The 57,671-nt window shown below is 71.0% G+C and carries 48 protein-coding genes and 1 pseudogene (1 of these 49 running past the window's edge); 21 read left to right on the forward strand and 28 right to left on the reverse strand.

Going from position 1 to position 57,671, the window contains the following annotated elements:
• The 5 genes from M4I32_RS11705 to M4I32_RS11725 form a co-directional block, all read right to left on the reverse strand.
• Positions 1–4,178 (reverse strand): PKD domain-containing protein (locus M4I32_RS11705; protein ID WP_319034653.1); only part of this gene is annotated, 4,178 nt, incomplete at its 3' end.
• A 14-nt stretch (positions 4,179–4,192) separates the two neighbouring features.
• A complete protein-coding gene (locus M4I32_RS11710) occupies positions 4,193–4,663 on the reverse strand; it encodes a hypothetical protein (RefSeq protein WP_319034654.1) in 471 nt (156 codons plus the stop codon).
• A gap of 265 nt (positions 4,664–4,928) precedes the next feature.
• Entirely contained in the window at positions 4,929–5,558 is a 630-nt protein-coding gene (locus tag M4I32_RS11715; protein ID WP_319034655.1) for a hypothetical protein, read from the reverse strand.
• 61 nt (positions 5,559–5,619) lie between these two features.
• Positions 5,620–6,555: a glycosyltransferase family 2 protein gene (locus tag M4I32_RS11720; RefSeq protein ID WP_319034656.1), complete on the reverse strand. Its 936-nt coding sequence runs from the start codon at positions 6,553–6,555 to the stop codon at positions 5,620–5,622.
• Positions 6,552–7,286 carry a CDP-alcohol phosphatidyltransferase family protein gene (locus M4I32_RS11725; RefSeq protein ID WP_319034657.1) on the reverse strand — a complete coding sequence of 245 codons (735 nt, stop codon included), beginning with the start codon at positions 7,284–7,286 and terminating at the stop codon, positions 6,552–6,554. Before M4I32_RS11725 ends, M4I32_RS11720 begins: the two co-directional genes overlap by 4 nt.
• A 93-nt stretch (positions 7,287–7,379) precedes the next feature.
• Here M4I32_RS11725 and M4I32_RS11730 point away from each other — a divergent pair, with 93 nt between their 5' ends.
• The 5 genes from M4I32_RS11730 to M4I32_RS11750 all read left to right on the forward strand — a co-directional run bounded on the left by M4I32_RS11730 (position 7,380) and on the right by M4I32_RS11750 (position 11,667).
• Positions 7,380–8,438 carry a glycosyltransferase gene (locus M4I32_RS11730; protein WP_319034658.1) on the forward strand — a complete coding sequence of 353 codons (1,059 nt, stop codon included), beginning with the start codon at positions 7,380–7,382 and terminating at the stop codon, positions 8,436–8,438.
• Positions 8,435–9,388 carry a glycosyltransferase family 2 protein gene (locus M4I32_RS11735; protein ID WP_319034659.1) on the forward strand — a complete coding sequence of 318 codons (954 nt, stop codon included), beginning with the start codon at positions 8,435–8,437 and terminating at the stop codon, positions 9,386–9,388. The genes M4I32_RS11730 and M4I32_RS11735 overlap by 4 nt, the downstream gene beginning before the upstream one ends.
• 111 nt (positions 9,389–9,499) lie before the next feature.
• A complete protein-coding gene (locus M4I32_RS11740; RefSeq protein WP_319034660.1) occupies positions 9,500–9,961 on the forward strand; it encodes an adenylyltransferase/cytidyltransferase family protein in 462 nt (153 codons plus the stop codon).
• 73 nt (positions 9,962–10,034) lie between these two features.
• On the forward strand, positions 10,035–11,351 hold the full coding sequence (locus M4I32_RS11745) for a UDP-glucose/GDP-mannose dehydrogenase family protein (RefSeq protein WP_319034661.1): 1,317 nt from the start codon (positions 10,035–10,037) through the stop codon (positions 11,349–11,351).
• Positions 11,352–11,400: 49 nt separating this feature from the next.
• Complete coding sequence (locus M4I32_RS11750) at positions 11,401–11,667, forward strand: glutaredoxin family protein (RefSeq protein ID WP_319034662.1); 267 nt, start codon at positions 11,401–11,403, stop codon at positions 11,665–11,667.
• Positions 11,668–11,694: 27 nt separating this feature from the next.
• Here the strand turns inward: M4I32_RS11750 and M4I32_RS11755 are convergent, their stop codons facing one another.
• Together M4I32_RS11755 and pip are read right to left on the reverse strand one after the other, a co-directional pair.
• Positions 11,695–13,059 (reverse strand): glutamate decarboxylase, encoded by a 1,365-nt coding sequence (locus M4I32_RS11755; RefSeq protein WP_319034663.1) that lies wholly within the window; start codon positions 13,057–13,059, stop codon positions 11,695–11,697.
• Positions 13,060–13,082: 23 nt separating this feature from the next.
• On the reverse strand, positions 13,083–14,054 hold the full coding sequence (pip, locus tag M4I32_RS11760; protein ID WP_413466821.1) for a prolyl aminopeptidase: 972 nt from the start codon (positions 14,052–14,054) through the stop codon (positions 13,083–13,085).
• A 205-nt stretch (positions 14,055–14,259) separates the two neighbouring features.
• Here pip and M4I32_RS11765 point away from each other — a divergent pair, with 205 nt between their 5' ends.
• Positions 14,260–16,011 carry a sodium:proton antiporter gene (locus M4I32_RS11765; RefSeq protein ID WP_319034665.1) on the forward strand — a complete coding sequence of 584 codons (1,752 nt, stop codon included), beginning with the start codon at positions 14,260–14,262 and terminating at the stop codon, positions 16,009–16,011.
• A 92-nt stretch (positions 16,012–16,103) separates the two neighbouring features.
• Positions 16,104–16,577 carry a recombinase family protein gene (locus M4I32_RS11770; RefSeq protein ID WP_319034666.1) on the forward strand — a complete coding sequence of 158 codons (474 nt, stop codon included), beginning with the start codon at positions 16,104–16,106 and terminating at the stop codon, positions 16,575–16,577.
• Between the two features lie 30 nt (positions 16,578–16,607).
• Here the strand turns inward: M4I32_RS11770 and M4I32_RS11775 are convergent, their stop codons facing one another.
• The 5 genes from M4I32_RS11775 to M4I32_RS11795 form a co-directional block, all read right to left on the reverse strand.
• A complete protein-coding gene (locus tag M4I32_RS11775; RefSeq protein ID WP_319034667.1) occupies positions 16,608–18,971 on the reverse strand; it encodes an excinuclease ABC subunit UvrA in 2,364 nt (787 codons plus the stop codon).
• A 71-nt stretch (positions 18,972–19,042) separates the two neighbouring features.
• Complete coding sequence (locus M4I32_RS11780) at positions 19,043–19,300, reverse strand: DUF6458 family protein (protein WP_319034668.1); 258 nt, start codon at positions 19,298–19,300, stop codon at positions 19,043–19,045.
• A gap of 111 nt (positions 19,301–19,411) precedes the next feature.
• Positions 19,412–21,550, reverse strand: a complete 2,139-nt coding sequence (locus tag M4I32_RS11785) for an acyl-CoA dehydrogenase (protein ID WP_319034669.1) — start codon at positions 21,548–21,550, stop codon at positions 19,412–19,414.
• Between the two features lie 148 nt (positions 21,551–21,698).
• A complete protein-coding gene (gene recQ, locus M4I32_RS11790; RefSeq protein ID WP_319034725.1) occupies positions 21,699–23,573 on the reverse strand; it encodes a DNA helicase RecQ in 1,875 nt (624 codons plus the stop codon).
• A 382-nt stretch (positions 23,574–23,955) separates the two neighbouring features.
• Positions 23,956–26,508, reverse strand: a complete 2,553-nt coding sequence (locus M4I32_RS11795) for a DEAD/DEAH box helicase (protein ID WP_319034670.1) — start codon at positions 26,506–26,508, stop codon at positions 23,956–23,958.
• Between the two features lie 128 nt (positions 26,509–26,636).
• Here M4I32_RS11795 and M4I32_RS11800 point away from each other — a divergent pair, with 128 nt between their 5' ends.
• The 5 genes from M4I32_RS11800 (at position 26,637) to M4I32_RS11820 (ending at position 31,441) form a co-directional block, all read left to right on the forward strand.
• Positions 26,637–26,987 (forward strand): GNAT family N-acetyltransferase, encoded by a 351-nt coding sequence (locus tag M4I32_RS11800; protein WP_319034671.1) that lies wholly within the window; start codon positions 26,637–26,639, stop codon positions 26,985–26,987.
• Entirely contained in the window at positions 26,984–28,000 is a 1,017-nt protein-coding gene (locus M4I32_RS11805; RefSeq protein WP_319034672.1) for a pirin family protein, read from the forward strand. Before M4I32_RS11800 ends, M4I32_RS11805 begins: the two co-directional genes overlap by 4 nt.
• 121 nt (positions 28,001–28,121) lie before the next feature.
• Entirely contained in the window at positions 28,122–28,673 is a 552-nt protein-coding gene (locus tag M4I32_RS11810; protein ID WP_319034673.1) for an ECF transporter S component, read from the forward strand.
• Positions 28,674–28,745: 72 nt separating this feature from the next.
• A complete protein-coding gene (locus M4I32_RS11815; protein WP_319034674.1) occupies positions 28,746–30,584 on the forward strand; it encodes an ABC transporter ATP-binding protein in 1,839 nt (612 codons plus the stop codon).
• Positions 30,581–31,441, forward strand: a complete 861-nt coding sequence (locus M4I32_RS11820; protein WP_413466822.1) for an energy-coupling factor transporter transmembrane component T family protein — start codon at positions 30,581–30,583, stop codon at positions 31,439–31,441. Before M4I32_RS11815 ends, M4I32_RS11820 begins: the two co-directional genes overlap by 4 nt.
• 20 nt (positions 31,442–31,461) lie before the next feature.
• Here M4I32_RS11820 and M4I32_RS11825 read toward each other — a convergent pair whose 3' ends face one another.
• Together M4I32_RS11825 and M4I32_RS11830 are read right to left on the reverse strand one after the other, a co-directional pair.
• Complete coding sequence (locus M4I32_RS11825) at positions 31,462–32,064, reverse strand: M15 family metallopeptidase (RefSeq protein WP_319034675.1); 603 nt, start codon at positions 32,062–32,064, stop codon at positions 31,462–31,464.
• Complete coding sequence (locus tag M4I32_RS11830) at positions 32,022–32,453, reverse strand: hypothetical protein (RefSeq protein ID WP_319034676.1); 432 nt, start codon at positions 32,451–32,453, stop codon at positions 32,022–32,024. The genes M4I32_RS11825 and M4I32_RS11830 overlap by 43 nt, the downstream gene beginning before the upstream one ends.
• Positions 32,454–32,538: 85 nt before the next feature.
• Here M4I32_RS11830 and M4I32_RS11835 point away from each other — a divergent pair, with 85 nt between their 5' ends.
• A complete protein-coding gene (locus M4I32_RS11835; RefSeq protein ID WP_319034677.1) occupies positions 32,539–33,588 on the forward strand; it encodes an Rv2578c family radical SAM protein in 1,050 nt (349 codons plus the stop codon).
• 16 nt (positions 33,589–33,604) lie between these two features.
• On the opposite strand, the gene M4I32_RS11840 is transcribed toward M4I32_RS11835, so the two are convergent.
• Positions 33,605–35,572, reverse strand: a complete 1,968-nt coding sequence (locus M4I32_RS11840; RefSeq protein ID WP_319034678.1) for a DEAD/DEAH box helicase — start codon at positions 35,570–35,572, stop codon at positions 33,605–33,607.
• A gap of 267 nt (positions 35,573–35,839) precedes the next feature.
• Here M4I32_RS11840 and M4I32_RS11845 point away from each other — a divergent pair, with 267 nt between their 5' ends.
• Together M4I32_RS11845 and M4I32_RS11850 are read left to right on the forward strand one after the other, a co-directional pair.
• Positions 35,840–36,769, forward strand: coding sequence for an aldose 1-epimerase family protein (locus tag M4I32_RS11845; RefSeq protein WP_319034679.1), 930 nt, complete (start codon positions 35,840–35,842; stop codon positions 36,767–36,769).
• A gap of 728 nt (positions 36,770–37,497) precedes the next feature.
• Positions 37,498–38,004, forward strand: a pseudogene (locus tag M4I32_RS11850) (DUF998 domain-containing protein); the annotation flags it as partial.
• A gap of 145 nt (positions 38,005–38,149) precedes the next feature.
• On the opposite strand, the gene M4I32_RS11855 reads toward M4I32_RS11850, so the two are convergent.
• The 3 genes from M4I32_RS11855 to M4I32_RS11865 form a co-directional block, all read right to left on the reverse strand.
• Positions 38,150–41,386, reverse strand: a complete 3,237-nt coding sequence (locus tag M4I32_RS11855) for an efflux RND transporter permease subunit (RefSeq protein ID WP_319034680.1) — start codon at positions 41,384–41,386, stop codon at positions 38,150–38,152.
• A gap of 77 nt (positions 41,387–41,463) precedes the next feature.
• Positions 41,464–41,862, reverse strand: coding sequence for a CrcB family protein (locus M4I32_RS11860; RefSeq protein ID WP_319034681.1), 399 nt, complete (start codon positions 41,860–41,862; stop codon positions 41,464–41,466).
• Positions 41,859–42,272: a CrcB family protein gene (locus M4I32_RS11865; protein ID WP_319034682.1), complete on the reverse strand. Its 414-nt coding sequence runs from the start codon at positions 42,270–42,272 to the stop codon at positions 41,859–41,861. Before M4I32_RS11865 ends, M4I32_RS11860 begins: the two co-directional genes overlap by 4 nt.
• Before the next feature lie 213 nt (positions 42,273–42,485).
• Between M4I32_RS11865 and M4I32_RS11870 the strand changes: the two genes are divergently transcribed.
• On the forward strand, positions 42,486–42,647 hold the full coding sequence (locus tag M4I32_RS11870) for a hypothetical protein (protein ID WP_319034683.1): 162 nt from the start codon (positions 42,486–42,488) through the stop codon (positions 42,645–42,647).
• 105 nt (positions 42,648–42,752) lie between these two features.
• On the opposite strand, the gene M4I32_RS11875 is transcribed toward M4I32_RS11870, so the two are convergent.
• Positions 42,753–43,298: a universal stress protein gene (locus tag M4I32_RS11875; protein ID WP_319034684.1), complete on the reverse strand. Its 546-nt coding sequence runs from the start codon at positions 43,296–43,298 to the stop codon at positions 42,753–42,755.
• A gap of 153 nt (positions 43,299–43,451) precedes the next feature.
• Between M4I32_RS11875 and M4I32_RS11880 the strand changes: the two genes are divergently transcribed.
• Positions 43,452–43,634 (forward strand): DUF3073 domain-containing protein, encoded by a 183-nt coding sequence (locus tag M4I32_RS11880; protein WP_319034685.1) that lies wholly within the window; start codon positions 43,452–43,454, stop codon positions 43,632–43,634.
• Here the strand turns inward: M4I32_RS11880 and purF are convergent, their stop codons facing one another.
• Entirely contained in the window at positions 43,635–45,095 is a 1,461-nt protein-coding gene (purF, locus tag M4I32_RS11885) for an amidophosphoribosyltransferase (protein WP_319034686.1), read from the reverse strand.
• A 4-nt stretch (positions 45,096–45,099) separates the two neighbouring features.
• Positions 45,100–46,257: a phosphoribosylformylglycinamidine cyclo-ligase gene (gene purM / locus M4I32_RS11890; protein WP_319034687.1), complete on the reverse strand. Its 1,158-nt coding sequence runs from the start codon at positions 46,255–46,257 to the stop codon at positions 45,100–45,102.
• Between the two features lie 66 nt (positions 46,258–46,323).
• Here purM and M4I32_RS11895 point away from each other — a divergent pair, with 66 nt between their 5' ends.
• A complete protein-coding gene (locus M4I32_RS11895) occupies positions 46,324–46,932 on the forward strand; it encodes a zinc-binding alcohol dehydrogenase (RefSeq protein WP_319034688.1) in 609 nt (202 codons plus the stop codon).
• Positions 46,933–46,947: 15 nt separating this feature from the next.
• On the opposite strand, the gene M4I32_RS11900 is transcribed toward M4I32_RS11895, so the two are convergent.
• The 7 genes from M4I32_RS11900 to M4I32_RS11930 form a co-directional block, all read right to left on the reverse strand.
• Positions 46,948–47,283, reverse strand: coding sequence for a potassium transporter Trk (locus M4I32_RS11900; protein WP_319034689.1), 336 nt, complete (start codon positions 47,281–47,283; stop codon positions 46,948–46,950).
• Positions 47,284–47,373: 90 nt separating this feature from the next.
• Positions 47,374–50,280, reverse strand: a complete 2,907-nt coding sequence (locus M4I32_RS11905) for an HtaA domain-containing protein (RefSeq protein WP_319034690.1) — start codon at positions 50,278–50,280, stop codon at positions 47,374–47,376.
• Positions 50,281–50,355: 75 nt separating this feature from the next.
• Positions 50,356–51,162 carry a heme ABC transporter ATP-binding protein gene (locus M4I32_RS11910; protein ID WP_319034691.1) on the reverse strand — a complete coding sequence of 269 codons (807 nt, stop codon included), beginning with the start codon at positions 51,160–51,162 and terminating at the stop codon, positions 50,356–50,358.
• The gene (locus M4I32_RS11915) at positions 51,159–52,241 is read right to left on the reverse strand and encodes an iron ABC transporter permease (RefSeq protein ID WP_319034692.1); all 1,083 of its coding nucleotides are present in this window, start codon (positions 52,239–52,241) and stop codon (positions 51,159–51,161) included. Before M4I32_RS11915 ends, M4I32_RS11910 begins: the two co-directional genes overlap by 4 nt.
• The gene (locus M4I32_RS11920) at positions 52,238–53,350 is read right to left on the reverse strand and encodes a heme/hemin ABC transporter substrate-binding protein (RefSeq protein ID WP_319034693.1); all 1,113 of its coding nucleotides are present in this window, start codon (positions 53,348–53,350) and stop codon (positions 52,238–52,240) included. Before M4I32_RS11920 ends, M4I32_RS11915 begins: the two co-directional genes overlap by 4 nt.
• Entirely contained in the window at positions 53,347–54,213 is an 867-nt protein-coding gene (locus M4I32_RS11925; protein ID WP_319034694.1) for an HtaA domain-containing protein, read from the reverse strand. Before M4I32_RS11925 ends, M4I32_RS11920 begins: the two co-directional genes overlap by 4 nt.
• 140 nt (positions 54,214–54,353) lie before the next feature.
• Complete coding sequence (locus M4I32_RS11930; protein WP_319034695.1) at positions 54,354–54,713, reverse strand: sterol carrier family protein; 360 nt, start codon at positions 54,711–54,713, stop codon at positions 54,354–54,356.
• Between the two features lie 84 nt (positions 54,714–54,797).
• On the opposite strand from M4I32_RS11930, the gene purD reads away from it, so the two are divergent.
• From purD to lhgO, 3 genes are all read left to right on the forward strand, one after another.
• Positions 54,798–56,069 (forward strand): phosphoribosylamine--glycine ligase, encoded by a 1,272-nt coding sequence (gene purD, locus M4I32_RS11935; RefSeq protein WP_319034696.1) that lies wholly within the window; start codon positions 54,798–54,800, stop codon positions 56,067–56,069.
• A gap of 144 nt (positions 56,070–56,213) precedes the next feature.
• A complete protein-coding gene (locus M4I32_RS11940) occupies positions 56,214–57,659 on the forward strand; it encodes an aldehyde dehydrogenase family protein (RefSeq protein WP_319034697.1) in 1,446 nt (481 codons plus the stop codon).
• A protein-coding gene (lhgO, locus tag M4I32_RS11945; RefSeq protein WP_319034698.1) for an L-2-hydroxyglutarate oxidase crosses the window boundary here: on the forward strand, positions 57,656–57,671 show its 5' end (the start). 1,193 nt of this gene lie beyond the right edge of the window; the window shows 16 of its 1,209 coding nt (coding positions 1–16); its start codon is at positions 57,656–57,658; its stop codon lies off the right edge, out of view. The genes M4I32_RS11940 and lhgO overlap by 4 nt, the downstream gene beginning before the upstream one ends.

Below are 57,671 nucleotides of genomic sequence, written 5' to 3' on the forward strand. Positions count from 1 at the left end.
GACCAGGGCCCGCCGACATCCGCAGAACCCCACCCCGACGCCACCGAACGCTCGAACGCATCCGCCAACACCACCGCCGGCTCAACCGGGTCGGGGTCGCCGGGGTCGGTGACCGGTTCGGTCACCGTGACCGTCTCGGTCGACGACGCCTCGGCGCCCTCGTCATCGGTCACCGTCAACGTCACCGTGTACTCGCCCGCCGCGGCATACGTGTGCGACGCCGTGACACCCGAACCATCCGCCGAGCCATCACCCCAGCTCCACGCATACGAGTCGACCGACCCATCCGCATCCGACGAACCCGACGCATCCACCGACACATCCAGATCCGCCACCTCCGACGAGAACGACGCCACCGGATCCTCGTTCACCGGCTCATCCGGGTCGCCCGGATCGGTCACCGGCGCCGACAGGTCCGTCACGCTCACCTCATCGAACGCGATCGTCCCCGCAGACGCCGCCGATCCGGCCCGCGCGAAGTGAGTGCTCACCCACCCCGCATCCTGCAGACCCGCCTCGGAATCCGTCACCGACGCCTGCCAACCCGCAGGCTCCGCCGACCCGTCCTTCCAGAGCTTCGACCGGATCGTCGTCGGGTTCGCCCCGGTGACCTCCGTCTCCATCCGGAACACATCACCCTCAGCCCACGACACCCCGTTCAGAATCGGCGCAGCCAGCACCGTCCCCGAACGCTGCACCACCAGCCACACACTCCCGTCGCTGCGCATCCACGCCCGCGTCGTGTAGTTCTCCGACGCCGACTGCCGCGCCGCCAGACCCGCATACGCATTACCCGTCGACGGATCCGACTCGAGCGCGAACTCCACCGACGCCGACACATCCGACACCGCGACATCCTCGGCCGCGAAGTTGCGCGTCTGCCCCGCATCCAACGACACCAGGCCACGCCCATCGGCAACCGAACCCGCCGAGGCCGCACCCCACATCGCCGACCAGGGCCCGCCGACATCCGCAGAACCCCACCCCGACGCCACCGAACGCTCGAACGCATCCGCCAACACCACCGCTTCGACCGGCGCGGCCGTCACGGTGACGACGCCCGTCTCGGTCGCCGTCGCGCCGAACTCATCGGTCACCGTCAACGTCACGGTGTACTCGCCCGCTTCGGAGTACGTGTGCGACGCGCCCACGCCCGTCGCGTCGGCGGTGCCGTCGCCCCAGTTCCAGGAGTATTCGAGCGAAGCACCGTCAGCCGCGGACGAACCCGTGGCGTCTACGGAGACGCCCAGGCCGGTCGTCGTGCTCTCGAACGACGCCACGGGCGCGTCGTGAGAGACCGTCACCTCGCTCGTCGTCGATGCCTCGCCGCCACGGTCATCGGTAACCGTCAATGTCACCGTGTAGTCGCCATCGGACGCATAGACGTGCGAGACCGTGGAGCCGGAGCCGGGGTCGCTGCCGTCACCGAAGTCCCACTCGTAGGTGGCGATGTCGCCGTCCGCATCGCTGGATGCCGAGCCGTCGAACGTCGCCGTCAGGCTGTTCACGGTGCTGGTGAACTCAGCGGTCGGGTCCACGTTCGGCGCTTCGACGACGACCTCTTGCGAGACCACTGCGGTCAGACCCCGATCGTCGGTCACCGTCAGCGACACCTCGTAAGAGCCGGCCGTGGCGTAGGAGTGTTGCACCGTTGCGCCCGTGGCGACGGCGCTGCCGTCGCCGAAGTCCCATTCGTACCCGACGATGGTGCGACCGTCGTCGGCGGTGGATCCCGTTCCGTCGAACTCGACGTCGAGGTCGGTCGCAGCCGACTCGAAGGCGGCCGTGGGCGTTTCGAGCCCTTCGCCCGCGGCCGTGTGTGCGCTCACCTGACCGGCCGTGAGGGCGCTGGCGTAGACGGCGACCTCATCGATCTCGCCGGCGAAGTAGCTCGAGGTCGGGCTGCTTGGCCACCCCGAGGTGTTGTCTCCCCCGATGCGCCAGTATCCCGTGTAGGACTGGGCCGTCGTGACGCTCGCATCGCCCGCGACGAGTTCGCCGTCGACATAGAGGCTCATCCCGGCCTCGCCCTGCGTGGCGACCACGTGATGCCACTCATCGTCGTTGTACGACGCCGGGCTCGAGATCGTCTTCGTCGAACCGGGATAGACCCCGAATGTCAGGCGGCCGCTGTTCTGCATGTAGACGTGGCGGTCGTGGCTTCCCGAGGTGCCGGTGCGAGAGTTGCCGTACCCGATGAGCTTGCCACCGCGCGTCGTGTCGGTCTTGAACCACAGCTCGACCGAGAACTCCTCACCGGGCGACACCCGGTCGCCCGCCGTGATGCGCCCCGCGCTCGTGCCGCTGAACTCGGTCGCGCCCGCACCCGTGCTGCCTTCGACGGCACCCGGGGTCACGTCGGTGACGCCGTCGCCCCGCACCTGCGGGTTGTCGCCGGCCCAGTCGTCGTGGATCTCGCCCAGCGGGTAGTAGAGGGTCGCCCCGTCGTCGAGAACCGTGTCGGCGTACAGCGAAGGCTCGCCGTCCGCGACGGACACGGTGACGGGATCGCTGGTCACGGCATTGCCGTCACCGTCCGTCACGCGAACGCGATAGGTGTGCGTGGAGCCCGCGGCGAGGTCCTTCTCCTCGAGGATCACGTCGGTGTCGACCCACCACCGGGACTCCTCGATGCGCGAGACGACCGGTTCGGATTCTCCCTCGCGAAGGAGCTCATAGGTCAGATCGAGGTCGTCGCGGTCGTAGTTCATCGGGACCGAGACGCGCACGCGCCCGGGCGTCACCGAACGGGCCGTGGGCTCCCAGTCGGCGCCCGAGAGCCGCGGCCCCTGATCGGCGCCGCTCGACGGCGAGGTGGAGAAGCGCACGATCCCCTGGTAGCGCTGGTTGTTCACCGAGGTGAACTCGCCGGCCACCGCGACGTAGTCGCCCGCGCCGGTAATCGACAGCCCGGCCTGGCCGAGGCCCGACGCCGTGCCCACCGTGAAGTCCGGGAACCAGTTGTAGACCGACGGCGACGGAGTCCCCTGCCAGTCCTGATAGAGACTGCCGGCGGACGGCGTGCGCGGCAGGACGCCGCGCGCGTCGGTCGTGTAGGCCTCCACATAGCGGTACTGACGCGGGCTGAGCTCGGGCCAGAGGCTGACGGTGTCGCACTGGTGGGTGTGGGTCGTCGTGTAGACGATGTCGCCGTTGGAGTAGACGCCGTAGTGATCGCCGTGGCAGTCGGCGACCCAGCGCACGGCGCCCGTGCCCGCGTCGGCCGCGAAGGTACCCTCGAGATTGCCTGTCGCGGCGTTCGCGAAGACCCAGCCGGTGCCATAGATGCCCGTGTCGTCCGTCGCCAGCGCGAAGATGCCGGCGCGGCCGGCGTTCTGGCCCTCGTTCCACCCGTTCTTGATGGTGTCCGGCGCCTGCCAGTCGTCGTAGAGCGCTCCGGATGCCGGATCGAGCGCGGCGAGCCCGCGCTGCACGACGCCGTTGACCTCGTAGAAGCGGCCGCCGGCGATGAGGCGCCCCGTGCCCGGCTCCTCGACGAGCGCATCAACCTGGAGGTCGGACTCCGGCGCCCACGTCTGAAGTGCGCCGTTCGACGCCGCGACCGCCGCGAAGTTGGTGCGCGCGACACCGTTGGCCTGCGTGAACAGGCCTGCGAGGTAGACGGTCGCGTCGGTGGCGACGATGCCGTACACGCCGACCCCGCCGATCGCCGGCTGGAAACCCGACACGAGTTGTCCCGTCGTCGCATCCAGCGCCGCGAAGTTCCACCGGGCCTGCCCGTTGACCGAATTGAACGATCCGCCGATGTAGATGCGCGTGCCGTCCGGCGACGCCGCGATCGAGCGGATCTCGCCGTTGACGTCGGGGGCGAAGGGCAGCAGGTCGCCGGTCGTGATGTCGAACGCCAGCAGGTTGTTGCGGGGGGTCAGGTTCGTTCCCGGCGCCGCCAGAGGCGCACGCGCGTTCGAGAAACTGCCCGCGGCGTAGACCGTGTTGCCGATCGTCGTCTGCGCCCAGACGAAACCCTCGTCGATCTGCACCGTCGGCAGCGGATCGGCGGTCGCGACGCTCTCGTCGCGCTGGAGCAGCGGCGCCGGGCTCGGCAACTCGTCGGCTGCGGTGGCGGGCGATGCCGAGAGCGCGACAGCGCCGGCGGCGATCAGGACGACTGCGGTCGCCCCCGCGACGACGCGCCTGACGAGGGCAGAAGTGTTCATTCGATCTCCCATGATCAGGACGTGCGCCCTGTGAACAGAGCGACGGGCTGACCCGCCGCGTAATTGACACTGACGGTGACACCGCGATCGGCCGCGGGGTCGAGCATGAAGACGTAGCTGCCCTCGGCGCGGTCGCCGGGGCGGAGCGAGCCGGTCAGGGGATCGTCGGGACCGGCGATGGTCGGGATCCCCAGTTCGCCGTCGTCGGTCACGAGCGTGACCACGGCGGAGTCGAGCACGACGTCCGCGTCGGAGTCGTTGACCGCGGCGACCGAGACGACGACCGCGGGTCCGGAGACCTCGCCGGGCGTCTCGGCCTCCACGGTGACGACCTCGACACCTTCGATCGAGACCTGCATCCCGGTGTCGAAGGCGACCGGGTCCTCCAGCTCGGCGGATTCGGTCGGCAGCGGCGCCGGCTCGACCGGCGCGTCCGGCTCGGCGCTCGCCGTCGCCGTCGGCGTCGGCACATCGCTCGCCGCCACGGGCGGATCCTCGACCTGGCCGCCCGTACAGGCGGACAGCAGCACACAAGACAGAATCACGGCCACCGAGATGGTGCCGCGAAGAAATGGCACGTCGCCCCCGCGACGCGCGTCGACAAGCGACTTCACGTCAATCCCCAAATTCCGACATGTGCCGTCCAGCGGCCTCACGTCAATCCCCAGATTCCCCAGTGGGCGACACCCCCAGTCGGTCGCCCTTCCGCCACTATAGGGCAGTTGCCCCGTGGCGTCGATACACGGTCTGCTATACGCTCGCGGTCGCGCGTCGGCGAGCCGTCCGCGTGCGCGGCGAGGAGCCCGAGACCAGCTCCGCGATGCGCAGCGACGCCTTCTCCACCGCGTCCAGGGTGGTGGCATGCGTGCGCTGGTCGACGTTGTGTCCGTCGACGATGCTCAACCGGTCCGGAGACATGCGCGACCACGCAAAGCGACGCTTCGGCGACGCGATCGGACGGATGCCGCGCTGCGCGTCGAGATAGTCGGCGAACGCCGCGACCGTGTCGGCCTCGCGCAGCGACGGGTCCCGCTCGTACCCCTCACCGAGCAGGACGGCCTCGGACAGCGTGAAGACACGAGCCCGCGCCTCGGGGACGAGCTTCGCCACCGCGATCCGCGACGAACGCGATGCCGTGAGGATCAGCTGCGCCTGCGTGACCTTGAACGGCGTCACACGGGTCGGTCGATGCGCGGCGGCGGCATCGCGCCAGGCTTCGTCGGCGTGGCGCCGCTCCACTCGCGCACAGGCGTCCGCCGATGTGGCGGCGTGCACGCCCGCGCTGGTGACGCGCAGCGCATCGGCGTCCTCCTGACTCTGGAGCGCATTCTCCAGAGTCAGCTGCGCCAGCACCGAGCGGCAGACGTTCGCTGTGCACACGGTCAGTATGGTGGCTCGATTTCGCGCCATTTCTCCCCCAGTTTCGAATCGAACATCGTGGTCACGTCCGCGCGCCCCTCGCGCGTGGACTCGGCCGCGGCTCCCGCGACGGCATCCGCTGGGCTCTGACCAGTCGGACACCGTCACGCATCCCCCGCACTCCCGCCCGCCATGGGGCGAGGGAGCGAAGGAACTGACGGCGGCCCCCCTGCAAAAGGATGCCGTACGACACCCTCGGCGTGGCACGCAGCCACGCACGCCTGTCCCGCGCACCGAGATGCTTCCCCGCATACATCAGTCGGTTGCGCACGTTGTAGTAGTAGTAGGTCTCGGACTTGGCTCGCCCGGCACGCGCGTCCTCGTGGGTCTGCCCCTCGTCGTGAACGGCGCGTACATCGGCGATGACCAGTCGCCCCCCGGCGTCGAGCACCCGGTGGGAGAGGTCGATGTCCTCCCAGTAGAGAAAGTAGTCCTCGTCGAAACCGCCGACTCGCCGCCACAGAGCGGCCGAGACCGCGAGGCACGCACCCGTCAGCCACTCCCGACGAGGCCGGCCGGGCACACGCCGGTGAGCACCCGCGACGGATCCGTCGTCGAGGTACAGATCGGCCCCTTGGAACCACGACGCACCGGAGCCCGTGACGATCCGCGGCGCCACCAGGGCATCCGGCTGCGTGCGGGCCTGGTCGATGAGAGCGGCCAGCGCCTGCGCGTCGATGACGGCATCCGGGTTGAGCGTGACCAGTACGTCGGCTCCGTGCTCGAGCGCGAGCTGCGCCCCGGCGTTGACGCCGCCGCCGAAGCCGCGGTTCTCCTCCAACAGCACAGCGCTCCACCCATGCCGCTCGCAGAGCGCGGCGACGCGCGCCCGTTCCGCGTGCCCGCTGTAGCAGTCCACGACGATCAACTCGCACCCGCCGGGCAGCTCGTTCGCCGCCGCATTGGCCTCGAGGAGCCCGCTCGAGCCGTAGTTGACGATGATCAGCGCGGCGGTCATGCGGCGATCCGGTCGAGGGCGCTGATCTCGCGGAACCATTTGGCGCTGGCCAGCAGGAGGAACGCGGCGTTGAGCACCAGGAGGGCGCCGTAGACCGCGAGGAAGCCGGCCGTCCATCCCCACAGCGCGAACACGAGGCACAGCACGCCGAAGTCCGTCGGCAGCAGCACCATCGAACGGACGAACGTGCCGCCCCCGCGCGCGTGCGTCGACGCGACGCCCTTCTTGCCCTTGAGCAGATCGTTCAGCAGCATGCCGAAGAAGCTCACGACGGAGACGACCGAGTACAGCAGCGGCAGCACGAGCCATGCGCTGTCACGCAGGTCGGTGTGCAGCCATAGCGCCACCAGGACCGCCAGGTGCAGCACCGCGATCTTCACGGCATCCACGTAGTGATCGAGCCACTCGCCCGCGAGGCTGCCCCCTCCGCGCAGGCGCGCGAGCTGGCCGTCGGCCGAGTCCCAGGCGTAGCCCAGTGCCATCAGCGCCGCCACGAGCACCCCGTTCCACCACACGGCGGGCGCCGCGAGCAGCAGCACGACCGCGGCGAGCGTGTGCGCAGCGCTGATGAGCGTGACCTGGTTCGGCGTCAGCCCGGCGCGGTGCGCGGCGGCGGCGAAGACCCTGCCGAGCCGCCGGTTGACGTACACGGAGTATCCGGGCGCCCCGCGCGCATGCCCCTTCTGCGCCGCCCCCAGGCGCCGATAGGACGCCACAATCGTTTCTGACATGCCAGATCCCCCATCTTCTGCACGTCGTCGTTGAAGAACGAGCATAGACGCTCTCGCCCCCGGGCATGTGGGGGAACCTGGCAGACTGTGGCCATGGGGGACGCTGACAGGCGCGCGGATTCAGTGCGCGTGATGCAATCTTTCGGCACGCCACGGGCGACGACCAATCCGTACATCCACATGCTGGATGCCGCGCTCGCCACGACCGAGGGCCTCGATCATCGGCGGTTCGATCGGCGCGCCGCTCTCGTCGGCCGCCTCGACGCCCTCCACTTCCACTGGCCCGAAACGCTGTTCGGCGGCTCGACGCCGGCGAAGGCCCTGGCGCGGCGGTTGTTCGCCACCGCGCTGGTCCTTCGCCTGCAGCTCACCCGCGTCGCCGTGGTCCGCACCGTGCACAACGTCGAGCTGCCGCGAGATGTGAACCGGTGGGAGCGCATGCTGCTGCGCCGCATCGACGCGAGGACCGACCATCGGATCGTCCTCAACGCCGAGACCGCCGGCGCAGGTTCCCCGACGTCCAGCATGATCCCGCACGGCCACTTCCGGGATTGGTTCTCGTCGGCGCCACATCCCGACGCCGAACCCCGCACGATCGGCTTCATCGGGCTCGTCCGCCGGTACAAGGGCGTAGAGGCGCTTCTCGCGGCGTTCGCCCAGACGGACATGACACACACGGAATGGCGGTTGCGGGTCTGCGGCAACCCGACGAGCGAATCGCTGGCGCGCGAGGTGCGCGCGAGTGCCGAGGCGGACTCGCGGATCGGGCTCGATCTGCGCTTCCTGGCGGAGCCGGAGTTCGCCCGCGCCATCCGCTCGGTCGCGGGCGTCGTGCTGCCCTACCGGTTCATGCACAACTCCGGAGCCGTTCTCGCGGCGCTCTCGCTCGACCGGCCCGTGCTCGTGCCCGACAACGACGTCAACCGCTCGCTGCGCGACGAGGTGGGCGCCGAGTGGGTCTTCCTCTACGGGGACGAGCTGACGGCCGACGACCTGCGCGGGTTCATGGATTCGCTCGGGCACGGGGGCCCGCCCGGATCCCCCGATCTGAGTTCCCGGGGCTGGGCCGAGGCCGGGGAGCAGCACCGCGCCGCCTACGTGCGGGCGATCGCGACCCGTCGCGCGCGGCGGCGGCGGCGAGGATCCCGGTGACGCCGGATGCCGCGCGGAGCGTCGCCGTCACGGTGCCGACGTTCCGCCGCACCGAGAGACTGGACCGGCTGCTGCCGGAGCTGTTGGCGCACGCGCGCGAGAGCGACGGCATCCGCGTGCGCGTCATCGTCGTCGACAACGACCCGGCGCAGTCGGCGCGCGGCAGCGCTGAGCGGCGCGGAGTGGACTACGTCGCCGAACCGCGGCGCGGATTGAGCGCGGTGCGCAACCGCGCGATCGAGGCCGCCCTCGCCGCATCCGCCGACGCTCTCGTGTTCATCGACGACGACGAGATGCCCAGCCACGGCTGGCTCCGAGCGCTGACGGATCCGTGGCTGGCGGGATTTGCCGAGATCGTCGCCGGCGAGGTCGTCTCGACGTTCGACACCGCCCTCGATCCCTGGATAGAGGCGGGGGGCTTCTTCCGCCGCGTGCGGTTCGCCGAAGGCGAGCACATGGCGGCGGCGCCGACGAACAACCTCCTGCTCGATCTGGCCACCGTCGAACGCCTGGGCCTGCGCTTCGACGAGCGCTTCGCCGGCAGCGGAGGCGAGGACATCTTCTTCACCCGGCAGGCCCGCGCTGGGGGCGCCCGCATCGTTTCGGCGCCCGCAGCGCGCGTGAGCGATCCGGTCCCCGCCGACCGGCTGACCCGCAGGTGGGTGCTGCTGCGCGCATTCCGCGTCGGAACGACGACCGTGCGCGGCGACGTGCTGCTCGCCGCCGACCGCGCCACCGCCATGGCGCGCCGGGTGCGGTGGGGCGCGGCGGGCCTCCTCCGCACCGTCGTCGGGGTCGCACGGGCCCTATGGGGCCGACTCACTCGCAGCGTCACACACGATGCGCGCGGCATGCGGCTGGCCGCCCGCGGCGCAGGCATGACAGCGGGGGCGCTCGGGCTGCACTACCGCGAGTACAGCCGGCGCGAGAAAGCCGGGCGGGTGTCATGATGCCGACCATCCACGGCGGCCCCTTCACCCGGCACGGGGCAAGACCGTAGACTGTGCCGCACGCGGCTGGGGAGCCGCGCACTGGGGAATCTGGGGAATCTGGGGAATCACATGCCACAGCGCATCGGCTATGCCGCGGGAGCGTTCGATCTCTTCCACGTCGGGCATCTCAACATCCTTCGGCACGCCAAGGAGCACTGCGACGTGCTGATCGCGGGGGTGGTCAGCGACGAGATGCTGCGGAGCGTGAAGGGCGTGGAACCCGTCATCCCGACCGCGGAGCGCGCCGAGATCGTGCGCGCCGTGCGATTCGTCGACGACGTGCACGTCGAGTCCACACCGTCGAAGATCGACGCCTGGCGCGAGGTGGGCTTCACGCACTTCTTCAAGGGCGACGATTGGCGCGGCACCGAGAAGGGTGCCGCGCTCGAACGGGAATTCGCGCAGGTGGGCGTCGAGATCGTCTACTTCCCGTACACGGCGCACACGTCCAGCACCGCGCTGCGCCGCGCTCTGGACGCGATCACCGGCTCGCCCGCCGCGGCCTCCGCGCCTCGCACCGCTAGAGTCTGAGGAGGAGCCTTGCGCCCGCCGCCATGACCGGCGCGGGAGCGGGCTCGCGTTGTGCCAGCACGAGAGGGAGCGAATGCGGATCTCGGTCATCGGATGCGGATACCTGGGTGCGGTCCACGCGGCCGCCATGGCGGAACTGGGGCATGAGGTGGTCGGCATCGACGTCGACCCGGTCAAGCTCGATGCGCTGGCGCGCGGGGATGCGCCCTTCTTCGAACCCGGGCTGCCGGAGCTGCTGATCAGCGCGCGCAAGACGGGCCGCCTGACCTTCAGCTCCGACATCGCGCAGGCGCGTGGCGCCCAGGTGCACTTCATCGCCGTGGGAACGCCCCAGAAGCGGGGCTCCTACGCCGCCGACCTGACGTACGTCGACGCGGCCGTCGAGCAGCTGCTCCCCCAGCTCTCCCCGAACGACGTGGTCGTCGGCAAGTCGACCGTGCCCGTCGGCACGGCCGGACGGCTCGCCGAGCGGGTGGCCGAGCACGGCTCCGGGGCCGTGCTGGCGTGGAACCCGGAGTTCCTGCGCGAGGGATTCGCCGTGAAGGACTCGCTGACACCCGATCGCCTCGTGTTCGGTCTCTCCCCCGAGCCGGATGCCGCCGCGCGGGGGGAGCAGGCGCTCCGCGAGGTGTACGCGACGGCGCTCGCAGACGACACGCCGCTCGTCGTGACGGACTACGCGACCTCCGAGCTGGTCAAGGTCTCGGCCAACGCCTTCCTGGCGACCAAGATCTCGTTCATCAACGCCATGGCCGAGATCGCCGAGGTGACGGGCGCCGATGTCACACAGCTCGCCGACGCGATCGGCTTCGACGTGCGCATCGGCCGTCGCTTCCTGGGTGCGGGCGTGGGCTTCGGCGGCGGATGCCTGCCGAAAGACATCCGCGGGTTCATGGCGCGTGCCGAGGAGCTGGGACGCGGCGAGTCCGTGGCCTTCCTCAAAGAGATCGACGCCATCAACATGCGCCGCCGCGACCGGGTGGTGCAGCACGTCATCGACGCCCTGGACGGCGAACCGTACAACAAGCGCGTCGCCGTGCTCGGGCTGGCCTTCAAGCCGCACTCGGACGACGTCCGCGACTCACCGGCCCTGGATGTCGCCGTGCGCCTGAAGGGTCTGGGCGTCGACGTTCGCGTCACCGACCCGGAGGCGATCGAGAATGCGCGCCGCATCCACCCCCAGCTGGACTACCGCGAGACGCTCGACGATGCGCTGCGTGACGCCGACGCCGTGGTCATGGTCACCGAGTGGGACGAGTACCGCTACCTCGACCCGGCGGAGGTGGCGGGCCTGGTCGCGAACCGCCAGGTGATCGACGGACGCAACAGCTACGACCCGGCCGCCTGGCGCGCCGCGGGATGGACGTATCGCGGCCTCGGTCGGCCCTGACCGGGACCTTCCGACGACACCCTCGCGGCGCGACCGTAGGCTGGAGGGCATGACCTCTTCAGCAGACAGCACGATCACCATGTTCGGCGCCGAGTGGTGCGGCGACTGCCGCCGGACCAAGAAGCAGCTCGACGACCTGGACGTGACCTACACGTACGTCGATCTCGAGGCCGACCCCGCCGCCGCGGACGTCGCGAAGGACATCTCGGGACGCACCAACATCCCGGTGGTCGTCTATCCCGACCGCTCACATCACGTCGAGCCCTCCAACGCCGACGTCGAGGCGAAGCTGCGCGAGCTGAACCTGCTCGCCTGACGCGGGCGATCCCCCGCGCGCCGCACGTCAGTGGTGGAATCCCGGCTGCTGCCCCGACGTGGGCATGGGGGCGTCCAGCTGGTCGAGATACTCGACCTCGGCCCGGATGTCGGCCAGCAGCTTGTCGGCGATGTCGATGCTCAGGTCGTTGCGCACGACGATGCGCTGCACGATGATCTCGTCGCGGTCGACCGGCAGCGGGTAGGTCGGCACCAGCCAGCCGTGCATCCGCAGTCGATCGCTGAGGTGGTGCAGGTTCCATCTGTCGGTGTAGCCGTCGGTGAGCCGCCAGGCGAAGACCGGGATGTCGGTGCCGTCGCTGATCAGCTCGAACGGGCCCATCTTCTCGATCGACGAGGACAGGTGCACCGCGACATCCTGCGATGACTGCTGCATGGCCGTGTAGCCCGCGTATCCGAGACGCGGGAACAGGTAGTACTGCAGCAGCACCTGCGCCCCGGGCCGTGAGAAGTTCAGGGCGAAGGTGGGCATGTCTCCGCCCAGGTACGACACGCGAAAGACGAGATCGTCGGGCAGCCACTTCTCGTCGCGCCACACCACCCAGCCCAGGCCCGGGTACACCCCGCCGTACTTGTGCCCCGACGGGTTGATCGAGTGCACCCGCTCCAGGCGGAAGTCCCAGTCCAGCTCGGGCTGCAGGAACGGCGCGATCATCGCTCCGGACGCACCGTCGACGTGGATGGGGACGTCGAGACCCGTGTCCTCCTGGATGCGGTCGAGGGCCGCGGCGATCTTCTTGACCGGCTCGTAGGCACCGGTGTAGGTCACCCCCATGATCGCGACGACGCCGATCGTGTTCTCATCGACGTGCGAGGCGAGGTCGTGCCCGTCGAAGACCGGATGCTGCTCGCTCACGGGAACGAAGCGCGGTTCGACGTCGAAGTAGTTGCAGAACTTCTCCCAGCAGACCTGCACCGCGCTCGACATGACGAGGTTCGGCCGGTCCGTGGGCTTGCCGGCCGCGCGACGCGCATGCTGCCACCGGCGCTTGAACGCCAGTCCCCCCAGCATCGCCGCCTCCGAGGAGCCCGTCGTCGACGTGCCGACCGCGTCCGCGACGTCGGGGGCGTTCCACAGGTCGGCGAGGATCCGCCAGCAGTGGGCCTCGACGGCTGCGGTCGAGGGGTATTCGTCCTTGTCGATCATGTTCTTGTCGAACGTGTCGGCATAGAGCCGGTCGGCGTGCCCGTCCATCCAGGTCGACACGAAGGTCGCGAGGTTGAGCCGTGCATTGCCGTCGAGCAGAGCTTCGTCGTGGACGATCTGGTAAGCGGTGTCGGGGAGCAGCTCCTCGGCGCCCATGCGATTGCGCGCGATGGCCGAGTCGCGCAGGCCGCGGGAGAAGAGCGGGGTCAGTTCACTGTCGAGCATGACGTCCTTCGGGTGAGGGGCGATCAGCGTTCGGCGAAACGGTCGGTCGCGGCGATCAGCGCGGCCCGGATGCCGGGTTCGCTCACCGCATGGCCGGCATCGTCGACCATGACGAGATCAGCCTCCGGCCACGCCCGGTGCAGGTCCCACGCGGTCATCGCGGGGGTGCACACGTCGTAGCGTCCCTGCACGATGACGGCGGGGATGTCACGCAGTCGCGCGGCGTCTTCGATGAGCTGTCCCTCACGGAACCAGCCGCCGTGGCGGAAGTAGTGGTTCTCGATGCGGGCGAACGCGGTCGCGGTGGCGGTCTCGGTCATCGCCTGGACGAGAGCCGGATCCGGCCGCAGCGTCAGCGTGGCCGCCTCCCATCTCGACCAGGCGATCGCGGCGGGCACGTGCACCGCGGGGTCCGGGTCGCGCAGCCTGCGGTGATACGCCTCGATCAGGCCGGAACGTTCCAGCACGGGGATCGGAGCGATGAACTGCTCCCAGAGATCGGGGAAGATCGCCTCGGCGCCCCCCTCGTAGAACCACTCCAGCTCGTGCCGGCGCAGGGTGAAGACGCCGCGCAGCACGATCTCGCTGACCACCTGCGGGTGGGTCTGCGCGTAGGCGAGCGCCAGGGCGCTTCCCCACGAACCGCCGAAGACCTGCCAGCGGGCGATGCCGAGATTTCTTCGCAGCAGCTCGATGTCGGCCACCAGATGCCACGTGGTGTTCGCGCGCATGTCGGCGTCGGGCGCACTGGCGTGCGGTGTACTCCGACCGCAGCCACGCTGGTCGAGCAGCACGATGCGGTACCGCTCCGGGTCGAACAGGCGCCGGTGCCACGGCGACGTCGCCCCGCCGGGTCCGCCGTGCAGGAACACGACGGGCTTGCCGTCGGGGTTGCCGCTCTGCTCCCAGTACACCCGGTGGCCGTCGCCGACGAGCAGCTGACCGGACGCGTAGGGCTCGATCGGCGGGTACAGGGGTGTCTCCGCGCTCACCATCGGGACCCGCCCGATCGGGACCATCGCCGAATACCGCCACTGAACGTCACCACGTCACGGTACCGCCTGAGGTCGTCGTGACGTGGGACGCGCGAGGCCGGTGTCCGCGTGCGTCGTGGTCCGGCGCCGCTCCCGTGCCGCCCGCGGCATCCGCAATAGGCTCGTACGCATGCCCGCCACACCCGCCGTGGATCCGGACTAGGCGATGGAACTGCTCCTGGCCCTCGTGCTGGCCGTGGTGACGATCGCCCTCGCGACGGCCCTCGCGCCGCGCGTCGGCATCCTCGCACCCCTCGTGCTGGTCGTCGTCGGCGTCATGGTCAGCCTGCTCCCGTTCGTGCCGGACGTGCTCATCGACCCGGAGTGGATCCTGATGGGCATCCTCCCGCCACTGCTGTATTCGGCGGCGGTGTCGCTGCCGGCGATGGAGTTCCGGCGCGACTTCGCGGCGATCAGCAGCCTGTCGGTCGCCCTCGTGATCGTGACGGCCTTCGCGCTGGGGGTCTTCTTCGCGTGGGTGATCCCCGGCCTGGGCATCGCCCTCGCGATCGCGCTCGGCGCCATCCTCAGCCCCACGGATGCCGTCGCGACCTCCATCGTGCGGCGGCTCGGCATCTCGCCGCGCACGGTGACGGTGCTCGAGGGCGAGAGCCTGCTCAACGACGCCACCGCGCTGGTGCTGCTCAGCTCCGCCACGGGCGCCGCGACGGGTGCGTTCGGGCTGGCCGAGAGCGTGCTCGACTTCGTCTGGGCGGTGGTGGCCGCGGTCGGCATCGGGCTGATCGTGGGGCTCGTGAATCTGCGTGTGCGCGCGTGGGTGGCGAACACGGCCGCCGCAACGGCGCTGAGCTTCGTCGTCCCCTTCGTCGCCTACCTGCCCACCGAGCACCTCGGCGGCTCCGGGCTCGTCGCGGCGGTCGTCGCAGGCATCGTCACGGGTCAGGGCGCACCGCGCTGGTTCACGCCGGCCCAGCGCATCTCGGATCACGTGAACTGGCGCACGATCGAGCTGATCCTCGAGGGCGCCGTCTTCCTCCTGATGGGGCTGGAACTCGCCACGGTGCTGAGCGACAGCGCCCGGGACCACGGCGGACTGGGCCACGCCGCCTGGCTGGCCGCCGCAGCCGTCGCCATCGTCCTCGTCCTGCGCACCGGGTGGGTCGCGCCGCTGGTGTGGCTGCAGTCGCGGCGGACGCGAGCCCACCCGGCGGGCCGCAATCGGCTGCGTGCGCTGGAGAAGCGCATCGACGCCGCCGAGTCACGGATGCCGGGAGCGTCGGATACCGCGGCAGCCGCCGGGGGCGCGGACGGCAATCCGGCCGCCGACCGTCCCACGCCGCGGCCGTGGCATCGCGCACGCCGCCGCGTGCGACGCGCACTCGCCGACATCGACTACTTCGAGTCCTCGCCGCTGGGCTGGCGGCACGGCACGATCATCGTGTGGGCGGGCATGCGCGGGGCGGTCACGCTCGCCGCCGCGCAGACGCTGCCCCGCGATACCCCGAGCCGGTCGCTGATCGTGCTCGTCGCGTTCCTCGTCGCCGCCGGAACGCTCCTGCTGCAGGGCGGCACGCTGGCGTGGCTCACCCGCGCGCTGCGGCTGGGCGAGGAGCGGACCGGGACGAGTCGCACCGAGCTCGAGGCGCTGAACGTCGAGCTGCACGCGGCCGCAGCCGCAGCGGTGGCCGATCCCGCTCTCACCCGCGCCGACGGGCGCGCCTTCGACGATGCGACCCGGCGCCGGGTCGCGGAGCGCTGGTCGCGACCGCGAGACGGCGACCTCACGGCTCGGGCGCACGAGACGCTCGAACTCCGACTCGTGGCGATCCGCGCCATGCGGGCGCGTCTCGTCGCCGTGCGTGGCGAGGGCGCCTACGCGACCGCCACCCTGCGTCGCGCACTCGGCGAGCTCGACGCCGAAGAGCTGAGCCTGCAGCAGCGCCTCGGCGGGTCCTGACCGTACGGCGCTGGGCGCGCCCCGCCCGCCGCGCAGCGCACCCGCTCCCACCCCGCGTGCGGCACAATGGAGGGACGATCGAAGGAGCGTCCATGGTGGATGACGTGCAGGTGCACGACGCCCCCCGACCGGCACCGGTGGCGGGCGGGCCGGCGCTGCTCGGCGACGCTCATGCGGCGGCCGACTGCCCCGGATGCTTCCGCGAGATCGAACACGACCACCACTGGTGGCAGGCTCGCCCGGCCGGTGCCCGGCTGGTCGGCCTCGTCGTCTCACGACCCGGAATGCCCTCGGTGGTCGAGCAGCGTGCCCAGCTGACGCGCTTCGGCGTGCCGATCGAGGGCTTCCGCCACCCGGCCCCCGAGATGCTCGAGGACTGGTCGAGGCGCCTGGATCGTTTCTTCGCCACGCTCACCCGTGGCGACGTCCTCGTCGTCGCCAACATCCACGCCCTCGGCCGTGACATCGCCGAGGAGACGCTCGCCGTCGCGGCGCTGCGCGCGCGCGGCGTCATGGTCAAAGTGCTCGCCCACGACGGCACGCACCTCTTCGACGCCGGCCGCTGACCCGGCGGCACGTCCTTCTCTGCGGACCGCTCAGCCCGGCTGATCGGCCACGTAGCGGCGCAGGTGCTCGGCCGTGAGCGACCTGCCCCCGCGAATGAGGTCGGCCGGCGTGCCCTCGAACACGATCCGCCCGCCGTCGCGGCCGGCTCCGGGGCCCAGGTCGATGAGCCAGTCGGCGTGCGCCATCACGGCCTGATGATGCTCGATGACCACGACGCTGTTGCCGCTCTCGACCAGCCGGTCGAGCAGCCCGAGCAGGTTGTCGACGTCCGCGAGGTGCAGACCGTTGGTCGGCTCGTCGAGCACGTACACGAAGCCCTTCTTCGCCATGCTGATCGCGAGCTTGAGGCGCTGCCGCTCCCCGCCCGAGAGCGAGCTGAGTGACTGGCCGAGGGTGATGTATCCCAAGCCGACGTCGATCAGGCGCGTGAGCGTGGCATGCGCGGGGCCCTTCGGGAAGAATCCGTGCGCCTCGGTGACGGACATGGCGAGCACCTCCGAGATGTTCTTGCCCTCGAGCAGGTATTCGCGCACCGCCGCGGAGAAGCCGGTCGCGTCGCAGGCCTCGCAGACCGTCTCGACGGTGGAGGCGAACCCCAGGTCGGTGATGATGACCCCGAGGCCCTTGCACGCGGGGCAGGCCCCCTCGGAGTTGGCCGAGAAGAGTCCCGGCTTCACCCCGTTGGCCTTCGCGAACGCCGCGCGAATGGTGTCGAGCAGTCCGGTGTACGTCGCCGGGCTGCTTCGCCGGGAGCCCCTGATCGGCGTCTGGTCGACGATGACGACGCCTTCGAAGGCGGGGAGATTGCCGTGGATGAGCGACGACTTGCCCGAGCCCGCGACGCCGGTCACGACCGTGAGCACCCCGAGCGGGATGTCGACATCCACCCCCGCGAGATTGTGCTGGTCCGCTCCCCTGATCTCGAGCGCGCCGCGCGGGGCGCGCGGGACGGGCTTCAGCTGCGCACGGTGGTCGAGGTGCCTGCCGGTCGGGGTGCCCGAGGACCGCAGACCCGCGACATCCCCCTCGTACTGGATCTCACCACCGGCGCGACCGGCGCCGGGACCGAGGTCGACCACATGGTCCGCGATCTCGATGACCTCCGGCTTGTGCTCGACGACGAGCACGGTGTTGCCCTTGTCGCGCAAGCGGAGCAGCACATCGTTCATCCGCTGGATGTCGTGCGGGTGCAGACCCGCCGTCGGCTCGTCGAAGACGTAGGTGATGTCGGTCAGGCTCGACCCCAGATGGCGGATCAGCTTGGTGCGCTGAGCCTCACCGCCGGAGAGGGTGCCGCTCGCGCGGTCGAGCGAGAGGTAGCCCAGCCCGATCTCGACGAACGAGTCGAGGGTGGCCCGCAGACCCTCCACGAGCGGCGCCACCGACGCGTCTTCGATCGTGCGCACCCACCGGGCGAGATCGGTGATCTGCATGGACGCGGCATCCGCGATGCTGACGCCGTCGATCCTCGACGAGCGTGCACCTGCGTTCAGGCGCGTGCCGTCGCAGGCGGGACACGGGAGGAACCTGACCGCCCGCTCGACGAAGGTGCGGATGTGCGGCTGCAGCGCATCGCGGTCCTTCTGCAGCATGCTCTTGGTGATCTTGGGCACCAAGCCCTCATAGGTCATGTTGATGCCCTGCATCTTGACCTTCGTGGGCTCTCGGTACAGCAGGTCGTTCAGCTCCTCGGCCGTGTAATCACGGATCGGCTTGGCCGCGTCGACGAAGCCGGACTCGGCGAAGATGCGCACCATCCATCCGTCGACGCTGTAGCCCGGGACGGTGATGGCGCCCTCGGCGAGCGAGCGCGAACGATCCACGATCGCGTCGAGGTCGATGTCGCTGACCTCGCCGAGCCCCTCGCAGCGCGGGCACATCCCGCCCGTGATCTCGAACGAGCGGCGCTCCTTGACCGAGGCACCGGGTCCCCGCTCGATCGTCACCGCTCCGGCGCCCTTGACCGACGGCACGTTGAACGAGAAAGCCTGGGGCGACCCGACGTGGGGTCTCCCCAGACGGCTGAACAGCATCCGCAGCATGGCGTGGACGTCCGTCGCCGTGCCGACGGTGGAACGGGCGTTCGCCCCCATGCGCTCCTGGTCCACCCGGATCGTGGCGCTGAGGTTCTCCAGCGCGTCGACGTCCGGCCGCGAGAGCTGCCCCATGAACTGCTGGACGAACGTCGAGTAGGTCTCGTTGATCAGGCGCTGCGACTCGGCGGCGATCGTCCCGAAGACGAGCGAGGACTTGCCCGACCCGCTCACGCCCGTGAACACCGTCAACCGCCGCTTGGGGATCTCGAGCGAGACGCCCTTCAGGTTGTTCTCGCGGGCCCCCACGACGCGGATGACGTCGTGCGTGTCGGCGCGGTGCGGGGACTCTGGCGGCATGGCGAACCCTTCCAGCCGTTCAGGCTATCGCCCACCCCGTCCGCGGTCGAGGTCGGATGCCGCCGGTGACCTCAGATGCGGTCGTCGGGAGCGGAGGCGTCTCGCCGCGTGATCCGTTCGCCGGTCGCGGGATCGACCGTGGTCTGCGTGGTGGAGCGGGCGCTGCGGCGGCGGGCGAGCAGGGCGATGCCGATGATGGTGATGACGACGCCGGCGACCATCAGGATGTATCCGACCGTCGTCAGCTCGATCCAGCCGAGGTCGACGTTGAGCGCGAACGCGAAGATCGCGCCGAGCGCGACGAGGAAGATTCCGAAACCGATACTCATGCCTGCATTCTCCTTGTTCGAGGGGGCGCCCGTGGGCACCGTGCCGACCTTATCGTCGCCGACCGCGGCAGCGCGACCTGTTGCGCACGGCCGCGGCCGTGCGGTATCGGTCTACGCCTCGCGTGCCTTCGCCGCCTTCGCCGCCTTCTCGGGCACGGGCGCGTCGCCGGATGCCGCCAAGGCGTCGTAGTGGTCCCGGGCTTCGTCCTGCCGCTCCTTCTCCACGCCCGAGGCGATGGTGGCGCGGATGTGCTCGGGGCCGTATCCGAAGGCGTCGACGAGGTCCAGCGCGTGGGGGCGCAGTCGCGTGCACAGTCGGTCGATGTAGCTCGATACGGCGGCGGCGCGCTGCGTCGACAGGCGCCCGTTCACGAGATACCACGCGAGGTGCTTCTCGATGAGCGAGAGTCCGAACAGATCACGCAGCCAGGTGAGCACCTGGACGGTGCCCGGGTCGTCGGTCCTGTTCACCGCGTCGGTGAAGGCCTCCCATTGCAGCAACTCGCCGTGGGCGCGCGCCGCCTCGATCAGCTCGGACTGATTGGCGTTGAACAGCGCCGCCGCCTCCTGCGGGGGGAGCTTGGCGGCGGGGCGCAGCCGCGCTCCGATGTCGGCCACCATCTGCTGAACGCGATCGGTGAGCAGCTCCTGCTGCTGATCGGCGCGCAGCCCGCGCTCTACCGAACGCGAGACCTGGCCGAGGTCGCCGACCGCCTGCCCGAGCTGGCGCAGGCCCGCGCCGTGGAAGACCTTGCCGGCCGTCTGACCCACGGCGAACGCGGCGAGCGCACGGGCGTCCTTGCCCTTGAACTGCCGGGCGTAATCGCTCAGCAGGCGCTTTCCGACCAGCTGCAGCAGCACGTTGTTGTCGCCCTCGAACGTGACGTAGACGTCGAGGTCCTGCCGCAGCCCCACGAGACGGTTCTCGAACATGAAGCCGTTGCCGCCGCACGCCTCGCGGCACTCCTGCAGCGTGTCGAGGGCGTGCCAGGTCGACAGGGGCTTGAGCGCTGCGGCGAGGGTCTCGAGATCCTCACGATCGGCATCCGAGTCCGCCGCGCCGCTGAAGACCGCGTCGAACTTCTGCAGGAACTCGTCGTGCGCGAAGATCTGCGCGTACGTGGTCGCCAGGCGCGGCAGCAGCCGGCGCTGATGGCGGGCGTAGTCGAGCAGCACGACCTCGTCGGTGCCGGCGCCCGAGTCGAACTGGCGGCGCTGGGTGGCGTAGGTGATGGCGATGTTGAGACCGAGCGCCGAGGCCCACGCGGCCGCACCGTCGAGCGAGACCCGGCCCTGCACGAGGGTGCCGAGCATCGTGAAGAAACGCCGACCCGGCGTCGCGATCTGACTGGAGTAGGTGCCGTCGGGCGCGACATCCCCGTAGCGATTGAGCAGGTTCGTGCGCGGGATGCGCACCTGGTCGAAATGCAGGCGCCCGTTGTCGATCCCGTTGAGACCGCCCTTCAGACCGTCGTCCTCGCCGCCGATCCCCGGGAGGAACTCGCCGTCCTCATCGCGCAGCGGCACGTAGAAGCAGTGCACGCCGTGGTTGACGCCGTTCGTGATCAGCTGCGCGAAGACCGTGGCGGCGATGCCGTGCAGCGCCGCGTTGCCGAGGTAGTCCTTCCACGCGCCGCGGAACGGGGTGTCGAGCACGAACTCCTCGTTCTCGGGGTCGTAGGTGGCGGTCGTGCCGATGGCGGCGACGTCCGAGCCGTGTCCCGTCTCGGTCATGGCGAACGCACCCGGGATGTCGAGGCTCATGATCCCGGGCAGCCACTTGTCGTGGTGCTCCTTGGTGCCCAGCTGCAGCACGGCGGAGCCGAACAGCCCCCACTGCACGCCCGACTTGATCTGCAGGCTCGGGTCGGCGGCCACCAGCTCCTCGAAGCCGGCGATGTTGGCTCCGTTGTCGGCTTCGCCGCCGTACTCGACGGGGAAGGCGCGGTGCACGCCACCCTCTTGCACGAGCAGGTGAAGCTGACCGAGCACACGCTCGCGGTGCTCATCCATGCCCAGGCTGTCGTCGCGCCAGAGAGCGGGGTTCTTGATCATCTCGCGCGCCCTGCGCCGCGTGTCGGCCCAGGTGCCGAGCAGCATGTCGGTGACGCGTTCGACGTCGAGGCGGGACTCCTGTACCTCTGCCGCACTGTGCGGCGCTCGCGCGGCACCCCCCTCGGGCGTGCGCGTCTCGGTGGCGGGCGTGTCGGGCCGGACGGTGCTCCGAAGGCCTGCAGGGGCGTCGTTCATGGCGGCATCCTCTCGGGAACGGGCGATGATCCGATGGTAGAAGAACGACAACGATCACAGAACTCCCCTGTGCGGGAGCCACAATCTTCGGCGCCGACGGCGGTCCGGCACCTTGTCGTTTGTCCACAGCCGCCGGTGGCGGCCTCGTTCACGAGGAGGCGATGACGGCCAGCACGGCCTCGCCGTAGGCCTCGCGCTTCTTCTCGCCGATGCCCGGAATGGCGGAGAGGTCGCCGCTCGTGCGCGGGCGATGCTCGGCCAGGGCGCGCAGGGTCGCGTCGCCGAACACGATGTACGCGGGGACGCCCTGCTCGCGGGCCTGTTCGCTGCGCCAGGTCCGCAGAGCCTCGAACACCGGCTGGTCGGCCTCGTCCAGCGAGGCGGATGCCGGTGCCCTGCGCGCGCGGGAGCCACCACCACCCCCGCCGCGACCGAGCACGTCACGTCGGAGGGGCACGGGCGCCTCGCCGCTCAGCACCGCACCGGCCGGCTCACCGGGGGCGAGGGTGCCATACTCGCCCTTCGCGACGAGGATGCCGCGGGCGAGCAGCTGCCGGATGACGCTGCGCCAGTCCTGCTCCGACAGGTCGGCGCCGATGCCGTACGTCTTCAGCTCGTCGTGGCGCTGCTGGCTGATGCGCTCCGTACGCGCGCCACGCAGGATGTCGACCAGGTGCCCAGCCCCGAAGGCCTGCCCGCGTTCGCGCTGCAGACGCACGATCGTCGACAGCAGCTTCTGCGCGGGGATCAGCCCGTCCCACGTCTCGGGCGGGGTGAGGCACGTGTCGCAGTTGCCGCACGCCCCCGAGTCCTGCCCGAAGTAGCCAAGAAGGTTCTGGCGGCGGCATCCCACCGTCTCGCACAGGGCGAGCATCGCGTCGAGATGCTGGCCGAGCCGCATCTTGTAGGTGCGATCACCCGGGCTCTGATCGATCATGCGGCGCTGCTGCACCACGTCGCCCAGGCCGTAGGCCATCCATGCGACGGAGGGATCGCCGTCGCGGCCGGCGCGGCCCGTCTCCTGGTAGTAGCCCTCGACGGACTTGGGCAGGTCGATGTGGGCGACGAAGCGCACATCGGGCTTGTCGATGCCCATGCCGAAGGCGATCGTGGCCACCATGATCACGCCGTCGTCGCGCAGGAACCTCGCCTGGTGCCGGGCGCGCGTCTCGGCGTCGAGACCCGCGTGGTAGGCCAGCGCATCGAGACCCTGCGTGCGCAGGTACTGCGCCGTCTGGTCGACGCTCTTGCGGCTGAGCGCATAGACGATTCCCGCGGCGCCCTCGGGCTGCGAACGCAGGAACGCCAGCAGCTGCTTGCGCGGCTCGACCTTCGGCTCGATGCGGTACTGGATGTTGGGGCGATCGAAGCTCGCGACGAAGTGGCGGGCCGTCGGCATCCGCAGCCGTTCCGCGATCTCGCGGTGCGTCGCGGGCGTCGCGGTCGCCGTGAGCGCCAGGCGAGGCACACCCGGGAAGCGCTCGTCGAGGTCGCCGAGCGCCAGATAGTCGGGGCGGAAGTCGTGCCCCCACTGCGAGACGCAGTGGGCCTCGTCGATCGCGATGACGCTCAACGAGCCGCGGGCCAGCAGCCCGACCGTCGCGGGCGAGTTCAGCCGCTCGGGAGCGACGTACAGCAGGTCGATCTCGCCGGAGACGTAGGCGCGCTCCACCCGCGCACGTTCCTGCGGAGCCTGCGTGGAGTTGAGGTACTCGGCACGGACGCCGTTCGCGCGCAGCGCGTCGACCTGGTCGTGCATGAGCGCGATGAGCGGGCTGACGACGAGGCCGGTGCCCTCGCGCACGAGCGCGGGGATCTGGTAGCAGACGCTCTTGCCCGCGCCCGTCGGCATGAGCACGACGGCGTCGCCGCCGTCGACGACCTGGTCGATGATCGCGGCCTGCTCGCCGCGGAAGGCGTCGAAGCCGTACACCGTGCGCAGGGCGTCGCCGGCCGTGGCGAAGCGCGCGGGGGCGGGACGCGGCGCGACGCTCGCACGCGCAGGTTCTGCGGGCGGCGGCATCCACTCGTCGGGGGGTGGGGCGGCGTCATCCGGGGGCGGGGCCCACTCCTCCGGCGGAGGCGCCCAGGCGTCGGGGGCCCAGGCATCGGGGGCCCAGTCGTCGGGGGCCCAGTCCTCGGGGGCCCACTCCTCCGGCGGGGGCGGCGGCTCATCGTCGCCGGGCGCGCCGCCCGCGGCGCGGGTCGCCCAGGAGAGGGCGTCGGGTTCGGGCTGCGGCACCCGTCGAGTGTAACGACGGCGTGTGACATCCGGCCCGTCCGATCGCGTCGCGGCTGCAGATCGCGGCGCCGGCGGCGCCGATAACAGCCGCCCCCGCAGAAAAGTGCCGCCACACGCGAGGAGGCGGCACGGGTGTCCACCACGGAAGGGGCGCGGGCGATGACTAGAGCCGGCGCACCTCGGTCACTCGCACCACGGCCGACCCCTCCTCCTCCGAGGCCGCCAGGTCGACCTCGGCGCGGATGCGCCAGTCGTGATCGCCGGCGGGGTCGTCGATCGTCTGCTCGACCCGCCAGAGGCCGGATGCGGCGGCATCCGCCTCGTCGATCCGGCACAGCGCCGGCGAGCGCGCCGCGCCGCCGGTGAGGATCTCGTCGTGCTCGGCGTAGTAGGCGTCCAGCACGGCCGGCCAGTCGACGTCGGGGTCGAGTTCGGACAGTTCGTCGTCCCGCTGGCGGGCCGCCAGCTGCACGCGGCGGAACATCTCGTTGCGCACGAGCACCGTGAATGCGCGGCGGTTGCCGACGACCGACGGTGGCGCCGGGGGTACGACCGGCGCGCCGGGCTCGGCGATCGACGGGTTGATCAGCGCTTCCCACTCGTCGACGAGGCTCGAGTCCACCTGGCGCACCAGCTCGCCCAGCCACTCGATCAGATCGATCAGGTCGTCGGTGCGGAATTCGGCGGGCACCGTCTGGCGGATCGCCCGGTACGCGTCGCTGAGGTAGCGCAGCACCAGCCCCTCGCTGCGCCCCAGCTGATACATCGACACGAACTCGCCGAACGACAGCGCCTGCTCGAACATGTCGCGCACCACCGACTTGGGCCGCAGCTCGAAGTCGCGCACCCACGGCTGGCTCGAGGCGAACACCTCGAACGACTGCGCGAGCAGGTCGGCCAGCGGCCGGGGGTGCGTGATCTCCTCGAGCGCCTCCATGCGCTCCTCGTATTCGATCCCCTCGCGCTTCATCGCCGCCACGGCCTCGCCGCGGGCGCGGAACTGCTGCTGCGCGAGCACGGGGCGCGGATCGTCGAGGGTCGCCTCGATGACGCTCACCACGTCGAGGGCGTAGTGGCCCGTGCCGGCGGCGCCGGCCGCATCCGAGGGATCGAGCAGCTCGAATGCGGCGAGCGCGAACGGCGACAGGGGCTGGTTGAGCGCGAAGTTGGGCGGCAGGTCGACGGTCAGGCGGATGCTGCGGGTCGTCGTTTCGTCTCGCTGCGCTCGCTCAACACCCGATGCGCCGGCCACGGCGGTCTCGACGATGCCCGCGTCGCGCAGGGTGCGGAAGATCGCGATCGCCCGGCGCGCGAGCTCGTACCTGCGCGTCGGCGTCTCGTGGTTGTCGAAGACGAGGGCGCGCACGTGCGCGAACACGTCGCCGCCGCGCGCGATGACGTTGATCAGCATCGCGGCGGTCAGCTGCATGCGCGGCTCGAGCGGTTCCGGCTCGGCCGCGACGAGCTTCTCGAACGACGCCTCGCCCCACGAGACGAAGCCCTGCGGAGCCTTCTTGCGCACGATCTTGCGCTGCTTCTTCGGGTCGTCGCCCGCCTTGGCGATTGCGACCGCGTTCTCGATCTCGTGGTCGGGCGCCATCACCACGACCGTTCCCGCGGTGTCGTAGCCCGCCCGGCCGGCGCGACCCGCGATCTGGTGGAACTCGCGGGCGCTCAGCTGCCGCATCCGCTGCCCGTCGAACTTGGACAGCGCCGTGATCAGCACGGTGCGGATCGGCACGTTGATGCCGACGCCGAGGGTGTCGGTGCCGCAGATGACCCGCAGCAGCCCGCGCTGGGCGAGGGTCTCGACCAGACGCCGGTAGCGCGGCAGCATCCCGGCGTGATGCACGCCGATGCCGGCGCGCACGTAGCGCGAGAGGGTGCGCCCGAACCCGGTCGTGAAGCGGAACCCGCCGATCGCCTCGGCGATCTCGTCGCGCTGGGCCCGTGAGATCACCTTGATGCTCGACAGAGCCTGCGCGCGCTCCATCGCGGCCGCCTGCGAGAAATGCACGATGTAGACCGGCGTCTCACCGGTGTCGATCAGCTCCTGCACCTGCTCGTGCACGGGGATGCGGGCGTAGGAGAAGTGCAGCGGCACCGGCCGCTCGACGCCGGTGACCTGCGCCACGGGCCGTCCCGTGCGGCGCTCGAGGTCGGCCGCGATCGGCGTGACGTCGCCGAGGGTCGCCGACATCAGGAGGAACTGGGTGCGGGACAGCAGCAGCAGCGGCACCTGCCAGGCCCACCCGCGGTCGGGCTCGCCGTAGTAGTGGAACTCGTCCATGACGACCTGATCGACCGACGCCGCGGCGCCCTCGCGCAGCGCGAGGTTGGCGAGGATCTCGCCGGTGCAGCAGATGATCGGCGCATCCGGGTTCACCGACGAGTCGCCCGTGACCATCCCGACGTTCTGGGCGCCGAAGATCTCGACGAGCGCGAAGAACTTCTCGCTGACGAGGGCCTTGATCGGCGCCGTGTAGTAGGTGCGGCCGCCACGCGCGAGGCAGGCGGCGTGGGCGGCGACGGCAACGAGCGACTTGCCGGTGCCCGTCGGGGTCGACAGGATCACGTGCGAACCCGACACCAGCTCGATGATCGCCTCGTCCTGCGCGGGGTACAGCGAGAACCCCCGGTCCTCCGCCCAGGCGACGAAGGCGGCGTAGATCTCGTCGGCGCCGCCGTCGGAGGGCAGTAGCGCACGAAGGTCCATTCCTCGAGTCTGACGGATGCCGCGGCACACCCGCTCCGCATGCGCCCGACGATGGCGGAACACCCGGAGCGCGGCATACGTTGGGGAAGGTGAGACGTTCCGCCGCAGTTCCGTCACGAGGAGGACGCATGACCGCAACCGAAGAGACGCTCACCGTCACCCGGAACGAGCAGCAGAACCGCTACGAGCTGTACGCGGGCGACACGCTCGCCGGCTTCGCCGCCTTCGAGACGACCGCCGACGGCCGCGTGCGCTTCACGCACACGCAAATCGATCGCGCGTTCCGCGGGCGCGGGCTCGCCGACGTGCTCGCCTCGGATGCCCTGTCGGACGTCGCTCAGCGCGGCGAGGCCATCGTGCCCATCTGCCCGTTCATCGCGAGCTACCTCAAGGACAACGAGATCGCCGGAGCGGTGATCGACTGGCCGAACGAGGACGACGCCGAGGATGCCGCGACCCCCGGCGAATCGCCGGCATGACCAGGGTCGACGCGGGCCCCGAAGAAGCCGAGGCTCCGGCCGCCTGCGACGGCCCGCGTTCGCTCCTCCTGCACTCACGCGACGTGCCCCTCGGGGGCGTGCGCGGAATGGGGGTGCACAGAGCTCTTCCCCAGCGGGACCTGCCGATGGTGGGCGCGTGGTGCTTTCTCGACCGTTTCGGTCCCCAGCGCACGCGGATGCGGGTCGAACCCCACCCGCACATCGGGCTGCAGACGGTGACGTGGCCGTTCGTCGGCGAGGTGCGCCACCGCGACGCCGTCGGCAGCGACGTGCGGGTGGCGCGCGACGCGCTCAACCTGATGACCAGCGGCGCCGGCATCTCGCACTCCGAATACTCCATCGGTGACGAGGCGGTCGAGCTCGACGCCCTGCAGCTGTGGATCGCGCTTCCCGACCCGGCCCGGCACGGTCCCCCCGCCTTCGAAAGGCACGAGCGACTGCCCGTGCTGACGCTATCGGATGCCGCGGGCGCGGCGACCGGCGAGGCGACCGTCGTGATGGGCGAGCTGGGCGCCGCCGCATCCCCCGCCACCGCCTTCTCCCCTCTCGTGGGCGCCGAGGTGCGCATCGAACCGGGCGCGAGCGCGGACGTGGCGTTGCGCCCGGACTGGGAGTACGCGGTGCTGGGCGTCTTCGGCTCGCTCGAGCCCGTCGGTGCCGATTTCGGCGCCGATGCCGATTCCGATTCCGCGACGGCGCCGGTCGTCGGCGGCTACGACCTGCTGTACCTGGGCCTCGGGCGGGACGGCATCCGCCTGCAGGCCGGCCCCGACGGGGCCACCGCCTTCCTTCTCGGCGGCGAGCCGTTCGAGGAGGAGATCGTGATGTGGTGGAACTTCGTCGGCCGCAGCCACGACGAGATCGTCGCCGCGCGCGACGAGTGGGAGGCGTCGGCGCCGCGGTTCGGCTCCGTCGTAGGGCACGGCGATGAGCGCATCCCGGCCCCGCCGCTGCCGCACGTGCGACTGACACCGCGCCGACGCCGGGTCTGACGCTCGCCGCTGGCCGAGAAACCACCGTTCGCGCAAGAAACGCCGCGATGCGGCCGGTCTCGCGCGAACGGTGGTGTGCGACGGCGGAGATCTGGCACCGCCGGAGCGATAGCCTGAGCGCGTGCGCACCCCGAACACCCTGTCGACGCGCGTCCTGCTGATCTGCGCCGCGATCGGCGTGGCCACCGGCATCCTGTCTGCGGCGGCCGGCTGGGTGACCCCCGCGGTCGTCGCGGCACTGCCCATCCTGTACGGGCTCGTGCTGGGTTCGCACGTGCTGCCCGGCATCATCGCGCAGGAGCTGCTGCGGCTGCCTTTCGTCGCCCTCGTGTCGCACCTGATCGCGGCGCTGGTGGCGAGCGCGTTCAACCCGGCGTGGATCGGCCGTTTCCTCGGCACGGCGCTGCTGTTCGGCGCGATCCAGGAAGGCGTCGCCGCCCTCACCCGCTACCGCGCCTGGGGCGCCTGGCGCTTCTTCGTCTCGGCGGTCGTCATCGGAGCCCTCGTCGCGGTCGTCGTCGGGCTCGCCGCCGACCTCGCGCGGTTGCCGCCGTGGGCGCAGGCCTCCTACATCGTGCTCTCGGTGCTCGGACCGGTGGCGTGGACCGCGATCGGGCTGGCACTGGGCGCCTCGCTGCGTCGCGCCGGGGTTGCGCGCCCCGAACGACGCTGAGGGAACGCCGATGGTCGAGCAAGGTTAGGCTCGACTAAGTTGGGGGTACCGACCCCCGACCCGAGGCCACTCGTGACCGCACCCATCCGCCCCACCACCGCACCCGCCCGGCCGCTGTCGGTGCGCAACGTGCGGATCCGGTATCCGGATGCCGACGCACCCGCGCCCGCAGACGTCTCGTTCGACGTGGCGCCCGGCGAGGTGGTGCTGCTGCTCGGACCGAGCGGGTGCGGAAAGTCCACCCTCAGCCTGGCCTTCAACGGGCTCATCCCCCACGCCCTGCCCGCAGAGATCGACGGCGCGATCGACGTGGGCGGCATCCGCACGGCCGCATCGACCGTGGCTCAGCTCAGCACGCAGGTGGCGATGGTGTTCCAGGACCCCGACGCCCAGCTGGTGACCGGGAGCGTGCTCGACGAAGTGGCGTTCGGGCCCGAGAACCTGCGGCTGCCGGTCGACGAGGTGCTGCGTCGCGCCGAGGACGCGCTGCGCCGCGTGGGGCTGTGGGAACGGCGGGAGCACAACCCCGAGCGGCTCTCGGGCGGCGGCCGCCAGCGCCTGGCGATCGCCTGCGCACTGGCGATGGCGGCGCCGCTGCTGGTGCTCGACGAGCCGACCGCCAATCTCGATCCTGCCGGCATCGAGGACGTGTACGACGCGCTCACAGACATCGTCGCGGACGGCGACCGGGCCATCGTCCTGGTCGAGCACAACCTCGATCAGGCGATCGGCCTTATCGACCGCGTCGTTGTGCTTGATGCCGCGGGGCGCGTGGTGGCCGACGGCGACGTGGATGCCGTGCTGCGGGCACGCGCCGATGCGTTGCACGCGCTGGGCGTGTGGCTGCCGGCATCCGCCCTTGCCGCCCTGCGCCTGCGCGCCGCCGGCTACGCCCTCGACCCCCTTCCCCTCACCCCCGCGGAGCTGCGCGGGGCTCTCGAGGCGACGCCCATGCCCCAGGCGACGGCACCCGTGCCCGAGGGGAGGACTTCCGCACCGCAGGAGGACTCGTCCACGCTGGGAGCCCTCGCGCCGCGCGAGGACCCTCACCCCGAGCCGGAACGCGGGCCGGGGCAGCCGCGCCCGCACGAGGGCGCGCTCGAACCGCTCATCCGCGTGCGCGGACTCACCGTCTCGCGCCGCCGCCACGAGATCCTGCATGGCATCGACCTCGACGTGCGGGCGGGCGAGTTCCTCGCGATCGTGGGAGCGAACGGCGCGGGCAAGACCACGCTCGCCCAGGCCATCGCGGGCGTCGTCCCTCCGCCGCGCGGCCGCGTGAGCGTCGGCGGCGCCGACCCCGCGCGAGTGGATGTCGCCGCGCTGGCGCGCACGGTCGGGTTCGTCTTTCAGAACCCCGAGCACCAGTTCGTCACCCACACCGTGTTCGACGAACTGGCCCAGGGCCTGCGGCTGCGCCGGACCCCGGAGGACGAGGTGCGCGAGCGGGTCGCCGACATGCTCGAGCGCTTCGGGCTGACCGGTCGCGAGCAATCGCACCCCTTCCTGCTCTCGGGCGGGCAGAAGCGCCGGCTGTCGGTCGGCACCGCACTCATCGCGGGCGCGCCGATCATCGTCCTCGACGAGCCGACGTTCGGGCAGGACCGGGCCCGCGCCGACGAGCTTCTCATCATGCTCCGCGACCTGAACGAACGGGGCACCACCGTCATCGTCGTCACGCACGACATGCAACTCGTCACCGAATATGCCACGCACGTGGCGGTGCTCGCGGGCGGCGAGCTGCTCGCCCACGCACCGACGCCCCAGGTGTTCGCTGACACCGAGCTGGTGGCGAGGGCGGGGCTGCGCACCCCGCCGCTCGCGGCGGCCTTCCGGCAGCTGCCGTCGCATCCGGCGCTCGAGGGCCTCGTGCGGCTGCGCGACCTGCCCACCCGCGAGGATGCCGCGTGACGCGCCCCGAGGGGTCGGTCCTCGAGGCGAAACCCGCGATCAGCTCCCCGGCGCGGGCGGCCTTCGACCCGTATTCCGCCTCGCCACCGGCATCCGCGTGGCGCTTTCTGTACGCGCTCAATCCCCTCGCCAAGATCGCGGGGCCGGCGCCCGCGATGATCGCGCTCGTGTTCGTGCGCGATCTCGCCACGCCGGCGGCCTTCCTGCTGCTCGCCTACGGCCTCCTGCTGTTCGGCGCGCGGATGTCGGGGCGCCTGCTCGCGGTGCTGCTGATCGCCGTGCCGGGATTCCTCGCGCTCGTCGGCGTCGGGTTCGCGGTCTGGACCGACGCGTCGCGCATCTCGCACGAGGTCGTCGTCGTGCAGCTCGGCGGGTGGGTGCTCTACGGCGCGGCGCTCGAGGTAGGTTTCGCAACGGCGCTCCGATTGGGGGCGATCCTGACGCTGGCGCTGCTCGGCGGGCTGACGACGACCGGTCCGGATCTCACCCGGGCCCTCATCCAGCAGCTGCGCGTGCCGTACCGCATCGGATACACCGCGCTGGCGGCGTTCCGCTTCGTGCCACGGTTCGGACACGAGCTCGCCGTCATCCGCGCGGCGCATCGAGTGCGCGGAGCTGCGCACGGCCGCGGGCCGATCGCCGCCGTGCGTCGCCGGATCGGCTACGTGGTGCCGCTGCTGGCGGGCGCCATCCGCCACGCGGAGCGGGTCGCCCTCGCCATGGATGCGCGCGCGTTCGGGGCGTATGCGCAGCGCACGGAGCGCTACCGCATCCCGTTCCGGGCACGCGATGTCATGTTCGTCGTGGCGTTCTGGGCGGTCTCGGCCGCGCTGTTCACCCTGCCCCTCCGGCTGTGACGGCGACGGGGCGAGCACCCTCAATCCGGATAGTCGGGTGCCGGCGCAAGACCGAAGAACTGCTCGAGCGTGTCGTACCCGCCCTCGTGGTAGGCCTCGGCCAGCTGCGGACCGATGTAGCGCAGGTGCCATGCCTCGGGCACGTACCCCGTCACATCCGTGCGCCCCTCCTCGTAGCGGACGATCCAGCCGTAGCGCCAGGCGTTCTCGGCGACCCACTCGCCCACGGCGGTGTCGCCGAACGCGTCGATCGGGCCGCACCCCGGGGTGCAGGCGAAGACATCGACCGCGAGACCGGTCTGATGCTCGCTGTAGCCCGGGCGAGCGGCGAGCTCCTCCCCGGCGTCGCGTCCGAGCGCGGCCACCTGCTGTGCGTGGATCCGCTGCTGCACGGCGTAACCGCGGAAGCCGCTCTGCAGCCCCATCTCACCGAGCCCGGTGGCTGCCACACCGGCCGACATGTCGGCGAGGCTGTCGGTGACGTCGGGCCGCACGAACACGTTCGCGGCGTTGCGGGTGCCCTGCGGCACCGTCCAGTCATAGGGCACCGCGTCGATCGGGTCGAGCGGGTGCGTCTTGTTCACGCCGAGCCAGATGCGGTCCGGGTCGCGCAGGTCGTGCACGGCGCCGCCTCGTCCGCGACAGCACGCCGGAACCCCTCGCCGCCGCCCGCGGCCTCGATGACCGCGGCGTCATCGCCGTCTGCCAGGGCGCGCTGCACCTCCGCGCGCTCGCAGAGCGGATCCGGGGCGGCGGGCGAGCCCGTCTGGCGGGGCGTGGGAAGGGCGGATGCCGCGGGAGGAGCAGGCGAGGCGGATGCCGGGGCGCCGGCATCCGGCACTTCACGCCCATCAGCCATCGCTCCGAAGACCGCCGCCCCGCCCAGGCCGGCGACGAGGGCCGCGGCCCCGACTCCGGCCACCACGCGCCGGCGGCGCAGCATCCGGCGGGCCGCCCGTTCTCGCCGGGCAGCGGCCCTGGCCGGTGCGCCGGTGGTCTCCCTCGCAGGCATGCGCCCATCCTCCCGCACGCGGCGCCGGGGCCTCTCCTCGGTGCGCCGACGTTGTGCCCGAATCGAATCTGTGTTCGAATGAAGCATGCGATGGCGAGGCCAAGAGGTCGGAGCAAGGGACGAGGCGGCGCTGCCCGGACTCGAGCAGATCGACGGGCTCGTCCGCACGGTCACAACCCCGGAGTTCGCGGGCATCACCTTCCACGAAGTGCTCGCCCGATCGGCTCTCAATCATGTTCCCGGATCGTCGGCGATGCCGTTCGCCTGGACGATCAACCCCTATCGCGGCTGCACGCACGCCTGCGTGTACTGCTTCGCCCGCGGCACGCACACCTACCTCGACCTCGACGCGGGGCGCGACTTCGACTCGCAGGTGGTCGTGAAGATCAACGTGGGCGAAGTGCTGCGCCGCGAGCTCGCCGCCGGCACCGCGCACGGCGAGCACGTGGCACTCGGCACCAACACCGACCCCTACCAGCGCGCCGAGGGACGCTACCGCCTCATGCCCGAGATCATCGGCGCGCTCGCCGATGCCGGCACCCCGTTCTCCGTGCTCACGAAGGGCACGCTCATCCGGCGCGATCTGCCGCTGCTGCGTGAGGCCGCGGGAGTCGTTCCCGTCGACCTGTCGTTCTCGATCGCGGTCTTCGACGAGGCACTCCAGCATGCCATCGAGCCGGGCACGCCCACGACGACGGCCCGTCTCGACGCCGTGCGCGCCGCCGCCGACGCCGGCTTTCGCGTCACGGTGTTCCTGATGCCGGTGCTGCCCCACCTCACCGACTCGGTCTCGGCCCTCGACGACGCCCTGGCGCGCGTCAAGGCCGCCGGGGCGCGGCGCGTGATCTATGGCGCGCTGCACCTGCGGCCGGGCGTCAAGCCGTGGTTCATGGACTGGCTCGGGCGCGCGCATCCCGAGCTCGTGTCGTCGTACCACGGGCTGTACCCGGGGCAGTCCACGAACGCACCCCGGGGCTACCGCACCTGGCTGGCTCGCCGCATCCGCCCTCTGATGCGCGTGCACGGCCTCGACGGCAGCGACGAGGACGCCCAGCCGATGCGGGCGTCGGCGCCGGGACCGATGATCGCGACGCGTGGGGCCGCGCAGCCGGTCCCCGCACCGACCCTCTTCTGACGCCGCAGCCGAGGAGCTACGTGGTGAGCTCAGCGACGGTGGGCGCGCCCGCAAGCTCGTCGACGACATCGTCGCCCGGCCTCGCGTCCTCGAAGGGCGCGTCGATCTCGGCGCGCTCGAGCATCTCGGTCATCTTGCGACGCCGCTGCCGGGTGATGAGCGTCACGACGCGGCCCGTCGCACCGGCCCGGCCGGTGCGGCCTGAGCGGTGCAGATACGTCTTGTACTCGTCCGGCGGATCGGCCTGGATGACCAGGTCGATGTCGTCGACGTGGATGCCGCGCGCCGCCACGTCCGTCGCCACGAGCACGTTCACCCGCCCCGACGTGAGGCGGTGCAGGTTGCGCGTGCGCTTGGCCTGATTCAGGTCGCCGTGCAGCGAGACCGCCGGGATGCCGGCGTCGTCGAACTGCTCGGCGAGCATCTCGGCGAAGGCACGGGTGCGGGCGAAGACGAGGGTCTTGCCCTCGCGGTCGACCAGGCGCTCGAGGATCGCGCCCTTGTCGCGGTGGTCGATCACGAGCACGCGGTGCTCGATCGTGCTCGAGGCCTGGTCCTCGCCCGCGACTTCGTGCACGGCCGGGTCGACGAGGAACTCGTCGACCAGCGCCGATACCTCCCGGTCGAGGGTCGCCGAGAACAGCAGCTTCTGCGAGCCGTCGGCCGTCCGGCGCAGGATGCGCTGCACCGGCTCGAGGAAGCCGAGCTCGCACATGTGGTCGGCCTCGTCGATCACGGCGATACGCACGTCCGACAGATCGAGCTTTCGCTGCTCGACCAGGTCTTCGATGCGACCGGGCGTGCCGATGATGATGTCGACGCCCTTCTTGAGCGCGCCCACCTGACGCGCCTGCGGGACGCCGCCGTAGATCTGCGTCGTGAACAGGCCGACGCTGCGGGCGATGGGCTGCACGGTGCGGTCGATCTGCAGGGCGAGCTCTCGCGTCGGGGCGAGGATGAGGGCCTTGGGCCGTCGTCCGAACTCGCGCTTGCGGCCGGCTCCCGACCGCAGCACGCTCTCGACCAGGGGCGCGCCGAAGGCGATGGTCTTGCCCGACCCGGTGCGTCCGCGCGCGAGGACGTCGCGTCCCGCGATCACCTCGGGGATCGTCGCCGCCTGGATCGGGAACGGGGATGCCGCACCCAGCTCGGTCAGCTCACGGACGATGTTCTCGCCCAGGCCGAGATCGCCGAAGCTCACGCCCTCGACATCCGTCGCCTGGATCGCCTCGGCCTGCAGCCGGTCGTGCACCACATCGACCTGCTGCTCCTCGGCCCTCGTGCGCTCGACCCTCGCGCGCTCGGGTCGGGCGTGCGGGGTCCGGGCGCGGTCGGGGCCGGTCGTGCGATCGGGGCGGGCGGTGCGGTCGGGGCGGGCCGTGCGGTCGGGGCGGGTGCCGAAAGGCCGGTCGGCTCCCCGGCGCGCCGGCACGCCCCGCGTCTGCCGCGGCGCGTCGGACCGGAAGCCGGTCTTTCGGTCGTCTCGGTCCGCGCGGGCCGGACGGTCATCCCGACTGGGCCGGTCATCGAACGAACGGGCCGGACGGTCATCCCGACGGGGCCGGTCATCGAACGAACGGGCCGGACGGTCATCCCGACGGGGCCGGTCATCGAACGAACGGGCCGGTCGGTCACCACGAGAGCCGGCGAATGACCGGTCAGCGCCGCGCCGCTCGGGCGCGCGGCCCGTTCCACGCGGCGTGTCGGAACGCAAGCCGGTCTTTCGGTCGTCGCGGCGGGGGCGGTCATCGAACGACCGGGGCGCCCGGTCGTCGCGGCCATGCGTGCGGATGCCGCGGGCCTCATCCCGCCCGGCCTTCTCCTGCGCGCTCCACCGGTGCTTCGCCGGCGCCTCGGTCTCGTCCGGGCGATGCCCGCGGTGCCCCGGGCTGCGGCTGCCCGGCTTGGCTGCGGAGCGCTTGCCGTAGCGCGGGTCGAAATTGGCCGCGGGGCGTCCGCCGGCCGGCTTCTTGTTCTTGGGCATGGGGATGTCTCCTGGGTTGTTCTCGCACGCGAACAGCGCTCGAGCCGCGCTCGAGCGAATACCCGGACATCCGTCGGCCGGGGCCATTTTCGTGATGGTCATGTGCACCGAACGGCGCTCACCATCGGCCCCTTGGACTCACAAACCCATCCGCGACGATTGCACGGTGTCCAGAGCCGACCCTCAACTGTATCGGACCCACGCTCCGCGAGGCTGAGTGCCAGTCGCACGCATAGCATGGTCGCGAGCGCGAACGAAAGGGTTGCCGTGCCCGAATCTCTCCGATCGACGCCTCCCACGGGGCAGCAGATCCACCTGCGCACACCCGACGGCCGCGTGAGCGCGCACGTGGCTCAGGTGGGCGCCGCGCTGCGCGGCCTCCAGGTGGACGGAGTCGATCACGTGCCGCCGTACCCGCTCGATGCGCCGGCGCCGGTGGCGTCGGGAACCGTGCTCGTTCCCTGGCCCAACCGTGTACGCGACGGGGCCTGGACCCAGCGGGGGCAGACGCGTCAGCTCGCCATCACGGAACCGCGGTTCACGAACGCGGCGCACGGTCTGCTGCGCTTCACCGCGTACGTCGTCGAGACGGCGACCGACGCGGCGGCAACGCTCGCAGCCGATGTCTACCCCCAGACCGGATACCCCTTCCACCTGCGCACGCGCGTCACCTACGCACTCGTCGAGGACGGCGTGCAGGTCGCGCACCGCATCGAGAACGTCGGGTCCGATGAGGCGCCCGTCGCCGTCGGCGCACATCCCTTCGTCATGATCGGCGGCGTCCCCACCTCCGATCTCACGTTGCGATCGCCCGGCGCGACCCGGTTCGTCGTCGATGCGCGGATGCTCCCCGTCGCGGAGAAGGCGGTGGATGCCGGCACGGATCTGCGCGCGGGCGTCGTTCTGGGCACGGTGGACCTCGACACCGCCTACGGCGCGCTGGCACGCGATGCGGACGGACGCGTCCGCCACATGCTGAGCGCCGAGGACGGCCGCACGGTCACGCTCTGGCAGGGCCCGGGCTTCGACTACGCGCAGGTCTTCACCACAGACCGCTACCCCGGCCAGGAGCTCGCCGTGGCCATCGAGCCGATGACGGCCCCCGCAGACGCGCTCAACTCGGGCACCGGCCTGCGCTGGCTCGCGCCGGGCGAGGGGTGGGATCTCGAGTGGGGGATCTCGTCGTCCCGGCCATGACGCGAGCGGCATGGCCGGCAAGCCCGAGCGGAATACATTCATCCGTGACACTGACCGCAACATTCCCGCGTTATAATGCGGCAAGACAACAGATGCGAGCTGCGTTCATGGGGAAGACGAACACCAGCGCTACGGTCTGGGGAGTTGGCGTACGCACGTCACTGGGAACTCCTTAGTTCGGGAGCGGTGTACTCCACGAACGCCTGAAAGGTGACTCGGACGTGACAGCCCCCGGTCTCGTCGATTTTCCCGCCCCCTCCGCGCTGACGAGCGGTCGGCCATGGCGCACGCTCACCGCGACCATCGTGGCCGTCAGCGTGACCACCGCGGCGGCAGCCATCGCCTCGACCCCGATGCATCTGCAGATGCAGGTGCCCCTCTGGGGCGGGTGGTCCGCGGGCGCCCTGACCGCCGTCGCCGCCGCCGCCATCGGCGCCGCGATCGCGATGCATGCCCACGCCCACGTCTTCGCGGCGACGACGCATCGGGCGTGGACTCCGCGTCTCGACGCGATCGCCGCGGCCGCGGCGTATGCGCTCATCTCGGGCCTGGGTGTCGCACTGGCATTCATCCTGCTGCACGCACTGGCGGGCCACTCTCCCGTCAGCCTGCTGCAAGCCACCGTGGTCGCCGCCTCGAGCATCTCTCTCGTGAGCGTCGCCGTGTCCCGCTCCGCGCCGCGCAATGGAACCATTCACGGAGTGGGCGTGCTCATGACGCTCATCGCGATGGGTTCCCTGACCGCCATCGCCACCACACCGGATCCGCTGTGGTGGCAGCTGCACTTCAGCCGGCTCGGCACGTTCCGGGTCTTCTCCGGGTTCGTGTTCAACGGCACCCTCGTGGCCACGGGGCTGCTGATCGTCGTCTTCTCGATTCGCGTGCGCCGCGAGTTGGAACGACTGCGCGAGCAGTCGCGACTGCGCACGGCTCGGGCCCCCCGGCTGATGTCGATCCTCGTCGCGGCGGTAGGCGTGCACATGTCCCTCGTCGGACTCATCCCGGTCAACGTGCAGGAGTTCTGGCACGACCGGGCCGCCACGGGCATGACGCTCTCGTTCGCCGCACTGCTGGGCACGACGCCATGGCTGCTGCGCGGCCTGCCCTCTCGAATGTTCCGCGCCACCGCCTGGGTCTCCGGCATCCTCTTCGTCGGCGCCTTCGTCTTCGGATTCGGGCTGATCAACCTCGCCGCGTTCGAGATCGTGGCGTTTGGCCTGATGTTCACCTGGATCGGGGTGTTCGCGGGCTGCGTGGACCGGGACCGCGACGGCGCAGCGGCAGCAGCCGTCTCCGCGCAGACGCCCCGGACGACAGGGACCTCGGCACTCCCCGTGGAGCGACGCCCCTCAGCGCACGGCGGGCGTCGCCCCCCGCGCGCTACCCTCGCGAGCCTCCGTCGCCGCGGCGCGAGCGGCGGGTCTGTCGCACGGCCGGCGCCTTCGGCACGGCGGTCGCGCTCGTCGGCCGCGGTTCGCCCGCCCCGACATCTTCGGAATTCGACGGGCGCGCGACGCCCTCAGCCTCGGTTGCGGTAGCTTCGCGGCGCGCGGCGCGACGCTCGCGAGCGCCCTCGACGAGGTTGTAGAGGGTCGGCAGCACGATCAGCGTCAGAACCGTGGAGGACACGAGCCCGCCGATCACGACGATCGCAAGCGGCTGCGAGATGAAGCCGCCGTGTCCCGTCACTCCCAGGGCCAGGGGGGTCAGGGCGAAGATGGTCGCCAAGGCCGTCATCAGGATCGGCCGCAGACGACGCGCGGATCCGGCGATCGTCGCCTCGTGGGCGGACATCCCCTTGTCGCGGTACTGGTTGACGAGGTCCACCAGCACGATCGCGTTCGTCACGACGATCCCGATCAGCATCAGCACGCCGATGAGCGAGGCGACGCCCAGGGGCACACCGGTGACGATCTGCAGCAGGATGGCGCCGGTCGCCGCGAACGGAACCGAGATGAGCAGCAGCAGCGGCTGGCGCAGAGACTTGAACGTCGCGACCATCACCACGTAGACGATGAGGATCGCCGCCAGCAGGGCGATGCCGAGCTGGGTGAAGGCGTCTTCCTGCTGCGAGAGCACTCCCCCCACGGCGGCATCCGCCCCGGTCGGAAGGTCGGCATCCGCGACCGCGGCGGTCACCGCTGCGGACGCCGCATTGAGGTCGTCCGTGGCGGGAGTGACGGTGACGGTCGCCGTGCGCTGGCCCCGCTCGGTCGTGATGGAGGTGGGACCCTCGCTCTCCGCGACCTCGGCGATCTGCTCGAGCGGCACGGTGCCGGCCGCCGTGGCGACCGGCAGATCGCGCAGCTCGGCCACCGTGGCGGGCGGGTCCTCCACCGTCAGGTACACGGTCAGGGCGGTCTCATCGACCTCGATCGATCCGATCTCGCGCGGCTGCATCGTGTTGGACACCAGCCCGCCGACGGCCACCTCCGACAGGCCGCGCGCGGTGGCCTCGTCCCGATCGACGACCACGGCGATATAGGGCAGCGACGACGCGAGGTTGTCGGTGACCTGTCCGATCGCCTCGTCGTCCTGCAGCGCCGAGGACACCGCAGCCGTGGCCTCTTCCAGCGTGGTGGTATCCGGCGCCGTGACGTCGACCTCGACGTCGCTGGAGCCGAATCCGCCCCCGCCTCCGGCCACGGCGATCTCGCCCACGTCGTCGAGATCGGACACCGCTTCGAGCACCTCTTCGCGCAACGCGACCTGATCGATGCCGGACTCGGTCGTGATCGAATACGTGATGCCGGCGCCGCCGCCTGAGAACGCGTCGCGCAGGGCCGACCCGCTCGAGCCGATGGAGACCTGGATGGTCTCGATCCCGTCGATCGTCTCGAGCTGCTCCTCGACGACCGCGGCGGCGGCATCCTCCGACGCGAGGCTGGCGGCGGGCCCCAGCTGCTGCGTCATCGTGAACGTGTTCTGCCCGGAGTCGCCCAGGAAGTTCGTCTTCATGAACGGGGCTGCGGCGGCGGTGCCCGCGAGCACCAGCAGCGCGATGGCGAGCGTGGCCCACGAGTGCCGCAGCGTCCAGCGCAGCATCGGCAGGTAGGAGCGCTGCAGCCGGGTCGGCGGCGCGTCGGGCGACTCGGGGTCGATCGCCGCGCCGTCGTCATCGAGGAGCGGCTTGCCGGGGCGCAGGAACCAGTAGGCCAGCACAGGAACGATCGTCAGCGCCACCAGCAGGGACGCGGCCATCGCGATCGTGACCGTCAGCGCGAACGGCCGGAACAGCTCCCCGGTCACGTCGCCGACGAAGGCGATCGGCAGGAACACCGCGACGGCCGTGATCGTGGAGGCGGTGATGGCAGACGCCACCTCGCGCACCGCCAGCAGGATCGACTGCTTCTTGTCGGCGTCGCCGACGTAGTGGCGCTTGATGTTCTCGATCACCACGATCGAGTCGTCCACGACCCGCCCGATCGCGATCGTCAAGGCACCGAGCGTCAGGATGTTCAGGGAGTAGCCGAACGCCTGGATGCCGATGAAGGTGATCAGCACGCTCGTGGGGATGGAGATCGCCGTGACGAGCGTGGATCGGACCGAGAGCAGGAACACGAGGATCACGACGACGGCGAAGACGAGCCCGAGCAGACCCTCCTGCGCGAGCGCCTCGATCGACTGCTGGATGTATGGCGCCTGGTCGAACACGACGGTGAACGTCGCACCATCGAGCGCCTCCTCGAGGTCCGGGAGCGTCGCGAGCACCCCCTGCGACACATCCACGGTGTTCGCCGCCGGGAGCTTGGTGACCGCGATGGTCAGCGCCGGCTGCCCGTCGACCCGCGACAGAGAGGTGCGGGGCTCGGTGGTCTCGGTCACCTCGGCGACATCGCCGATCGTCACGGTCCCGGCCTGCAGCTGAGCGGCATCATCGGGCACCAGAGGAAGCTCACTCAGCTCGTCGACCGAGGTGATCTTGACGCCGGTCTGCACGGTGAGCGTCTGGTCGCCCTCGGTGATCTCGCCACCCGGGAACAGCACCCCGTTCTGATCGAGCGCGTCCGTGATGGCCTGCTGCGTGTAGCCGGCGTCGGCGAGCGCACCGGCATCCGGCGTGATCGTCACGCGCTGCCCGAGGCCGCCCACGATGTCGGCCGCGTTGACGCCGTCCACATCCTCGAGTTCGGGGATGACGAGCTGTTCGAGGCGGTCCTCGATCGTCTGCTCGTCGTCGTATCCCGTGACGGCGAGCTGGATGACCGGCAGATCGTCGAAGCTGGCGGCGACGACGTTGGGATCGGCCGAGTCCGGAAGCTGCGATTCGATCCGGTTGATCGCCTGGTTGATCTTCTGCTCGGCGGTGGCCAGATCGGTGCCGTACGAGAACGACGCAGAGACGATGGATGCGTTCGTCGTGCTGGTCGCTGTGGTCGACTCGAGCCCGGCGATGCCCTGGATCGCCGACTCGATCGGCGTCGACACGTCGGTGTTGACCACCTCGGGGGACGCCCCAGGGTAGCTCGTCACGACGGTGAGCTGCGGGAACTCGATCGAGGGGATGAGCTCCTGCTTCAGGTTCGACAGCGCGATGACGCCGAAGACGGCGGCCACGATGGTGACGAGGGCGATCAGGGCGCGGTTGCGCAGGCTCAGGACGGCGAGCTTCGACACGAGGGACCTTCGGGTGGGTGCTCACGAAGCCGCGGTGCGGCGGCTCTCGATACGGGGGTGTATCGAGAGCCAGTATCTCATCCGAGCGGCGGGAACAGGTCGGCCGCCCACGCCCCGAGCACCACACCGGCGGCGGCGGCGGCGAGGGCGACGACGACGGTGCCGGTGGCGTTCAGCCAGGCGCGACGAACCTCGCCGTCGCGAGCGAGGAGCACGGTGTCGACGCTGACCGTGCTGAAGGTCGTGTAGCCGCCGAGCAGCCCCGTGCCCACCATCCACAAGACCGCCTCGCCCATCACGGCGCCGCCGAGCCCCGTCACCACGCCGAGCGCGAGCGAGCCCGTGACGTTCACGACGAAGATCCCCAGGGGAAAGCGCGCGCCGCGCCGCCCTGACACGGCGGCGTCGAGCACGAAGCGCAGACCCGCGCCGACGCCGCCGGCGAGCGCGGTCAAGACGAAGACGCACGGATTCATGCGACTCCCTCCTCCGGGTCGGCGGATCGACGACGGCGTGCGTCGAGGCGGCGGCCTGCGGCCAGTCCGGTCGCGGCGGCGGCAACGCCCAGCGCCACCGACGCCACCGCCAAGGCGAGCGCGAGCGCGGGCGTGGCCAGCAGCACCGCCGCCTGGACCGCGAAGGCGCTGTAGGTCGTGAAACCTCCGAACAGCCCGGTCCCGAGAAGTGCGCGCACGCGCGGATGGCGGGCACCGAGCGCGGCGATCACGACGCCGAGCGCGGCGGAACCGACGATGTTGATGGCGAGGGTCCCGACGACCGTCGGCACGCCCGGCTCCGCAGGCAGCAGGAGCGCCTCCCGCAACACGACGCCCAGTACACCGCCGATCATCACGAGAGGCACGAGTCGCCACGTCCGAGAAGTCACCGCTTCACGGTATCGGCCCGGCGCACATCCGCCCCGCACCGCCTCACGTGGGGGGGGTCGCGGGCGGGCGGCGCGCACAGCGATACCACCGGCGAGGACGGGGCGTCAAGGGTCTCCCAACGCACTCACAGACGTGACACGGTGTGTCATGTGCTGCGGCACTCGCTCTCCAGACTGCGGAAGCGGACCGAACTGAAAGGGAGCCTGCCTCCAATGAACCTCGCACTCATCATCGTCATCATCGTCGCCATCGTCCTCGCGATCGTCGGCGGACTGTCCGAAGCACTCGGCTGGCTGCTGTGGGTGGCGATCATCGCGGGAATCATCGCGCTGATCGTGTTCCTCTTCCGAGTCATCAGCGGCAGCCGCCGGTAGGCGCCGCTGCCGACGGGGCAGCACCGTTTCGGGTGCGCGTGTTGCCCTCTTCCGCGGATGCCGCGGCCCGACTCTGAGATCGGGCCGCGGCATCCGTTTTCTCTGTCAGTCGCCCCAGATCTCTTCTTCGTCGGCCACGGGCTCGCCCAACGGCACCACGACGATGGGACGGTGCTGGCGGTGGGCCAGCCGGGCCGCGACGGACCCCGTGAAGAACTCGCGGATCGACTCGCCGATGCCGCGGTTGCGTGTGCCGACCACGATCAGGTTCGCCTCGATCCGGTCGGCCAGGTGCTTGATGGCGATCGCCGGGTCACCCACGAGCTGTCGCATGCTCCATGCGACCCCGCGCGGGTCGAGCACGGCGGCCGCCGCCTGGCGCACATGGTCGAGTTCACCCTCGCCCGGCGCGATGTTGAGGTCTATCGGCGCCGAATGCACGAACCCGTCGGGGTCTTCGTATGTGACGAAACGGGTGACATCCACGTGCACGACGACGAGCGGCGCGGACATGAGGCGCGCGAAGTGCGCGCCTTCTTTCAGCACACGCGGGGATTGGCCCGGCACCACGGCGACGATGACGGCTCCGTGCACTGCGGCATCATCCTCGGGCGTCGGTTCGGGTGAGCGGTCGGATGCGGCATCGGACATGAGACCTCCTGATCTGGCACTCGCGTGGCCGGTCCAGCCCCGGAATGCCCGTGCTATTCTGAATGCTACTCTTACCGGCCGAACGTGCCGGTGTCATGCACGCGTCGGACGCCTCGAAAGCGTCTGCAGCCACACATCGTGAGGGGGTCTCGCATGGGGCGTGGCCGTCAGAAGGCGAAGCACACCAAGATCGCCCGCGAACTCAAGTCGTTCAGTCCCTCGGTCAACTACGAGGAGCTGGAGCGCGAGCTCGCGCATTCTTCGGAGGATGGCGACGAGTACGTCGACAAATGGGCGGACGACTACGCCGACGAGTACGAGGACGAGAAGGCGTAACTACGACGCCTGCGCGCCCTCGACCCAGGCGAGGTACTCCTCGGACACCGTCCCCGTGACGTAGTCGCCGGTGAAGCAGCTCAGGTCGAGGTCGTCGATCTCGGAGTCCTCGAGGATCGCCGCCTTGAGGTCCTCGACCTCCTGGTAGACGATGTGGTCGGCGCCGAGTTCCGCCGCGATCTCGGGGATCGTCCTGTCGTGCGCGACGAGTTCCTGTCGTGAGGGCATGTTGATGCCGTAGACGTGGGGAAAGCGCACGGGCGGCGCCGCCGAGGCGAACGTGACCGAGGTGGCGCCCGCATCCCGGGCCATCTCGATGATCTGCCGGCTCGTCGTGCCGCGCACGATCGAATCGTCGATCAGCAGCACGTTCTTGCCGGCGAACTCGCTCGACATCGCGTTGAGCTTCTGGCGCACGCTCTTTCTGCGCACCGCCTGGCCCGGCATGATGAACGTGCGGCCGACGTAGCGGTTCTTGTAAAAGCCCTCGCGGTATTCGATCCCGAGCTTGCGGGCCACCTGCATGGCGGCCGGCCGCGCCGAATCGGGGATCGGCATGACCACGTCGATCTGGTCGACGGGCGTGTGCTTCGCGATGGTGTCGGCGAGGCGCTCCCCCATCCGCAACCGCGCCTCGTAGACCGAGATGCCGTTCATGATGGAGTCCGGTCGCGCCAGGTAGACGTACTCGAAGGCGCAGGGGACGAGGCGCGGGTCGTCGGCGCATTGGCGGGTGTGCAGTCCGCCTTCGAGGTCGATGAAGATCGCCTCGCCGGGCATCACGTCGCGGACGACGTCGTAGTCGCCGTTCTCGAGGACGAGCGACTCCGACGCGACCATCCACTCGTAGCCGCCGGAAGCGGCCTTGCGCGTGCCGAGGATGAGCGGGCGGATGCCGTGGGGGTCGCGGAACGCCAGGAGCCCGTACCCCGCGATCAGGGCGATGGCGGCATACGATCCCTCGACCCGCCCATGCACGCGCCGCACCGCGCCGAAGAGCTGCTCGGTGTCGAGGTCGAGACCCGCGATCGTCTGCTGCAGCTCGTTGGCGAGCACGTTGACCAGCAGCTCGGTGTCGGAGGTGGTGTTGAGGTGCCGGCGATCGGTGCGGAACAGCTCCGTCGTCAGCTCCCGCGTGTTGGTCAGGTTGCCGTTGTGCACGAGGACGATGCCGTAGGGGGCGTTGACGTAGAAGGGCTGCGCCTCTTGATCGTTGCCCGCCGTGCCGCGTGTGGCGTAGCGCACGTGCCCCAGGCCGACCGACCCCAGCAGCTCGCGCATGTCGCGCGTGCGGAACGCCTCGCGCACCTGCCCGCGCGCCTTGGCGATGTGGAAGATCCCGTCGCTCTCGGCCGTCGCGATGCCCGTCGAGTCCTGACCGCGGTGCTGCAGGAGCAGGAGCGAGTCGTAGATGTCCTGGTTGACCGACCCCTGGCCGACCATTCCGACGATGCCGCACATGCGGTCAGTTCCCCCCGTCGCTCGACGTGCCGGTCGGGGCGGATGCCGCGAATGCGCCGACGAGACGCACCGCTCCCCCGTCGACACCCTTGGCGCCCTGTTCGTAGTGGCCGTCGGGGCGGGAATCGGTCTGCACGACGCCCACCTGCCACGCGGGGATGCCGTCGGCGGCGAGCGCGGCGCGCGCCTGCTCGACCTGCGCGGCATCGACGACCGTCAGAAAGCCGACGCCGAGGTTCCACGTGCCCTCCGTGTCGGCCAGCGAGAGCCCGCCCGCCTCTGCGAGGACGCGGAACACCACCGGCGGCGCCCATGTGGCGCGGTCGACGTCGACCCACGCGCCGGCGGGAAGCACCCGCGCGAGGTTGGCGGCGATGCCGCCGCCGGTCACGTGACTGAGAGCACGCAGTCCGCCCCCGAGGGTGTCGGCGAGCCGCAGAAGCGGGACCGTGTACAGCCGGGTCGGTTCGAGAAGGGACTCCCCCCACGTCGTCGACCCGAGGTCGGGCGCCGGTTCGGTGTAGGAGATCCCGCGCTGCGCGATGATGTGCCGCACGAGCGAGTAGCCGTTGGAGTGCAGCCCGCTCGATTCGAGGGCGAGCACGGCGTCGCCGTCACGGACGTGCCGTGCACCCAGCATCCGGTCGGCTTCGACGACGCCGGTCGCCGCGCCCGCGATGTCGTAGTCGTGGGGGCCGAGCAGGCCGGGGTGCTCGGCGGTCTCGCCGCCGAGCAGGGCGGTGCCGGTGGTGGCGCAGCCCTCGGCGATGCCGGCGACGATCTGCGCGATGCGCTCGGGCACGACCTTGCCGCACGCGATGTAGTCGGTCATGAACAGCGGGGCCGCGCCCACCACCACGATGTCGTCGACCACCATGCCCACCAGGTCGATGCCGACGGTGTCGTGCTTGTCGATCGCCTGCGCGATCGCGACCTTGGTGCCCACGCCGTCGGTGCTCGTGGCCAGCAGCGGGCGAGCGTAGCCACGCAGCGCGCTCGCGTCGAACATGCCGGCGAACCCGCCGACGCCGCCGAGCACTTCGGGGCCCTGCGTGCGTTGCACGGCGGCCTTCATCAGGTCGACCGCACGGTCGCCGGCGGCCGTGTCGACGCCGGCATCGGCGTAGGGATTCGACGGGGATGTGGAAGACGCGGAGGCCACCCGTACAGCCTAGTGCCGCGTACCGAGGCCTGACGTCGCCACCATCACCAGCCGTAGAATGACGGCATGGGCAGCCCCGGAAGACCGGAGTGGGTCGTCCGCGAAGACGCCAGCGTCGCGGTCGTCCTCGCCCTCGCGCTGCGCCAGCTGATCGGCATCCGCTCGCCCGACGAACTGCCCCACCTGCGCGGGATCGCCTCGGCGCCACCCTCGGCTGATGACGAGCTGCAGAGCCGCCTGGAACGCCAGTGGCGCGAATACTGGGCGATGACGGTGGAACCCCAGGCCCACCCCGCGGCCGGGCCGCTCGATCTGGTGGACGGGTTCGAGACGTTCATCGCGCTGCCCGTCGAGGGCTTCGACGAGCTGCGCGCGGCCATCGCCCCGCACGCCGACGCGCTCGCCTTCGCCCACGCGACCCACGGGCGTCACGCCAAGGACGCGCTCGGCAGCTCCGGCGTCTCGTACCGGGCCTACGCGGGCGCCATCGCGCAGCACGAGCGCGAGGTCGGGCGGCGGGCGCATTCGTTCGAGCTGAACGTGCAGGTGCTGCCGCTGACCCAGCGCGGGGTGTGGTGGATCGGCTCGCTCACCGTCGCCGTCACGGACGGGCTGCGCAGCGACGTCGCGGCCTTCGACGCGGCGATCCACCCGATCATCGCCGAGCTGGCGTAGCGCCGCGGCATCCGCTCAGTCGCCGACGACCGTCTCGTGGTCGGCGAGGACCGGGCGCGCGTGGCGCCGCCCGGTGCGGTCCAGGATGAGGGCGACCACCCCGGCGACGCCGACGCCGACGGTCGCGCAGACCAGGACGAGGAAGCCGAAGACCTGCCCCTGGGAGTAGACGATGCCGTCCGCGACGGCCGGCGCGCCGCCGTTCCAGGTGAGAGTGAGGATCATCGCCACCAGCACGCCCACCACCACACCGAACGCGAGGAAGACCCCGTACTTGGGCACACGGCGCACGCGCCCCGAGACGACCTCGTCGCGGGGAGGGGCCGGCCGGCCGGGCTGCTGATCACTCACCCCTCCATTGTCGCACCGCCGGAGGGAATGGTCTCCGCGACGCACGAGGTCCCCGTCCCCTCGACGAGCGGGACGGGGACCTCATCGGCCTCAGGCCTGCAGCGAGCGCCGCCGCAGGGCCACGAGGCTCACACCGAGCAGCAGCATGCCGAGACCCAGCCACGCGGCGGGGAACGGCGAATCACCGCCGGTGGAGGCGAGGTCGCCACTGGTGGTCGTGTCGCAGTCGACCTCGGCCCCGAGCGGGAAGGCGAACGACACGGGATCCAGGGCGGTGCCCGCCTCGTAGAAGCCGCCGAACGCCTCGGCCCCGGCCGCCGTGAGCGTGGCGGAGGCGCCGCTCCAGCTGAGCACGCCGGATGAGGTCGTCGGCGCGGGCAGCGCGAGCGTCGCGAAGACGATCCCGGAGCGGCTGTACGTCGACCCGTCGAGGTTCTTCGAGGAGACATCGGCGATCAACGATGCCTGCGAGCCGTTCACCTGGATGCGAGGCGCGGATATCGTCAGATCCAGCGCGCCGTCGTGCCCGGTGAATGTCGCCGCGCCGCCGTAGCCGACGCGGCCCCGGTCGGTCTCGGTGCTGTATGCGCCCGAGCCGCCGCCCCAGGCGATCGAGAAGGATCCGTTCGCGATCGATCCGTCGATGTAGGAGCGGAAGCTCTCCTTCACCCCCCATTCGAGGCTGGCGCCGCTGACCGCGTTGGCCACGCAGGTCGGCTGAGCCGCCGGCTGCACCGACGGCGTCGTCGCGGCCGCGGTGACCGTGAGCGATCGCGAGGCGATCGGCACGCCGCCGACCGAGGCGACGACCGTGTGGGTGCCGGCCGGGAAGCTCGCGGGAATCGTGCCCGACACCGAGAAGGTCCCGTCCGTGGCGACCGCCGCGCTGCCGAGGGTGATCGGGTCGGAGTTGACCGTGATCGTGGCTCGATCACCGGGGGTGAATCCCGTTCCGGCGACGGTGAGATCGTCCCCCGCCCGCAGGGTGCCCTCGCTCAGCGCGATGGCGGGCGTGAGCGTCACGTCGGCCACGCCGACGGGTGTGAACGTGTCCATCGAGCGGTCGGTGATCGACAGGCCGTGGGCCGCCGACGTCGCGACCTGGTAGGACAGCGCCGGGTCGAGCGTGCCCGCGGGGATGGTCAGGGTCGTCGTGAAGGTCCCGTCGACGAGGCTGGTCGGCATCACCCACGCCTGCGCGTCCCATCCGCCGGACGGCGGTGCCGATCCGCCCGACCAGACCGACGTCTCGCCGAAGAGCACGTAGACGCCGTTGGCGGCTCCGGCCCCGGTGAAGCCGCTGCCGGTGACGGTCACCGTGTTGTCGACGTTGGGATCGAGGTCCTCGGACGGCTCGACAGTGACGGCGGGCGCCGCCGCGGGCTCGGCGAACGCGATCGACTGAGCGAGCTCGTTCTCGGCCTGGACGACCCCGCCCGCACCGACCGTGAAGACGGCCAGTTCGGCGCCGTCGAGCCGCTTGGCCTCGAGCGTGGCCTGATCGATCTGCACCTCCCAGACGAAGTCCGCCGTGCCGTCACCGTTGTCGGTCCACTTCAGATACGGGAGCGTCTCGTTCTCGCCCTGTACCCACACCGAGTACGCGTTCGAGCGCGCCGACGAGGCCGCACCCTCCGACGGCCGCCAGTCCTCGGTGAGCCACCCGATCTGCGCATACACGCCGGCCGGCTGCCCGGCGGACGGCCCATAGATCGCGGTACCGGCGGTGGAGTAGTTCTCTCCCGTCACCGTGACCGTCGCGCCATCCGCGTCGAGATCCGTCGACGGCGAGACCGAGAGCGTCGGATCGGCCACCGCCTCGGCGAAGGTCACCTCGGTGAACGTCGTGAAGGGCGCGTATGCGGCGCCGCCACCGGAGGACGTGCGTATGCCGTAGCGGGCCCCCTCGGGTGCGCTCTCGATCGCGCTCGCGGAGATCTCGGCCGTGAACGAACCGTCTTCGGCGATGACGATCCCGCCGGCGTCGGCTCCGCCGATGCTCGACAGGTCGTCGGCATGCACGCCCCACTTGGTCAGGTCGGCGCCACGCCCGGCCGCGGTGAACGTGCCGTCGAGCTCGTAGCCGAACTGCACGTACGCGCCGCCGAAGCGCCCGGCCAGCGGGGGCCGTGTCGCGTCGGTCGCAGGGGTGTCGGCGACGAAGCCCTCGCCCGTGACGGTGACGGTCGCGCCGGCGGCATCGAGGTCGGTCGCGGGCGAGACCTGCACCGCGGGGGTGGGCAGCTCGGGCTCGACGGGCGCGGCGGTCACCTCGTGGACGACGGCGGCCGAGGACGACGCCTGGAAGGCGGCGGTGTCGGCGGGGGCGAAGCTCGCGGAGAAGGCGTAGTCGCCGACCGCGGCATCCTCGTACGCGAACGTCGCGACGCCGTCGACGACGGCGACGTCAGCGGCGATCGTGCCGGCATCGGGGTCGGAGAAGGTCACGGCGCCGGCGGCGGCGGGATCGACCGTCGCCGTCAGCTCGATGGCCTCTCCCTCTGTGGAGGTACCCGAGGGAGCGACCGCGAGCGTCGTCGTCGTGGCCAGCGCCGGGACGGCCTCGTAGGCGATCGGGGTCGTGGTGGACTGGCTGGGATTCGGCACGCCGTGGGCGGCGCGCGTGACGATCGAGTACGAGGTGCCCTCCGCATAGGCGGCGACGGGGACGTCGACGCTGAACGAGCCGTCCGACCCCATCGGCGCGGTCTCGCCATCCTCGGACGAGGCCTCGTCGTCGATCCAGACCGTGTAGTCGTCGGCGTCGGTGCCGTCGGCACGCACGCCGAGATAGATGCCGAAGCCCGACGGGTCGAAGCCGGCACCGACGACGGTCACGGTGCCGCCCGAGCGCGGCGCCTCGCCGACCGAGATGCTCGGCGCGTCGGCGGCCAGAGCGGGTGCGGAGACGCCGACCAGCGCGGCCGCGGCCAGGAGCGTCCCGGTCAGGACGCTCGCGAGCACCCTGTGCAGGGCGGCTCTTCCTTTTTTGGGCACGACGAATTCCTCCAAGGGTATGGATGCGGGTGGAACCGCGCTCGGGAGGCGCGACCTGTTTAGCTTAGCCTAACCTTACGCGGAACTGGGAGAATTCTGTACCCGCTGCGACCGCCGCGGGAGGATCACCGGTCGCCCGGTGTCGGGATCCGGCAGCACTCGCACCGGAGTGCCGTAGACCTGTGCGACCCGGTGCTCGGTGAGCACGTCGCCGGGGCTGCCGTGCGCGACGAGGCGTCCACCGTCCACGATCACGACCTCGTCCGCATACGCCGCGGCGAGAGAGAGATCGTGCAGCACGACGACGACGGCGCGTCCGCGCGCCGCCAGATCGCTCGCCACCCGCATCACGTCCTCCTGATGTCGCAGATCGAGTGCCGCGGTGGGCTCGTCGAGCATGACGACGGCAGCATCCTGCGCGAGCACCCTCGCCAGCGACACCCGCGCCTTCTCTCCGCCCGAGAGCGAGGCAAAGCTGCGGTCGGCCAGGTGCAGCACGTCGGTGCGCGCCAGGCTCTCGGCGACGAGCCGCCGATCGCCGGCCCCCTCCTCGTCGCCTCGCCACGGCGCGCGGCCCATCTCGACGACCTCGGCAGCGGTGAAGGAGAACGCCACCTGGTTCTCCTGCGGCAGCACCGAGCGGCGGCGTGCGAGGTCGCCGGCGCCCCATTCGGCCAGCGGCCGCCCGTCGAGCGTGACGGTGCCGGTCGATGGCGGCACGTCGCCCGTCAGCACGCGCAGCAGGCTGGACTTGCCCGCTCCGTTGGGCCCCACCAGCGCGAGCACGCGACCGTAGGCGATCTCGAGCGTGATGCCGGCGAGGATGTCGGCGCCCGCGACGCGGTAGCCGACGCCCCGGAGCGAGAAGGCGATGCCCGTCATGCCCAGCCTCCCGCGCGGCGGCGGTTTCGACGGATCAGCCAGTAGAAGAACGGTCCGCCGACGAGCGAGGTGAGGATGCCGATGGGCAGATCCGCAGAGGGCACCACGGTGCGCGCGAGCAGGTCCGCGTACACCAGCACGGCGGCGCCGCCGAGCAGGCAGGCGCAGAGCAGGGCGCGATTGGCGGGGCCGAGCAGCATCCGCATGATGTGCGGGACGACCAGCCCCACGAACGCGATGATGCCGACGAATGCGACCGCCACGCCGGTCAGGAGGGCGACGAGGAGGATCGAGACCACGCGCAGGCGCTCGACGCGCACGCCCAGGTGGCCCGCCGTGCGGTCGCCCAGCGCGAGCAGGTCGTACCGCCGGGCGAGCGAGACCGCGACGACGGCGCCGACGGCGCCGACGGTCGCGACGAGCGCGACCTCGCCCCAGCGCGAGCCGTTCATCGACCCGAGCTGCCAGAACACGATCTGCTCGCGGGACGCGGTGTCGCCGGCGAACATCAGGCCTGCCAGGGCGGCTCCCGCGAAAGCGTTGACGGCGATGCCGGTGAGGATCACCGTGACCGACTCGGTGCGGCCCTGGGCACGCGCGGTGGCGTAGACCACGAGCGTCGCGGCAAGACCGCCGAGGAAGGCGAACACGGCCACCGCCCACGAACCGGAAGCCGTCAGTCCGAGCGTGATCGCGGCTGCGGCGCCCACCGCCGCGCCGGACGAGACGCCCACGACCCCGGGCTCGGCCAGCGGGTTCGCGAAGATGGCCTGCATGACCGCTCCCGCGGCGGCCAGGAGCGCTCCGACCAGGGCCGACATGACGACGCGCGGAAACCGGATCTGCCACAGGGTCTGTTCGATGAGCGGGTCGGTGGGCGCCCATGTGTTCGGCACGCCGAGCGCCCGCGCGAGGGAACCGAGGACCTCGTACGGGCCGATGGGAAGCTGGCCCACGCCGGCCGAGAGGACGACTCCGAACGCGAGCAGCGCGCCGGTGGCCGCGTAGACGAGCGCCCGGCGGCGGCGCAGGTCGTGCCGGCCGAGTCTCGTCGGCCCCTCCTGCAGGGTGCCCGTCATGCGCCGCCCTCGGGGGCGTAGACCGCGCGCGCGAGCGCGGTCAGCACCTCGGCCGAGCGCGGGCCGAAGGAGAGGATCTGCCCGTCCGCCATGTCGACGATGCGGTGATGACGGCCCGCGGTGGTCAGGGCGATGGCCGGCTTGTCGGCGAGCAGGCCATCCACCCCACCGACGGAGGCGAGCCCGTCGGTCATGACGAGGATCAGGTCGGGATCGGCCGCCACCATCGCCTCATCGGTGAGAGGCTGCATCCCGTCCCACCCGAGCTCGCCGGCGACGTCGACGCCGCCGAGCCCCTCGATCAGCTCGTCCGCTCCCGATTCCTCGCCGAAGAGGTAGTACACGCCCGCCGTTCCACGCAGGTAGAGGAAGACCATCCGCAGGCGCTCGGCGGGGTCTGCCGGGGCGAGCGCCTCGATCTGGGCCAGAGTCTCGTCCACGTCCGAGGCGATGCGCTCGGCGAGCATCCGGCCCGCTTCGCCGGCTCCGAGTGCCTCGGCGACCTGGCGCGCGAGATCCGCCGCACCGTCGAAGGAGGCCACCTGTTCGACGAACACGACGGTGATGCCGACATCGCGCAGCTGGGCGACGACATCCGTGGGGCCGATGCTGCCGTCGGTGAGCACGAGGGTCGGCGCCTCGGCGATGATCGCCTCGGCGTTGACGGTGTGTCCACTCGACGTGACGACGGGGAGCTCCTCGGTGCCGGGGAAGGTCGTCGAGATGTCGCGTCCGACGAGGGAATCGCCGAGCCCGAGCCCCCAGACGGTCGCGGCGAGCGACCCCGAGAGGTCCATGGCGATGACCCGCGACGCATCGTCGACCGTGACCTCGCGGTCACCGTCGAGATCGCGCGAGAGCACGGTGGCCGGAAGGTGCTGGTCGGGTTCCTCGACGACGGGCTCGATGCGCGCTCCGTCGATGACCGCGGTGGAGGGGCCTTCGAAGGAGGCGGGATCCGCGAGAGGGGTGATCTGCGACAGCGGCCGCGTGTCGCCCGCGGGGGCCGCGTCGGAGCCGTCGGGCGCCGACGGCGCGCAGGCGGAGAGCAGGAGCGCGGCGACGATCACGAGCCCGACGCCGCGCAACGCGGCCGCAAACCGGATCACGATGAGCCCCCGTCGATGCCTCCGCCGCTCCCGCGGGCGCGGCGGCGGGAGACGAGGACCGCGACGAGGACCGCCGCGCCGAGGATCACGGCACCGCCGATCGCGGCGATCCACACTCCATCCGGTGCCGCGCCTGCGGTCGCACCGGCATCGACGGCGTCGGGGGACTGTGGCGACGCCGTCGGCGCGGCCTCCTCCTGGGGGGCGACCGGGCACGACGCGGTGAGCGTGAAAGAGATGGCGTCGAAGGCGGTGCCCGCCTCGTAGCTGCCGAACGCCTCGAACCCGTCGGCCGTGATAGCGGTCGGCGCGCCCTCGGCGGTCACGGTGACCGAGGCTTCGTCCTCGGCCACGGTGAGCGCGGAGGTGTCGAGGTCGACGAAGGCCACCCCCTCGCGGGTCGTGGCCGTGTCATCACCCGCCATCGCGTCCTCCATGGCGACGCCGGACACATCGAGCATCAGCTGCCCGGAGTCCCCGCCGTCGAGCACGAGCACGGGATCGGCGATCGTGGTGTCGAGCAGGCCGTCGTGACCGGTGAAGCGCACGCCGCCCTCGAAGGAGATCTCACCGGTCCCGGTTGCGGGGGCGAACTCTCCTGCGCCGCTGGACCACGAGAAAGAAGGGGTCGTGTAGTCGGCACCCCCGAACGTCTCCCACTCGCCCTCGGCGATGCTGCCGGAGATGTAGGACCGGAAGGACTCTTTGAACCCCCAGGTCATCTCCGCGTCGTCCGCGACGCACGCTCCGGTGGGCACGGATGTCTCAGCGGCGGCCGGCGCAGCGAGAGCACCCCCGCCCAGTGCGAGGAACCCCGCGAGGCCGGCGGCCGCGCAGACACGGCGAAGACGACGAATGCTCACGAAGCGCTCCCACGGGTCGGGTGGCCGTCCGGTCCGGACGTGCATAGGTTAGCCTAACCTTGCCTACCCGTGTCTGCCCGTTCAGCCTCCGCGCCGCCGCCGCACCGCCCGAGCGCGGACCGCGTCAGGGGATCAGAACATCACGGGTTCAGCGGCAGGACCGACGACAGGTCGGCCCGCACCCCCGATGCGCGCACGCGATTCGCGTCTCCCGCGTCGTGCCAGCGCACCACTCCCGTGCCGAGCGCGATCCAGGTCTCGGCATCCATCTCGACGACGTTGGGCGGGGTACCGCGCGTGTGCGACGGCCCCTCGATGACCTGCACCGCCCCGAATGGGGGCACGCGCACCTCGACGGTGTTGCCGGGCGCCTTCTCGGCGAGCAGCTGCAGCAGATACCGCACCGCCGTCGCGAGGTCCTCGCGCTCCGGGTCGCCCGCCGCGGCGTTCACGGCGTCGAGCGCCGCCCGTCCCTGCTCGGTCGTGATCTTGCGCGCCATGCGCCAACGGTACTGCGGCCCGCCGCCCGGCGCACCACCACGACGCCCTCGAACGGCCGCTGCACGCGGCGTTAGGCTGGCGGCGTGAAGATCCTCGTTCTCGGCTCGGGTGCCCGCGAGCACGCCATCGTCCTGGCCCTCGCCGAAGAGGACGCCGGGCACGAGCTGTACGCCGCGCCCGGCAACGTCGGCATGGCCACACGCGCCGAGCTGGTGGCCATCGACCCCGTCGACCCGGCGGCGGTGGCGGACTTCGTCGCCGACACCGCGGTCGACCTCGTCGTCATCGGCCCCGAGGCCCCCCTCGTCGCGGGCGTCGCCGACACCCTGCGCACGCGCGGTGTGCCGGTCTTCGGGCCGGGCCGGGCGGCGGCTCAGCTGGAGGGCTCCAAGTCGTTCGCGAAACGCGTCATGGATACGGCCGGCGTCCCGACCGGTCGCTCGGTGCGCGCCCAGACCCGCGCCGAGGTCGTCGACGCCCTCGCGCGCTTCGGCGCGCCCCATGTCGTCAAAGCCGACGGTCTCGCCGCCGGAAAGGGCGTGCTCGTCACTGAGGATCATGATGCCGCGCTCGCGCACGCGGACGCCTACCTCGACGCCGGGGCGGTGCTCGTCGAGGAGTTCCTCACGGGCCCCGAGGTCTCGCTCTTCTTCCTCTCGGACGGCGACGCGGTGCTCCCGCTGTCGCCCGCACAGGACTACAAGCGCGCCTCCGACGGCGACGTGGGCCCGAACACGGGCGGAATGGGAGCGTACTCGCCACTGCCGTGGCTGCGCGAGCTGTTCGGATCCGAACAGGCCTTCGTCGACACGGTCACCCACGACATCGCGGAGCCCGTGATCCGTCAGCTGGACGCGGAAGGCGCCCCGTTCATCGGATTGCTGTACGCGGGGCTGATCCTCACCGAGCAGGGCATCAAGGTCATCGAGTTCAACGCCCGTTTCGGCGACCCCGAGACCCAGGTCGTGCTGCCCCGGCTGCAGACGCCGTTGTCGGGGCTGCTCATGGCGGCGGCATCCGGTCGTCTCGATCACGAACCGCGCCCGCAGTTCTCCGACGACGCGGTCGTGACGGTCGTGCTGGCCAGCGAGGGCTACCCGCAGGCGCCCATCACTGGACGTCCGGTCGTCGGTGCGGATGCCGCGGCATCCGTCGACGGCGTGCATCTGGTGCATGCCGCCACCGCCGTCCGCGACGGCGACCTGGTCACCGCCGGCGGCCGGGTGCTCGGCATCGTGGCACGTGGCGACTCGTTCACGCAGGCGCGGGAACGCGCCTACCGGGCGGTCGACGAGATCGAGATCGAGGGCGGGCACCATCGCCGGGACATCGCCGCCGGGGTGGCAGAGGGCTGATATCGCCGTCGCCGCCAGCGCCCGTGCAACCTAGGCTTTCGCGTTCGTGCATTGCCGGAGAGGGCGCGCGGGACGATGCTGGAAGACCTGCTCCACGCGCGCATTCCGGCGGCGGGATACCACTTCGAAAGGTCGACGTTGACGATGAGCACACTCGGAAACCTGATCGGCGGCGAGATCGTCGGTCCCGCCGACGGCCGCCAGATCGAGGTGACCAACCCGGCCACGGGCGAGACCATCGGCGCGGTTCCCGCGCTCACGCGCGATGAACTCGGACGGGTCTTCGACGCCGCCGAGGCCGGAGCGAAGGCCTGGCGTGCCACCGGTCCCCTTGCGCGCGGGCGGGTGCTGATCGACGCGGCGGCGCTGGTGCGGGCCGAGGCCGCTGAGCTGACCGACCTGATCGTGCGCGAGATGGGCAAGACCCGGGCCGAGGCCTCGGGCGAGGTGGGCAAGGCCGCGGAGTTCTTCGAGTACTACGGCGGGATGGCCCGACAGCCGTACGGCGAGCTGATCGCCGACGCCCGCCCCGGCACCTACGCGATGCAGATCCGCGAACCCCTCGGCGTCGTGGTGCTCATCACGCCGTGGAACGATCCGCTCCTGACCCCCGCGCGCAAACTCGCGCCGGCGCTGTCGGCGGGCAACGCCGTGGTCATCAAGCCGGCGACCGAGACGCCGTTGATCACGCTGCGCCTGGCCGAGATCCTGCACCGCGCGGGTGTTCCCGCGGGTGTGCTCAACACGGTGACGGGGCGTGGCTCCGAGATCGGCGACGCCCTCGTCGACGACCACCGGGTGCGCGCCGTCTCGTTCACGGGATCCACGCCGGTCGGCCTCGAGCTGCAGCGCCGACTGGCCGGTCGCGCCGTGCGCGTGCAGACCGAGATGGGCGGCAAGAACGCCGCCGTCGTCCTCGCCGACGCCGATCTCGACCTCGCCGTGTCGGTCATCATGACCGGCGCGTTCGGCCAGGCGGGCCAGCGGTGCACCGCCACGAGCCGCCTGATCGTCGACCGGCGCGTCGCCGACGCGCTGCGCACGAAGATCGCGGAACGGGTCGGCGCCCTCCGGGTCGGCGCGGGTGACGCCGACGGTGTCGACCTCGGTCCCGTCGTCAGCCGGGCAGCCCAAGCCGACATCCAGTCGCGCGTCGAGCGCGGCCTGGCCGAAGGGGCGAGCGTGATCAGCGCTCCCACGCTCGAGCCGGGCCTGACCGAGCGCGGCGCCTTCGTGCAGCCGGTGCTGCTCGCGTTCGACCGCCAGAACTCCCTCTGGCGCGAAGAGGTGTTCGGCCCGGTGCTCGGAATGATCGAGGTCGACGGGTTCGACGAGGCGATCGCCGCGGTGAACGACTCGGTGTACGGACTCTCGAGCGCCGTCTTCACCGAGAGCCTGGCGTCGGCGAACCGCTTCATCGACGAGGCCGACACCGGACAGGTGTCGGTGAACCAGCCCACGATCGGCTGGGACATCCACCACCCGTTCGGCGGATTCAAGGACTCCGGCTCCCCGTTCAAGGAACAGGGCTCGGAGGCGCTACGGTTCTACTCGCGCGTCAAGACGGCGGCAGTGAGGTCGGGGGCATGACCGGGGAACGCA

It is taken from the genome of Microbacterium sp. LRZ72 (genome assembly GCF_033792225.1).
Taxonomy (GTDB): Bacteria; Actinomycetota; Actinomycetes; order Actinomycetales; family Microbacteriaceae; genus Microbacterium.

Excerpts from the sequence above, each read along its gene's own strand:
- M4I32_RS11780 (WP_319034668.1), bottom strand. The coding sequence starts at position 19,300 with ATGAGTATCGGTTTCGGAATCTTCCTCGTCGCGCTCGGCGCGATCTTC.
- M4I32_RS11940 (WP_319034697.1), top strand. The coding sequence starts at position 56,214 with ATGAGCACACTCGGAAACCTGATCGGCGGCGAGATCGTCGGTCCCGCC.
- pip (WP_413466821.1), bottom strand. The coding sequence starts at position 14,054 with ATGGTGAGCGCGGAGACACCCCTGTACCCGCCGATCGAGCCCTACGCG.
- M4I32_RS11730 (WP_319034658.1), top strand. The coding sequence starts at position 7,380 with ATGGGGGACGCTGACAGGCGCGCGGATTCAGTGCGCGTGATGCAATCT.
- M4I32_RS11805 (WP_319034672.1), top strand. The coding sequence starts at position 26,984 with ATGACCAGGGTCGACGCGGGCCCCGAAGAAGCCGAGGCTCCGGCCGCC.
- M4I32_RS11930 (WP_319034695.1), bottom strand. The coding sequence starts at position 54,713 with ATGGCGCGCAAGATCACGACCGAGCAGGGACGGGCGGCGCTCGACGCC.
- M4I32_RS11720 (WP_319034656.1), bottom strand. The coding sequence starts at position 6,555 with ATGACCGCCGCGCTGATCATCGTCAACTACGGCTCGAGCGGGCTCCTC.
- M4I32_RS11725 (WP_319034657.1), bottom strand. The coding sequence starts at position 7,286 with ATGTCAGAAACGATTGTGGCGTCCTATCGGCGCCTGGGGGCGGCGCAG.
- purF (WP_319034686.1), bottom strand. The coding sequence starts at position 45,095 with ATGTGCGGCATCGTCGGAATGGTCGGCCAGGGGTCGGTCAACCAGGAC.
- M4I32_RS11835 (WP_319034677.1), top strand. The coding sequence starts at position 32,539 with ATGCGATGGCGAGGCCAAGAGGTCGGAGCAAGGGACGAGGCGGCGCTG.
- M4I32_RS11800 (WP_319034671.1), top strand. The coding sequence starts at position 26,637 with ATGACCGCAACCGAAGAGACGCTCACCGTCACCCGGAACGAGCAGCAG.
- M4I32_RS11770 (WP_319034666.1), top strand. The coding sequence starts at position 16,104 with ATGGTGGATGACGTGCAGGTGCACGACGCCCCCCGACCGGCACCGGTG.
- M4I32_RS11785 (WP_319034669.1), bottom strand. The coding sequence starts at position 21,550 with ATGAACGACGCCCCTGCAGGCCTTCGGAGCACCGTCCGGCCCGACACG.
- M4I32_RS11915 (WP_319034692.1), bottom strand. The coding sequence starts at position 52,241 with ATGACGGGCACCCTGCAGGAGGGGCCGACGAGACTCGGCCGGCACGAC.
- M4I32_RS11830 (WP_319034676.1), bottom strand. The coding sequence starts at position 32,453 with ATGCCTGCGAGGGAGACCACCGGCGCACCGGCCAGGGCCGCTGCCCGG.
- M4I32_RS11795 (WP_319034670.1), bottom strand. The coding sequence starts at position 26,508 with ATGGACCTTCGTGCGCTACTGCCCTCCGACGGCGGCGCCGACGAGATC.
- M4I32_RS11775 (WP_319034667.1), bottom strand. The coding sequence starts at position 18,971 with ATGCCGCCAGAGTCCCCGCACCGCGCCGACACGCACGACGTCATCCGC.
- M4I32_RS11750 (WP_319034662.1), top strand. The coding sequence starts at position 11,401 with ATGACCTCTTCAGCAGACAGCACGATCACCATGTTCGGCGCCGAGTGG.
- M4I32_RS11910 (WP_319034691.1), bottom strand. The coding sequence starts at position 51,162 with ATGACGGGCATCGCCTTCTCGCTCCGGGGCGTCGGCTACCGCGTCGCG.
- M4I32_RS11840 (WP_319034678.1), bottom strand. The coding sequence starts at position 35,572 with ATGCCCAAGAACAAGAAGCCGGCCGGCGGACGCCCCGCGGCCAATTTC.
- M4I32_RS11880 (WP_319034685.1), top strand. The coding sequence starts at position 43,452 with ATGGGGCGTGGCCGTCAGAAGGCGAAGCACACCAAGATCGCCCGCGAA.
- M4I32_RS11875 (WP_319034684.1), bottom strand. The coding sequence starts at position 43,298 with ATGTCCGATGCCGCATCCGACCGCTCACCCGAACCGACGCCCGAGGAT.
- recQ (WP_319034725.1), bottom strand. The coding sequence starts at position 23,573 with ATGCCGCCGCCCGCAGAACCTGCGCGTGCGAGCGTCGCGCCGCGTCCC.
- M4I32_RS11895 (WP_319034688.1), top strand. The coding sequence starts at position 46,324 with ATGGGCAGCCCCGGAAGACCGGAGTGGGTCGTCCGCGAAGACGCCAGC.
- M4I32_RS11860 (WP_319034681.1), bottom strand. The coding sequence starts at position 41,862 with ATGAATCCGTGCGTCTTCGTCTTGACCGCGCTCGCCGGCGGCGTCGGC.
- M4I32_RS11745 (WP_319034661.1), top strand. The coding sequence starts at position 10,035 with ATGCGGATCTCGGTCATCGGATGCGGATACCTGGGTGCGGTCCACGCG.
- M4I32_RS11755 (WP_319034663.1), bottom strand. The coding sequence starts at position 13,059 with ATGCTCGACAGTGAACTGACCCCGCTCTTCTCCCGCGGCCTGCGCGAC.
- M4I32_RS11870 (WP_319034683.1), top strand. The coding sequence starts at position 42,486 with ATGAACCTCGCACTCATCATCGTCATCATCGTCGCCATCGTCCTCGCG.
- M4I32_RS11740 (WP_319034660.1), top strand. The coding sequence starts at position 9,500 with ATGCCACAGCGCATCGGCTATGCCGCGGGAGCGTTCGATCTCTTCCAC.
- M4I32_RS11765 (WP_319034665.1), top strand. The coding sequence starts at position 14,260 with ATGGAACTGCTCCTGGCCCTCGTGCTGGCCGTGGTGACGATCGCCCTC.